Genomic DNA, 57,671 nt, shown 5'->3' on the forward strand with positions numbered 1-57,671 from the left:
TCGACATTATCGAGGCTAAGGAAGAGCAACTTGCTGTATCGGCAGTTGCATACTATATTGATCAATTAAATCGAGGCACGCTTTAGACGGAGCCAATGCCCCCAAAGCATATAAGCAATGAAGCCAATTAATGTTAGTAAAGCAACTGCATATTTAGTTGGAATTGATAGAGCTGCGGGGGTTATGTAGCCTTCAATGATCCCTGCTAGTACAAAAATAGGCAGTGTACCAAGCAACAGTAATACAGAGCGTTTAGCATGGTGCTTTAGCTGCGTACTCCGTTTGTATTGACCAGGAACGAATAGCTTGTAGCCCATTAGTAAGCCAGCCCCACCAGCAATAAAGATGGCGATTAATTCGATAATACCATGCGGTACAATGTAAGCCCAAAAAATATAGGAGCTATTTGCGTGCCAGAAGAGTCCGGCTAACGCGCCAATGATAATGCCGTTGTAAACCATTATGTAAACTGTTAATATTCCAAATGTTATTCCTCCTGCAAAGGCGAGGATAGCAACTTGAATGTTATTGGTCATAATCTGAGCCGACATAAAGGCACCATCAATGCTGTCAGCATGAATGTTAGCTTCTAATTCTTCAGGGCTGAGCACATTACTGAACTCTGCTGGGAGGATAAACGCCATATTAATGGGGTTTTGGGCGACAGCGAAGAAGCTAGCAAGCCCGCCAACAGTAAAGAGCACTAATGCAATCACAATCGCGCGCCATTGCTCTAATAAAAGCCCAACAAATTTCTCGGAAAAGAAGATCCATAATTGCTTCCATGAAGAGTATTCCGTTTTGTATAAGACGTGGTGTGCGCGACCAACTAACTGATTTAAGTGAATGGTTACATCTTGATCAGGAAAAAAAGTCTGGCTATATGATAGCTGCTGGGTAATACGTTGATAGAGCTGATCGAATTTTTCAATCTTTTCTTGAACTGGCTTACTGCGTTTTTTCTCAAAATCAATGATCATTTGATCAAGTTCTTGCCAATACTGACGATTTAATTGGATAAATTGTTTTAATTGCATAAGTGATCACCTTTTAAATGTAAAGTTATGGTTAAGGCTATTATACCTTTTTTTTGTAATTATAGATAGGGGGTTTATGCTCATGTTAGAACAGTCTGAAATAAAAACACCTGAGTATGTGTCATTAAAATATGCAATTGCAGGGATAGGGAGTCGGGGAGCCGCTTTTATCATTGATCAGCTCATCATTGCCACTGTCTACATTATTATTTTTATTAGTATGTTTTTTGTTTTTGAATCATCATTCTTCTTTATTCCAACTGACCAGCAGTTGCTATGGTTTCTCGCGATAATTGTCATTTTTGTGTTTGTGCTGGAATGGAGTTATTTTGTAGTGCAAGAGTTCTTCTGGAATGGCAAAACAATTGGCAAAAGAATAATCGGACTTAGAGTCATTCAGGATAATGGACACCGAATTACGTTATTATCAAGTATAATTAGAAATTTATTACGCATTATTGATAGCCTACCGACAAGTTACTTGCTTGGTCTTATGCTGATTTTTTTTCAAGCAAAGCATCAACGGCTTGGGGATCTCGCCGCTGGGACGATTGTTGTTCATGATGAGCGTGTGAAGAAGAAGAAAATAGATCCAGTAGAGAAACAAATGAGGAAGAGTGGAATTGTTGTTGATAATAGCCTGTTTGCAGGCGTGCAGTTAAACCAAATAACAGAGAAGGACTTTGAGTTAGTTAAAACCTATTGCCAACGCTATCAGAAGCTGCCGCATTATGAACTTAACGTACTAACAAGGCAAGTTGGTGCCGTTATCTTGCCTAAATTAAACATGAGTGAATATCCTAATCATCCAAGTGAAATTGAGAAGATCCTTTTTAACCTTTACTTAGTCGTAAAGGATGACTGGTCTTATTAACTTCTCTAAAAGAGAGCGCACCAGGCTTTGAAAGCTGATGCGTTCTTTTAGCTAGTTAATTAATGCTTGTAAGGGTGCTGGAATCCGTCCACCGCGCTTAATCATTTTTGCTGAGCTAAATGGTTTAACACCAATGACAGGCGCTCGACCCAATAAGCCGCCAAATTCAACAATTTCTCCTTCTTCTCTTCCAATCACCGGGATAATGCGAACCGCCGTTGTTTTTTTATTTATCATGCCAATTGCAGCCTCGTCTGCAATAATTGCAGCTAAGGTTTCAGCAGATGCTTCACCTGACAATGCAATCATATCCAAGCCAACAGAGCAGACACAAGTCATTGCCTCTAGCTTATCTAGCGTCAGTGACCCATCCTCAATGCCTCTAATCATCCCATTATCTTCACTAACGGGGATAAAAGCGCCACTAAGTCCACCAACATATGAGCTCGCCATAGCGCCTCCTTTTTTTACGGCGTCATTCATCAAAGCTAGTGCAGCTATCGTCCCATGCGTACCTACACTTTCTAACCCGATCTCTTCGAGGATTTCAGCAACACTATCATTCATAGCGTTAGTTGGTGCCAATGATAAATCCATAATGCCAAACGGAACATTAAGTCGTTCTGCCACAACACGTCCCAGCAATTCACCTGCGCGGGTAATCTTAAAAGCTGTTTTCTTAATAACATCAGCTACTTCACCAAGATCGGCGTCAGGATATCGCTTTAACGCATGAAGAACAACACCAGGACCACTAACACCGACACTTAAGACTACTTCACCTTCACCAGTGCCATGAAAAGCACCAGCCATAAAAGGATTATCTTCAACCGGATTACAGAAGGCAACAAATTTCGCACAGCCAATACTGTTGCGATCCTTAGTAAGCTCAGCGGTTTGTTTGATTATTTCACCAAGCTTGCCTACTGCATCCATATTGATGCCGGTACGTGTTGTTCCGATTGAGACAGAGCTACAGACGCGATCGGTCGTTGCAAGTGCTTCTGGAATGGCGTTAATTAGGGTAAGATCAGCTTTTGTAAAACCTTTGTGGACGAGTGCTGAATAACCACCAATAAAGTCAATTCCGGTAAAGTTAGCAGCTTGATCAAGCACCTTGGCTAGTTCTATCGTCTGCTCAACAGTTGCATCTCCAATTATTTCAGCAATCGGCGTAATTGCAATTCTTTTATTAACTATTGGAATGCCATACTCTTTTTCAACCTGTTCTGCCACTGGTTTAAGTTGTCCGGCATAGGATGTGATTTTTTGGTATACATTCTCTTTAAGTTTATTAAAATCGCTGTCAGCACAATTACGCAAGCTAATTCCCATTGTAACAGTACGAATATCTAAACTTTCCATTTGTACCATTCGAATCGTTTCTTGAATTTCATTATATGCAATTGCCATTAGTTCCCCCCCCTAAATTCGATGCATAGCTTGAAAGACATCCTCAAGCTGAATGCTAATCGTTAAGTTCATTTCTTGCTCAACTTGCTCAAATGCGTGAAGTAAAGTATCTAAATGTGCTTTATCAGCCATTTCGACAAGCATCATCATCGTAAAGTAATCCTGTAAAATGGTTTGACTAATATCATGAATGTTCATATTGTGGATAGCCAGAACATGAGTTACCTTAGCGATAATACCTACTTGGTCCTTTCCTACAACAGTTACAACTGCTCTTTTCTGCATAATTTCACCTCTAATAATTAATTATAAAAATAAAAAGACTGGAGTTTCCCCCAATCTCAGTGACAACACAAAGCTATTGTTGTCTTCTGTCCATTTACCTGAGATTGTGAATCCTTCGGTGCCACCTTCGTGGTCTCTCCAGAAGCTGCTCCTATTATAGTTTTAACCATAATATTCATTGCGACTACTATTTATTTTATTTGTAACAATTATATTTGTAACAAAGAAATCGTACCAGTATTTTTACAAAGCGTCAATACTATTATTAATCTTAATAAGTTAAGGTAGTGGATAAGCAAGAGAGTTGCGGATAAATATGAGTTTTATCCTGAAGAAGAGTGAAAATTACGCGCACTAGCAGGTAATTGTGGTTGTATATCAAATAGTGCTGATAAGATATTTTCCCGAGATTTTGCTGGAGCCATACAAACATTTGCTTAACCAACGCTATTTGATGAAGAACCGAAATGTCCAATTGGAAAGGGACACCTCAATTAAGAAGTGCCCCTGTTTGTTTGCAAGGTAAAATATCATTTTTAAAAAGGAGTGACAGTTTTTCGTCATCATCTACTTATAAAATTGCCGCGGTATCTCCACCTGGAATGTTTTAACCTAAACGATATAAGCCCTACCTCTCTTATATCCTTACGACTCTATAGTCGATCCAGTGTGAATAAGTCTTGCTCATTGTGCACAGTTAACTTAAATTGTGCTTTTGTTTATTAATCTTGTGTTCCGTTTCAAAATCTTTTAAAAAACATTTGGCAGATGCCAGACGTTCTACGCTTGCAATGCTCTTTTTATGAGTCTGATATATAATTATGACTGATAGTTATTCTTTTGTCAATGTTTTTTTGTATTTTTTTTAGGGGAATTATAGGGATGATGTATTAAAAAATATAGCATATCGGTTCAACTTGTTTACAAGTCGTGCTATAGTTTAAATATGAACGAAACAGGGGGATCATCATGGATAAAACAATTAAACTAATTGCACTTGACTTAGATGGGACGGTAGCGGGACATGGTCAAAAAGAAGCGAGCCCAGCAACGATAGCAGCGGTGAAACAGGCTCAAGCTCTTGGGGTTGAAGTGGTTATTGCTACTGGCCGTCATCGATCGACTACCTTACCAATTGCAGACCAGCTTGGTGTAAACTATTTAGTTACACTAAACGGGGGTGAGATTTGGACAAGGGAAGGCAAGCTGTTGCATCGGCAAGCGATTGATCAAGCAACAGTAGAAAAAATTATTGATATTCACAAGCAAAATAATACCTTCTATTGGTTGGTTTCACATGAGCGGATTTATCGTGAACATTTGCCAGAAAATTATCAAGAACACCAATGGATTAAATTTGGTTTTGATGTTGAGGATGGCCGAGTGCGTGAACAAATGCGCAACCAATTTGCTGAAATGCCTACCATTGAACTTAGTAATTCTAGCCTAACAAATATGGAGTTAAATGCAAAGGGAACGCACAAGGCAGCTGCGATTGCCATACTAATTGAGCAATTAGATGCGACAATGGAGCAGGTTATGGTAGTAGGAGATAGTTTAAATGATCTGAAAATGATTGAAGCAGCTGGTATTGGCGTGGCGATGGGGAATGGTCAGGAGCTTGTCAAGCAAAAAGCAGACTGGGTAACAAAACCTCTAAATGAAGAGGGAGTAGCACACGCAATTAATTATTTTGTTAACAAAAAAGCAGTCCAGAATTAAAAATAGTGAATTTTCAAAAAATAAATTGCATCCGTCTCTATTCTAGTATAAGTTTATAGTGGTGGTTTTTTCAAATGAATCTTTTAATATGGTGAGGGAAAGCTCACTATGTTGCGAAAAGTGTTTTTTCCACGTATGATAGTTAAGAGAATTACATAGATAAAGGAGCTAACTAACTATGTCAAAACAACAATTTGGTGTTATCGGTTTAGCGGTAATGGGAAAGAACTTAGCGTTAAACGTTGAGAGCAGGGGATACTCTGTTTCTGTATTTAATCGAACTTATCAAAAAACTGAGGACTTCATAGCGAATGAAGCAAAAGGTAAAAACTTTTTTGCTGCCAAAACGATTGAAGCATTTGTTGAGTCTTTAGAGAAACCGCGTAAAATCATGTTAATGGTCCAGGCAGGACCTGCGACAGATGCGACAATTGAAACGTTAAAGCCGTTACTTGATGATGAGGATATTCTGATTGATGGTGGTAATACATTCTTCCAAGATACAATCCGTCGTAATAAAGAGCTTGATCAATCAGGTATTCACTTTATCGGCACAGGGGTGTCGGGTGGAGAAGAAGGGGCGCTTAAGGGCCCTTCAATAATGCCGGGTGGTCAAAAGGCTGCCTATGACCGTGTCGCACCTATTTTTGAAGCTATTTCAGCTAAAGTAAATGGTGATCCGTGTGTGACATATATTGGTCCTAACGGTGCTGGACATTATGTTAAAATGGTTCACAATGGTATTGAATATGGTGATATGCAACTAATCTGTGAGGCGTACTTTATGTTAAAGCATATTTTGGGGCTTTCAGCTGATGAATTACATGAAGTCTTTGCCGATTGGAATCAGGGTGAGCTTGATAGTTACCTTATTGAAATTACTGCTGATATCTTTACTAAAAAGGATGAAGAAACAGGCAAACCACTTGTTGATGTCATTCTCGATACTGCTGGCCAAAAGGGAACAGGAAAGTGGACAAGCCAAAGCTCACTTGATCTAGGTGTGCCACTACCCGTGGTAACAGAATCTGTCTTTGCTCGTTTTATTTCAGCAATGAAAGACGAGCGCGTGAAGGCAAGCAAAGTTCTAAATGGTCCTTCAGCACAGGATTTACCTTATGATGGTGATAAAGATGAGCTGGTTGAAGCGATTCGTCAGGCTTTATATATGAGTAAAATTACTTCATATGCTCAAGGGTTTGCCCAAATGCGTGCTGCATCTGAAGAATTTGATTGGAATTTAGCTTATGGTGAGATTGCTATGATCTTCAGGGGTGGCTGTATTATCCGTGCCCAATTCCTGCAAAAAATTAAAGATGCTTACGATCGTGATCCTAATCTAGCTAATTTAATGTTAGATGAATACTTCAAAGAGATTGTAGAAAAATATCAAGTATCGTTACGAAAAGTATTGTCGATTGCAATGGAGCGTGGTATTCCTGTGCCAGGATTTGCAAGTGCATTAGCTTATTATGATAGCTACCGTACAGAAACGCTGCCTGCAAATCTATTACAGGCACAACGTGACTATTTCGGTGCGCACACGTATCAACGTATTGATCGAGAAGGTATTTTCCATACGGAATGGATGTCTTAATTTAATGAAAAAGAATGACAGCTCTTTTATGGAGTGATGTCATTCTTTTTTTTATATTTTAGATCCACACTAGCATGTTACCAATAAGAAAACATCGACTTTTATCAAAAGAAAAAGTCGATGTTTTTTAAATTAATTAATGTCCCACCAGTGAAAACCATCCTTAGCGAGTAATTCATTAGCAGCATCTGGTCCGTTGTCACCAGACTTGTAATTTGGAAAATCAGCTTGCTTAGCTGACCAAGCCTGTGAAATAACATCGATAAACTTCCAGGATAGTGCCACTTCATCAGAATGAACAAAACTTGTTGAATCACCATTTAAACAGTCATTTAATAAAACCTCATACGCCTCAGGACTCTCAATGCCCTCATCTGCTTTATCGTAGTGCATCGTAATCTGCGTGCTTGTTGTGTCATAGTCTGTTTTTTTAGCATTGAGGTGCATAGTTATGCCTTCATCAGGCTGAACACGGATAATAAGTAAATTGGGATCAATTGTATCACCCTTATCTTTGTATAAATTAATCGGTAGATCTTTGAACTGAATAACAATCTCCGTTAATTTCTGCTTCATCCGCTTACCTGTCCGAATATAAAAGGGAACCCCGACCCAGCGGAAATTATCAATCATAAATTTCCCAGCGACAAACGTTTCGGTGTTAGAATCCGCTTCGACACCATTGCTTTCTCGATAGCTTGCAGCTTGTTTACCATTTATTTGCCCCTGATCGTACTGACCACGGACAAAATAATCGTCTACATTTGATTCGTCTATTTCACGCAAGCTACGTAAGACCTTAACCTTTTCGTAACGGACTTCATCTGGATGAAGCTTGGCAGGTGGCTCCATGGCGATTAATGATACCATTTGCAGCATGTGGTTTTGGACCATATCACGAAGGGCCCCAGAACCATCGTAATAGCGCCCGCGTTCTTCAACACCAAGTACTTCACTTGAAGTAACCTGAACATTAGCGATATATTGATTATTCCAAAGAGGTTCAAACATGGCATTAGCAAAACGGGCAATTTCAATGTTTTGAACCATTTGCTTGCCGAGGTAATGGTCAATTCGATAGATTTGATCCTCAGTAAAGGCTTGCCCAATTTGATCATTAAGTTGTTGAGCTGTTTCGTAATTATGGCCAAAAGGCTTTTCAATCACAAGTCGTGACCAGCCTTCATTATCTGTTAATCCTTGTGACTTTAAGTTAGCTGCAATTGGCCCGAAGAAGTTCGGAGCCATCGCCATGTAGAAAAGACGATTACCTTTAGCTTCATGTTTCTGGTTTAGCTTATTAATAAAATCATCCAGCTTTTGATACTCTGATAAGTCTTGGGCATCAAAAGGATTGTAATGAAAATGTGATGCAAATTCATCATGATCAACATGATCATCCTTAAATGATTCAATTGATTTCTTAACGTTATTACGGAAATCTTCATTTGTAAGTGGTCTTCTCGCTACACCTACAACAGCAAAATGTTGAGATAATTTATGGTTGCGATATAGGCGATACAATGAAGGGTATAGCTTTCGGTTGGCAAGATCTCCTGTGGCTCCGAAGATTACAATAACTGCTCTTGGCGTTTCTATTGACATGGCAATTTACGACCTCTCTCTTAAAATGAAAAATTCAAAAGGGTTGTTAACTTTTCTTCCATCTTTAACATACCACTTTCGTCAAATATGATAAACTGATTTACATTTTATCATATAAAAAGTTATAATGCCTTATAGTTTATCTTAACTATATTATCACGTATTCAGAAAATAACAAATAGTTTTACAATTTTATTAGGGGGAATCTCGTGTGGCAAAATATACAGGATTTTTAATCGATTTGGATGGGACTGTTTATAACGGAACAGAAAAAATTGAAGCGGCCGTTGAATTTGTATCAAAGCTAAATGAAAAAGGCTACCCTTATTTATTTCTGACAAACAATTCATCGAAAACACCAAAGGCTGTTGCTGATAAATTAACAGCGATGGGGATAGTAGCTAAGGAAGAGCATGTTTTTACCTCAAGTATGGCTACGGCAGCTTATGTAGCAGAGCAGAAACCAGATGCTCGCGTCTATGCAATTGGAGAGGATGGATTGACAAGTGCTTTAGCTGAAGCGGGTCTTACCTTAACAGATCAAAATATTGAATATGTTGTAATGGGATTAGATCGACAGCTAAGCTATGAGAAACTAGCTATTGGTGCGCTTGCAATTCGTAATGGTGCTAAATTTATTGCGACCAATGCCGATGTTGCCTTACCGAGTGAACGAGGATTTTTACCTGGATCAGGTTCGTTAATTTCGGTTTTAGCCGTGACAACTGGTGTAACACCGACTTATATCGGGAAGCCAGAAGCAATTATTGTCGATCAGGCGATGGAACAGCTCGGCTCAGAAAAAGCAAATACGTTAATGGTTGGCGATAATTATCAAACTGATATTTTGGCGGGAATACGAGCAGGAATAGACTCCTTACTTGTCCTTTCTGGGGTTACAAAAGAAACCGAGCTAGAACAGGTTGGTGAAAAACCAACCTTTATGATAAAATCACTATCTGAATGGTCTATCGAATAGGGGGTAACATAATGGCAAGCTTGCAATATGAAATTATTAAAACCATTGGTACGTTATCAGAATCCACAACGGGTTGGAAAAAAGAATTGAACCTCATTTCGTGGAACAATCGTGAGCCTAAGTATGACTTAAGAGATTGGTCATCAGATCATGAGAAGATGGGTAAGGGAATTACCTTATCGACAGATGAAATGTCGAATTTGAAAGAATTATTGGAACAAATCAATACCATTTCATGAAAAACTGCTTTATAATGTTGTATTAGTGGGTATATAAAAATGTAGTTGAATTTCGGGAGGTTTACAAAATGTTTAAAAAACTATTTGGTAAAGAAGAAAAAATTGATAAAGAAGTACTTGTTTCACCTGTTACAGGACAAGTAGTCGATATTACTGAAGTACCTGATCCAACGTTTTCTGAAAAAATGATGGGTGATGGTATTGCCTTTAAGCCAACGGACGGTACCTTTGTTGCACCGGTTGATGGTGAGGTTGTTAATTTATTTCCAACTTTACATGCAATTGGAATTAAATCAAAAGCGGGTGTTGAATACTTAATTCATATTGGACTTGATACGGTTATGCTTGATGGTGAAGGCTTTACTGCTCACGTCAAACAAGGCGATCACGTGAAAGCAGGCGATTCGTTAGTAACAGTCGACTTAGATTTTGTTTCACAAAAGGCAAAAACGATCACACCACTAGTCGTGACGAGCCAAGTTGCTTCATTAGCTAAAAATATTGATCAATCTGTAGTAAAAGGTGAAACAGAAATTTTAACAGTTAATCTTTAGTATGAAAAACGTCGTCTAGCTTGCATGACATAGCTAGACGACGTTTTATATTTTAATTAACCAAGCTTCTTAAATTTACTCATTTGTTTAATTGACTCTGCTGTTCCAATTGCTATTGCATTCAGTGGGTCTTCAGCAAGCCTAACCGGGACTTGCAATTCACCTCTGAGCCATTCTTCCATGCCGCGCAGAAGTGAACCGCCACCAGCAAGGGTAATGCCTTGATCTACAATATCACCACTAAGTTCCGGTGGGCAATCCTCAAGTGTTGCATGAATGGTATTGGCAATATTCTCAAGTGATTCTCTTAGCGCTTCTTGAACCTCAGTTGAAGTCACGGTAATCTCTCGAGGAAGTCCGGATACGAGGTCACGGCCACTGACTTTAATTGAAATGGGTTCATGATCAATAAGGGCATAGCCAATTTCTTTCTTAATTCGCTCCGCTGTTTGATAACCGACTAAAACGTTATTACGTTGCCGAATAAAATGGACAATCTCCTCATCCATTTTATCACCTGCAACTCGAATGGATCGGGAAGTCACGATACCACCGTATGAGATGATGGCAACCTCACTCGTTCCACCGCCAATGTCAACAATAACACTACTAATTGGTTCACTAATGGGCAGACCAGCTCCAATAGCGGCAGCGACGGGTTCTTCAATCAAATGTACTTCTTTAACGCCAAAGCTTTGAACAGCATTTTCAATGGCGCGCTTTTCTACTGCTGTGCTTCCAGAAGGGGCACAAACAATAACAACCGGTTTTCGTAAAGATAGGCCTAGTTTCTTCCCTACTCGCCGCAGAATTGCTTTAAGCATTTGGGCAGCAACGTCGTAGTCTGCAATAACCCCTTCGCGAAGTGGTCTAATTGAAACAATATTCTTTGGCGTCTTGCCAATCATTTCTTTGGCAGCATGTCCAATCGCGACAAGCTCATTTGTTCGGGTGTCTACAGCAACAACAGATGGCTCATTGAAGACGATCCCTTTCTGCTTCGTGTATACTAAAATGTTTGCTGTCCCTAAATCTATTCCTATAGCAGTATGACTAAACATATATTGTCCTCCAGTATGTCTAAGTTGTTTTTTAATGTAACAGAGCAAATAGTGTCAAAGGTAATGTTTCTTAGTATAGCATGTCTTTATTATAGTAGACAAAAGTAAAAAGTACCACACACCAATGTTTGGTTATTCGACCACTCCTTCTAGCAAACGAGCATATATATCTAGATAAAGCAAGTTTTTTTTATCCGGTTATTTACTGAAAATACCTAGTTATACTAGAGTGTTCACTCAAAATCATTTATAATACGTTAATGTGGATATTTAGAATAAGGGAGCTTTAATGATGAAAACATTTTTAATTTATGCATATTCTGCAATTTTAGTACTAGGCAGTCTACCACAATTACGTCAAGCGAAGAAAATTCCCGACCAACCATTTGCTCGGAAAGCAAAAAGCATTTATCGGACTCCAGCAACTGTCTCGCGCAGGGTTATTGAAAAGACGAAGTCAACAGTAACGGTGAGCGGCCATGAAAAGATTCCTGATCAGCCTGTTTTATTCGTTGCCAATCATCAGGGGATTTTTGATATCCTTGTCTTACTCGCTTATTTAGATAAACCAATTGCTTTTATTGCGAAGCGAGAAATTAAACGTATTCCGATTATTAGTAAGTGGATGGAGCAAATCAAATGTGTATTTATCGACCGTTCAAATCGGCGCGCAGCAATTAAAGTAATTGACGATGGTGTGGAGAGTATTAAAGCTGGCCAATCAATGGTCATTTTTCCGGAGGGAACAAGAAGTAAAGGAACAAATGTTCAACCGTTTAAATCAGGTAGCTTACGACTAGGTACACGTGCCGAGGTACCGATTGTACCAATTACTATTAATGGAACCTATAAAATGTTAGAAGAAGATGGGGGAAGAATTAAAGCAGCTGATATTGAACTGATCGTTGGTGACCCAATATATCCTGAGCAATATCAAGGCATTAAACATAATCAATTAGCTAGTGATATTCAAGAAATTATTATAAATTCAATTGATTAATGAATAAACTAAAGACTAAGACATCACTAAATATTAAAAATTGAGTGTCCGAACATTTTTCTAAGCGAAGTATTTACCGAAGTGCTCCGTATTAATGGATAGTGTTCGGATTTCCTATCTAATTAAGCTTTGGTCACGCACTCGTTTTATTTTAAAATAGTCCTAGAAGTATTTCCAGAGATGTTATTGTAAAAAAGATGGCTTTTGTTTAGCAGTAAGTTTAGGTATAATGATGGATAAGAATATACACTAAACACTTCGATTAAAAGGTGACGATATGATAATAAATCCAATTGACCGTGCCATACATGCAAGTAAATCTAACGACTTGAAGACCTGGTTAGCTACAATTAGTCATCAGGTCGATATACCTATTAATGTATTAACAGAATTAAAGGCATACATAAATAACAATCAGATTAATCAACAAATTAGCAAAGTGTTTCAGCTCCTTATTATGAATGAAAAAGGATATATTACATATATTGATGAAGGCTTTTGTTGTCATTTAGGTTATCAAATTGATGAGCTTTTACATCATCATTATCGAATCCTTCATGCAGGTGTGCATAGCGAAGGCTTTTATCAAGATATGTGGCAGACCATAAAAAATGGAGACGTCTGGCGAGGAGATATCTGTACGAGCTCGAAATCAAAGGGGATGTTTTGGTATCGTGCCTGTATTATTCCGTTTGTAGTAGAAGCGGATGGACAGAAATCGTTTGCTGTATTCCGGACGGATATAAGTGATGTTAAACGGTATGATAAATTACTCATTGAAAACTTAGATGACGATTATCGAAGAGTTTTCAGTCATTTAGTGAACTTAACCTTTCGTGTTCAACGTCACAATGAAAGTGGTTTTTATGCCTTTCGGATGTTTGAAGGCAAGCTAGCCCATAAGGTGCTTGAGTTGGTTAACGATGCTGAGGGTGAAACAGTAGATTCCGTTTTTTATAATCACCGAGATCATTCAATTAGATCGCACTTTGATCAAGCCTTTGAAGGTAAAGAGGTTACTTTCAAGCACCGACACAAGACTCTTTCTCTTTTCACCATGTTAACACCCCTATATGAAAATGGCCAAGTTATCGAAGTTATTGGTTCTTCAATTGATATTACCTCTTTGGAAAAAGCCGAAGAGAAGGTTAAAGAGCTTGAATATTATGATAGCTTAACAAAGCTTCCTAATCGAACGAAATTTCGTAAAGATCTACAGCATTTAGTTGAAACGCCTAATATAGGTGGCTTTGCCGTTCTATTTTGTGATATTGATCGGCTGAAATACATAAATGATACATTAGGTGAAACAATAGGGGATCAAGTTATTGAAATTATTTCGCAGAGAGTGAATAACAAGCTAGCGGACTATGGCGTGCTTTATCGCTATGGTGGTGATGAGTTTAGTTTAATTATACACACTGATATTAAAATAGCTAAACAGATTAGTGAGCAGCTTTTATCAGAAATAAAGAAACCTATTGCGATTCAAGGTAATGAGTTTTTTGTTACCACTTCTATTGGGGCAAGCTATTATCAGCTTGACGCATGGTCTAGTCGTGAATTAATTAATCACGCCAGTATATCTGTTCACTACTGTAAAATAAATGGTCGCAACAGTAGTTTCTTTTACTCCTCTAAAATGGATAAGATCTATAATGATATGCTCTTAATTGAGGTCGACATACGTAAGGCGTTGCAAAATAATGAATTTAAACTATTTTATCAGCCCCAAATTGATGTTCTAAGTGAAAAGGTAATTGGTTTGGAAGCATTAATCAGGTGGAATCATCCACTCAAGGGTGCAATACCTCCGTCTACTTTTATTCCATTAGCTGAAGAGAGTGGGTTAATTACCCAAATTGGTGAATGGGTAATTAGGGAAGCTTGTCAACAATTCATGATTTGGAGAGTCAAGGGCTATCAACCATTAAGAATTGCTGTGAATGTGTCAGCAATAGAATTACAACGCTTTGACTTTGCCGATAAAGTAGCCATTATTATAAATGAAACAGAAATGGATCCTGCCTATTTAGAGTTTGAAATTACCGAGAATAGTGTGATGCAAAATACAGAAGACTGTATTAAGACGATGAACACTCTTAGAAAAATGGGAATATCTTTGTCAATTGATGATTTCGGTACTGGCTATTCCTCGTTTGGCTATTTAAAGAAATTTCCGATTAATTATTTGAAAATTGATCAATCTTTTATCCGAAGTGCATTAACAGAAGCTAGTAGTGCTGAAATTGTCAAAGCGATGATTCAACTAGCGCATAATTTTGATTTAAAGGTTGTTGCCGAAGGTGTTGAAGAAGCTAATATTCTCTCACTACTTAGAGATCATCACTGCGATTATTATCAAGGCTATTTCTATAGCAAACCTTTGCCAATTGAACAACTTGAGACGACGGTACTATGTAAAACGACTAATTATTAAGTAGTGATAAGATAAAAAAAGGAGTAATTAGGGTAGAAAGGTGGTATATAAAATGATAAATGTTCTATTTGTTTGTTTAGGCAATATTTGTCGTTCGCCGATGGCCGAGGCATATTTTAAAGATCATGTCACAAAACAAGGGTTGAGAGACCAGTTCTTTATCGATTCAGCCGGAATGGGCGCTTGGCACACCGGAAAAGGTCCGCATCAGGGTACCCGAAAAAAACTTGATGAGCAAAATATTTCTTACCAGGGAATAAAGGCTCGGCAAGTAAAGATGGATGATTTAGATAATTTTAATTATATTATTGCTATGGATGATCAGAATTTAGCGGATTTGGCACAGTTAAGTGAAGTAGCTCCTCAAGCAAAGGTAGCGAAACTATTAGATTTTGTCGACCACTCTGCTCACAAGAATGTTCCTGACCCATACTTTACGGGTGATTTTGATCAAACGTTCCAATTAGTAGAACAAGGTTGTCTGGCTTTGTTACTACATATAAAACAGGAATTAAATTTATCATGAAAAGGTTGGGTATTCTGATGATGGAATCTTGGTTAGTGAAGGGTGCCTTGATTGGTCTTGGTGCTGGGGCGCTTTTTTCGTTAGTTAATGCAAACAAGCGAAAAAAGCTTAGCATAAACGTAGCAAATGTAAAAAGCAAAACCAACGCTATGCTTAAGCGCCCAACAAAGTTTAATGCTTGTATTTATAATTACACAAATAGTCTATTTAATCAGGCGATTAGCGGATTATCGTTAACCATTGACTGTGTTGACCAATTCGAGACACTGATTGACCGCTTAGATCAAGGTCTAGCAAACAAATAGAATCAAACAGAATGGAGGCCGTTAATTATGGCTAAATCTAAGCTTGGTTCAACTATTGCTTTTGGCATGGATTTATTTAAGCGTTTTGGAGATGATGAGGTAACAGGGTTGTCAGCGCAGTTATCTTACTTCTTTCTTTTGTCATTATTTCCACTGTTAATATTTCTGGTTACTTTACTTGGCTATTTGCCGATTGATTATCAAGAGTTATTAAATATGCTAGGTGCTTACCTACCTGATGACACATTTGCCCTAATTGAGAACAACCTTGAACAAGTCGTTGCATCAAGTAGTGGAAGCTTGCTGTCAGTAGGGATATTAGGAACGATTTGGTCTGCTTCGAACGGAATTAATGCTATTATGCGTGCACTTAATAAAGCTTATAATGTCGAAGAAGACCGCTCCTTTATCAAAGGGAGATTTGTGGCGATTACATTGCTTCTTGCTATGCTCGTTCTCATTTTAGTTGCTCTCGCCTTGCCAGTGTTTGGTCGAGCAATTGGTATTCATGTCTTTTCTTTTTTTGGTGCTTCCGAAAGTTTTATTGAAATTTGGAATATGCTAAGATGGCTGTTATCATCTTCTGTATTCTTTGTTGTTTTTTTATTACTGTATTGGTTAGCGCCAAATACAAAAGTTTTTGTCAAGGATGCTTTAATTGGTGCTCTTTTTGCTACACTTGGTTGGCAAATATCATCCCTAGGCTTCTCCTTTTACGTTAGTAATTTAGGTAATTATTCAGCTACTTATGGAAGTTTAGGTGGTATTATTGTCTTAATGACCTGGTTCTTTATTTCCGGTATTATTATCATTACTGGTGGAGAAATTAATGCCATGATTGCAGAAAGAAAACATAGAGGGCCCATCAGAAAAGCATAATATAAGCCAGTGTGTTTGCAAAGTTATTAGGCAAACACGCTGGCTTTTCTATTCAGTTTTATGTTTAGTTAATAACGGGGGAGCAAGTCTTAGCCCATTTAAAATAACAAGAATTGTGCTACCCTCATGACCAAGTACCCCTAAGGGTAAATTAATTAATTGTAAGAAATTGGTGATGATGAGTAATACTATAACTGTTAATGAGAAAATTATATTTTGCTTAACAATTCGATTCATTTTAATTGAAAGACGGTAAGCATAGATTATTTTCTCTAGCTTGTTCTTAATCAAAATAATATCTGCTGTTTCTAAAGCAACATCCGTTCCTGCACCCATCGCAACGCCAATATTAGCTGTGGCTAAGGCAGGAGCATCATTAATCCCATCGCCAACCATCATAATTGTTGTATATTGCTTCTGTAATTGTTTAATTTTATTAACCTTATCCTCGGGAAGACAGTTAGCCACATAGTGCTTAATGTCAGCTTCCATAGCTATTGCAGAAGCTGTCTGCTCATTGTCCCCTGTCAACATAACGATATCAATTCCGAGCTTATGAAAGTGATGAATTGCTTTAAGGGTATCAGGTCTAATGCTATCCTTTAAAGCTATAATGGCAACGACCTTGTGATTGTCCGATACATAAACGACAGTCTTATTGGCAGCTAATAATCTTTGTACATTAGCTTGATACCAATTGTCAGGACTCTGATCAATTAAGGTCCGTTCATTGCCAATCACCCATTCATGATCATTAACGGTTGCAAATATTCCCTTTCCGGTAAGCTCCGACATTTCAGTAATGGCCACTTGTTCTTGTGATGGGAGCACTAACGCATTAGCGCAAAAATTAACAAGGGACTGACCAAGTGGATGGCTCGCTTGACTTTCAATTTTCCCCACGATTTGCATAATAGCAGTTTTATTAGCCCCATTTTCAACAATAAAATCAGTAACAGCGGGCTTTCCTGCTGTAAGTGTTCCAGTCTTATCAAATATGATCAGATCGGTATCCTTAAGTCGCTCAATTAATTGTCCACTCTTAAACAGTATCCCTTGTCGAGCCCCAGATGAAATAGCTGATAAAGTTGCAGGCATTATGGAAACGATGAGCGCACATGGAGAAGCAACTACAAGTAGAATCATTGCTCGATAGATTGAGGTTTTCCATTCCCAACCAAGTAAGAATGGCGGAATGATTGTCATCATCAGTACAAGACTAACAATAACTTTGACATATAAATTCTCAAAACGATCAATAAATAGTTGTGATGGTGACTTTTCTCGTTGAGCAGCTTGAACAAGGGCCATTATCTTTTGAACAAACGAGTGAGCAGACTCTAGCGTAACCTTAACGGTAATTGCTCCTGTAAGGTTAATGGTTCCAGTCAATACATGATCATTCTGTTTTTTTAAAACAGGGGTTGCTTCACCGGTTAAGGCACTTTCATCTAATGTTGATTTTCCACGGGTAATGACGCCATCCGCTGGAATCCGCTCACCTGCTTTAATTAGAATTAAGTCGCCAATACTTAATTGATCGGTATCAACAATTTCTTCACCTATAGTGGTTAGCCTGGTCGCGGTTTCGGGTTGAAGTTGCATTAATGCAGTAAGTTCCCGTTCATTTTTTTGTAGTGTATAGGTTTCTAAAGCACCAGATAAGGAGAAGATAAAAATAAGCGTGGCTCCTTCTGTCCAAAAGCCTATACTTGCAGAGCCAATCGCTGCTAAGATCATTAAGAGTTCGACATTTAAACGTTTGTTAGTCAGGGTATCTACGATGCCTTCCTTGGCTTTTGCGAAGCCACCAACGAGAAAGCCAGCTATATTTAAACCAATCCATATATAATATGAAAGATGCGAATATAACAGGTTGGACAGTAAGATTATTAACCCACTGGTTAAAGCTGCTAGCAGTTCACCATGCTGTTTTAAAAAGTGCGCTACTAACACAGTTAATTGAGAATGATGGTGTTTGCTATTTAAATTAATTCTAAATAATTTCAAAAATCAACACTCCTTTTATTTTAATTGATAATAATAATCATTAATAATAAGGATGTTCCGTATTTAAATTATAATTATTATAAAATAATTATATAATAAATCTTATGCGATACGATATGATATGCATCACAATTTTATAAAAAAAATTTACCTGTCGTATTAACTGCTTATTTAAGTGTTGATTTGTTATAGAACAATAATAATAAAAAAATATAATACAGTATGTTTTATAGTTGATTTTAACAGGAGAAACTGTTATCTTTTAAAAAAGAAAGTCATTCAGTTCAATATAAAGGGGACATAAAAATGAAGAAATTAAACCGCTTAACTTTTTTAATTGGTAGTTTACTCATTCTTGCTGCTTGTGGTACAAGTACTTCAGATCCGGAGCCAAACAATGATGAACAAACTGACAATGAACAAGAAAATACCGAAGTAAATTTATGGGATCAAATTAAAGAAAGTGGCGAATTAACAGTTGCCACATCAGGAACTTTGATTGCGGCTTCTTATTATGATGAAGATGATCAGTTAACAGGTTACGACGTTGAGGTAGTAAAAGAAATAGCCAATCGACTTGACTTAAACGTTAGCTTTGAAATAATGGGAATTGATGGTATGTTACCGGCAATTGATAGCGGCAGAATTGATCTTGCTGCAAATGATATTGAACCTACCGATAGCAGAAGAGAACAGTTTAATTTCTCTGAACCTTATAAATACTCATACTCGACAATGGTGGTCAGAGAAAGTGATTACTCAGAGATTCACAGTTTAGCGGACTTAGAAGGAAAAAGAGCTGGCGGTGGTGCGACAACGATTTATAGTCAAATTGCTGAGTATTATGGTGCTGAGGTCGTGACTTATGGCAATGCAGGAAACGAAGCCTACTTAAGAGATGTCTCAAATGGCAGAACAGATGTAGTTGTTAATGATTTTTACTTATCAACTTTTGGGGTAGCAGCGTTTCCCGATTTTGACATTATGATCCACCCTGATTTGAAATTTCATCCTACTGAGCAGGCTATTGTCATGCGTAAAGGTGAAGCTGAGTTAACAGATGTGATCAACGAAGTGCTTGCGGAAATGCGTGAGGACGGAACGTTAACAGAGCTAGCAACTCAGTTTTACCAGCAGGATGCTTCTATTCAGCAGGAGGACGATATTGAAGAGCTGGATCCGGAAATAGAACTGTAACTGTAGATGAGGGGGAATGCAAAATGGGGCTTGAGCTGTTTGATCTTGAATTGGCAATTAAAAACCTCCCATTAATTATTAGTGGGCTACCCATGACAATCTATGTTTCATTTATTAGTATGGCAATTGGGATGGTATTAGGTTTACCAGTAGCGCTTGCGAGAAATTCTAGATCAAAAATATTAAGATGGCCAGCTCGACTTTACATTTCTTTTATGCGCGGGACACCAATTATTGTCTTCTTATTTTTCATCTACTATGGCTTGCCTTCTGTAGGTATTGAGTTTTCTGGTATTCAGTCGGCCATAATTGGCTTTGGCTTAAACAGCGCTGCATACATTGCAGAGGTTAATCGATCCGCTCTTAATAGTGTAGAATCGGGGCAGTGGGAAGCAGCTTTCTCGTTGGGATTAAACTTTAGGAAGGCTTTGACTGGAATTATCTTACCGCAAACGGTTCGAATAGCAATGCCACCACTAACCAATGTTTTTTTGGATTTAGTTAAAGCGAGTTCGCTAGCGGCAGTTATTACGGTCCAAGAGCTATTCCAGAAGACACAAATTGCTGCGGGTCGATCATTCGATACATTTACAATGTATATTCTAGTGGCACTGATATATTGGCCACTTTGCATCTTTATTTCAATAATTCAGGAGCGCTTGGAAATACGATATTCTCGGTTTGTTAAACAAGATTAAACTAGATAAAGTCCCTAGCTGTTAGTTCTGCAACTAACAGCTAGGGACTTTTAATTGACAACATGATTTTATCAGTTATTGACCAGCTTATTTTGAAATTGTTTAATGTCCCTTAGTGGTGGTTGACCAAACATTCTTGTGTATTCTCGGTTAAATTGAGAAGGGCTCTCATAACCAACTTGAAAAGCAACCTCTGCTGCTGCATGGGTATTGATTAATAGAAGTTGTCTAGCTTCTTGTAGTCTAATTTGCTTCTGATACTGAATTGGCGTTAAGCCTGTGGCATCTTTAAAATGCTGGTGGAATGATGAAACACTCATATGGGCTCGATCAGCAAGATCCTGAACACGAATGGGTTCACTGAAATTCATACGGAGCCATTGAATCGATTCAGCGATTCGTCTGGCATATGTCCCAGTTATAGCAAACTGAATAAGGCGATGACCCTGATCACTCTGCAAGACATGATAGAGAATTTCTTGTGAGATTAGTGGTGCAAGAACCGAAATATCTTTAGGTGTTTTGAGTAACTGCACAAGTCTAGTTGCTGCTGCTAATAAGGCTTCATTGACTTGACTGACATGAAGTCCTCTATGGGTCAACTTCACTCTGTCAGGAGGGGTTGGCATCTTCTTTAAAATGGTTATTATCTGTTCTGTCGTAAAATCCATTTGAAGAGCTAGATAAGGCTTATCTCTAGTTGCTTCAATAATTTGACCAGTAATAGGCAAATGAAGAGAAGCGACAAGATAGGAGTTGGCATCATAAATGTATGTTTCGTTAGCAAGTGAAACCTCTTTTTTACCTTGAACGATTAAACATAAGGAAGGATTGTAGGTTGTCTGAATAGGCTCAGAAGGGATTTGTGAACGAAAAAAATGTAGTCCAGGTATGACAGAAGTCTCCTTCTTGAAGTTTTGGACATAGTCGTTTATTAGCTCAACAAGCACAGCCTGATATAGTTTGAATTGCTTGGTCATTCTTTATCCTCCCTTCTGTTTTTATGCAATAATATTAACATATATTGTAGGAATAGGCAATAACTTAAGTGGATTATGCTACCACTTATTATAATCAAACCTTTATAATTAATGTTATTCAAAGCAAAGCGGGTGATGCGATGAATAGAAAAATGCAATGTTGTGTAACAATATTATTTTTTATTGCTTTAGCTATATTGATCATTAGTTTAATTGGTACTACTCCAAGATTAAGTAGAAATCAGCACGAGTATACTAGAGAAAGGAGTGATGAAATGACGAAGCAAGAGCTCCATCCATACGTAGGCATGTGGGTGACAGAGGGTGGTTATATTAGACATGAGCTCTTACCAAATGGGCGTTATGACGAAGCTAGGGGGGATCGTCAAAGTGCCTATCGAGGTAGCTATAAGGTAACAGGCAATTACATTGAATATAAGGATGACACTGGTTTTACAGCAGATGGTGAATTTAGAGATGACATTCTGTATCATGCTGGCATGGTTTTGTATCGTGAAGAACGATAGCTAATAATTTAAAAAAGAGGTGATTAATGTGTTTAATGTGAAAGGCAAGGTTATCGTAATTACTGGAGCTAGCAGTGGAATAGGTGCTGCTACCGCACGATTGCTTGTGCAAAACGGAGCACATGTTGTCTTAGGAGCACGGCGTCTTGATCGGTTAGAAGCTTTAAAACAAGAGTTAGTGAATGCTAGTGGATCAGTTATTTATAAATACTTAGATGTAACAAAGGTAGTGCAACTTCGAGAGTTAATTGAGCTTGCTGTTCAGACATTTAAGCAGGTGGATGTCATCATAAACAACGCTGGTGTGATGCCATTGTCAAAACTTGAAGAGCTAAAAATTGATGAATGGAATCAGATGATTGATGTGAACATTAAAGGTGTTTTAAATGGCATCGCAGCTGGTTTACCGGTCATGCAGAAGCAAGCGGCTGGTCATTTTATTAATATTGCGTCTACTGGTGCGTATGAAGTGCTCCCAACAGCAGCAGTATATTGTGCAACAAAATATGCAGTGCGAGCAATTACTGACGGACTTAGACAAGAAGCTTCTACAGGGATTCGTGTCACTTTGATTTCACCTGGTGTTACTGAGTCAGAGCTCGCTGATCATATTTCTGATCCAGCTGCTAGAGAAGCGATGATTGACTACCGACGCAATGCATTACCTGCTTTAGCCATAGCTGAAGCTATTGTTTACGCAATTGGACAACCAGAGCACGTAGATGTAAACGAATTAATTGTTCGTCCAACCGCCAAGGAAAATATTTAGGGATAAGTAATAGCTCCATTTAGACAGTAGCAGAGTGGAATATTTTTTCGGATTTTACCATGCCAGTGATTGCATCAATCACTGGCATGGTTGATTTGAGTTATATGATTAAAATACATCGCATATTAGCATAGATTATTTAGCTGGTTCTGATGCATGTTTCTTTTGTGTTAGAAATAAAACGGTTATAATAGACAGTATAAAGACAATGCTATAAAAAAATGACCAAGCTGGAAACAATTCGATAAATAGTCCACCTAAGTATGGGGCGGTTATACTTCCGACACTAAAGCTTATGCCACACATAATATTTCCAGCCGGCAGTAATGATTTCGGCAAGAGGTCAGTCATGAACGAAACACCCATTGAATAAAGTGAACCAAGTAACATACCGGCAGCTGTAAATGTCATAATTAGAATAGCTATATTTTGTTCAAATTGAGCTGCCAAAAAGAAGGTTATTATACCACTTGATGTGACTAGACATAATGTTTTCTGACGCCCAATCCGGTCACTTAATGCCCCTAAAGGAACTTGGGTCAGTAAGGTTGTAATTGAGAATAAAGGGATAATAATGGAAATGGTATCAATAGGATGACCAATTCGCAAACCGTAAATTGGGAAAATCCCATGTAATAATGCTTCAAGTACACCATATGCAAAAGGGCCCATTAAAGCAATCCAGGCTAGCTTTGTGGCTGTTACAAATCTTTTAAAGGTAGCTGCGATATTAACGGTAATAATGAGCTGATCTGATGTCACCTGTTCGTTTTGAACAAATAGCATCATACTCCATACGACTAAACAGAGTAGGGAAGCAAGTAGAAATGGAAGATGCTCATGTACATATAGCAACCTTGTCATTAAAGGCCCTATTGCAAAGCCAAGACTAAAGAAGAGACCATACAGAGCAATGGTCTTCCCACGCTTTTCTGTTTTTGTTGTAGAGGTAACCCACGTCTGTGTTGCAAAACTGAGCATTTGATCACCAATACCAATAATTAAACGGAGTAAAAACCATAGCCAAAGTGATTGCGAAACTGGAAATAATGCAAGTGCACAAATAACGAGTAACCCTCCAGTAAGAATAATGGGCTTATAACCAAACCGTTGGAGCGGTTGTTCCATAAATGGTGAGGCGATTAGCACACCTATGTATAAGCTTGTGGCATGAAGTCCATTAACCGTTGATGACACCCCGTTTTGCTCGAGAATAATTGCCAGTAAGGGAAGCAGCATGCCTTGAACAAAACCAGAGATGGTCACAAAACTTATCATTATCCAAAATTTATTTGAAAATTTGTTCATTGTAATTTACCTCCGATCTTCATACGAGAGTAGGACACTAATACTTTAAAGCTTAGCTCGAAAAAAAACAATAGGTAAGGTAATCATTTCTAATTTGACTATTCATTAGCGATAAAAATTCTGAAAAAAATAATATGATAAAGGAGTCGATACTTATGTTATTTAAGTTTAAAGAAGAGGGGATTCGGGTTGAATTAGCCTATGGCATCCTAGATGTTTCTGAGGATTTGTACCACGGCTACAAACCTGAGCATTTATTAGTTTCAGCTATTGCAGGCTCCAGTGCACAGGAGTTTACTGATCTCCTTGAGCTTCATCACACACATGTTGATGACTTTTTTATTAGAAGTGAAGTGACAAAGGATAAGAAAGATGAGAATCGCATTAAGCGAATAAAACTGCATTTTGTCGTGAAGGGCAGAAACTTAAATATTGATAAACTGTACCGTATTTTAGAAAATGCTCGTGCAAAATGCGCCATTATCCGTTCTGTTGAGGGTAGTATTGATATTGTTGAAACTTTAGAAATTGTCTCATTAAATTAGCAGCATTACTTGAGACATTGGCTGTGTATCATGTTATAACATGAATTGTGATCTGAATTTAACCTTAATAAAGAGAATGCTTGACCGGATGCTGTTAAAGTCTCATATATCTCAGTTGCTAAACTAAATGAAAAGAATGATTGATCAATTGATTAATCATTCTTTTTTTGACCTTGTTTGCACACATAAAATAACTTAGTAGGAGCATAATAGAAGAAAACTTTAGAAAGGAAGTAATTCTATGAAACGATTACTTGTTCCTCTGTTATTTTTTGGCTTTCCAATTCAAGTTGTTGCAGTCTCAGAAGAACTGCTGATCGATCCAGATCAATTACCAGCACATGTGCAATCAATTGAACAAGAAAATACACGTGTTCAAGAACATGCACAAGCAGTGTTTGGCGAGGCTAAGTCATTAACGAAAACAATGCTAGAAAAGCAAGCGCAACAAATTAGCAACCCTTTTTTTATAGAACAACTTAATGAGACACAGGTAAATAATTCTAAATTTGCTTTTGGTTATAAAAGTGAGGTATATCTTGGTAGATGGCCACTTCATTATGAAAGTAAAGAGACAGGGATAAACTGGTCCTATCAGAAGGTAAATGAGAATTATGTTAGTCCTGAACGTATTAAATATTTTCAAACAGATGAAGTTAAAGTGAATGGGGGAATTCAATCGAAAATTCCTGGTTCTGAACAGATACAACAAATGGTTTTGCAAAATGTTATGGAGCGTCTTTCAATTCCGGTTAGCTTTGAAGCCAGTTTTGGAGCGGATACTGAAAAGGTGTTAGCATTAAACAACAATGCAGGACGTGAGACCTTAGAAGCATATGCAGGTGCGGTTAAGGAAGTTGGACAGGTCACCTATGGAGAGGTTTTTCTAACGATGAATGGACGTAAGCAAGATTTAACCATTAAAAATGTCGTTGATGAAGAGATCACAGTTTGGTTACCTATTCCAAATCGGCTTGCTTTTCATTTTAAGTAACAAGTAATAATGGGGCTATTCATGATTCGTGAATAGCTCCATTGTTTTTTAGTGCTTAGTCTGATGCTCACTTAACTGTATGGTTTGTTCAGGCATCTTAATGTTATTTCGGTACAGATGCTTGGCGATGATCCCTCTTGCCTCCCGATTCGTTGCAAAGAAGGTAAGATCTTCACATAATCCAGTAATAAAATAGCTATAACCTCTAAACTGCTCATTTAGTGAAGCCATCCCAATGTAACTAAACGGTTCGACTGGATCACCGGAGAGATCACGTTTTAGGTAGGTATCTAGCTTACTATTTAGCTCCTGACAGGCTTCTTGTAAAACGCGCTCTACGCGGCTGGGATCTTCATAAAAGCTAGTGGTTATCGTTTCAATAATGCGCATTTTATCTTTATTGTAATTTTCAACGGTTTGAACTTGTCCATTATTAATTGAAATAATTGAACCTGACCAATCTCGAATCTTTAACATACGAAATCCGATTTCTTCAACAGTACCGTTATGAGTACTATTAATTGACACAAAATCGCCTTTTTGCAGCTGCTTTTCATAAACAATAAATAGACCAGCTAATAAATCCTGAACCAAATTTTGGGCACCAAAACCAATAATGATCCCAAGGACACCTGCTCCGGCAAGCATGCTACCAACCTCAATGCCAAAGACAGATAAGCTGTATAAGATAAAGCCGATTGAACCTAAATACTTAATAATAGAAGTGACCAATGAGGTTATCGTTTCAGATTCCTTGCCATCGATTAGCGTCGCTTTTGCTAATAACGATTTAACAATTCTTTGTAGAATAAAAACCAAAGTAAGAATTAATAAACCACCAATGATAATTTTTGTAAAATTGTTTTCTAAAATGAGTGTAAGTATTTCAATTGTTCGCTCCCAGGATAAATCCATTTCTATCTCTCCTTACCTTATTAACGATGTTGCAATCCCTTTTAGTATAGCATGAACAAATAGCTGGTGGACAGAGTGAGCTGTTTCTCGTAAAATAGATGAGGCTAATGTTTAACAAAAGGAGATTATTAAAATGAATCAACGCACAACAATAGAGAGCCTAAAGCAGCAAATGCAATTGTTTCTTAATCAGCTCGACGCATTAGATCCAAGTCAAACATCAGTGGACGATGTCGATGCATTACTATTATTACTTGAACAGATGGAAGAAAAACTGCGCTAGGTTTTCAAAATATGAGATCATCTCTTGCATAGTTTTCTCCTTTTTTTTGCAAACTAAGCAAGAGGTGATGAGTTATGAAAAAAATAATTGGGATCATAGTGATGAGTTTAATGGTAAACGCATTAATTCCATCGGTAAGTTATGCTTATGGCTGGGGCTACAAAAAAGGAGCAAATAATGAGCCGCCAGAAGTAGGGAAGTATGGAGATATTTTGGCTCAATATGGTGGTTATTATATTGATGATTCGGAAGAAAAGGTTGTTTATTTTACTTTTGATAATGGCTACGAGGAAGGGTATACAGCGGGAATCCTAGATGTTTTAAAGGAAGAAAATGTCCCCGCAACTTTTTTTGTAACCGGTCATTATGTGCGGAGCGTGCCGGATTTAATTAAACGAATGGTTAATGAGGGACACATAATTGGTAATCACTCTGATCAGCATCCGGATTTCACTAATTTGACCAAAGAAGGATTTAAAGAAGAATTAGAAAATCTTGATCGTGCTGTTGAGTCTTTGACAGGGATTAAGAAGCTTCAATATGTCAGGCCACCACGAGGGGTCTTTAATGAGGAAACGATAAAATGGGCCAATGAGCTAGGTTATATTCATATGTTCTGGTCACTGGCATTTGTCGATTGGCATAGTGATCAGAACAAGGGCTGGGAATCAGCCTATCAGCAGGTGATGGATCAGGTGCACCCTGGTGCCGTTATTCTATTGCATACCGTATCTGAAGATAATGCTAAGGCTATTGTGCACTTAATTAAAGGCTTGCGCGAACAGGGTTACACCTTTAAATCTATAGACGATCTCGTGCTAAAGAATCTTGTGCCTAAACCTGTTTTGGGTTTTTAACAGGTATTCTACAATATGACAACAAAACCGGGTTTAAGATAAACCCGGTTTTGTTGTCTGTTAAACTTACTCTTCATCATCCATAACCTGATAAGCCAGCTCAAATAATTCGATTTGGCTATTAAACAATGGTGTGTCCTGTGACTTTTCGACATATTGATAGAAGCCATCACTATTTAACTGCCGAGCCTTTCTGTTATCAGCTAAAAAAAACTGCAAAATTGTTTTAATGCGCTTTTTATGAGCTTGGTCTGGAATTGGAAAGAATAGCTCAATTCGCTTACTCATATTGCGGGTCATCAAGTCAGCCGACGACAAGTAAAACTTTTCGTGCCCTGCATGGTGAAAATAGTAAATCCTGCTATGTTCGAGAAAGCGGCCAACAATACTAATGACCTTAATCTGTTCACTGATCCCGGCAATTCCCGGTTTTAAACAACATATCCCTCTAATAATTAAGTCGATTTTGACGCCCATTTGTGATGCTTGATAAAGCTTTAGAATAAGTGCTTTGTCAGTCAAGGCATTCATCTTCATAATAATATGACCAGTACCAGAGGTCTTATGACAGGCGATTTCTTGATTAATCAAGGAGACAAGGTCATCTCTTACTGAGAAAGGGGCCATTGACAAGGTATGATAATTTGGTTTCTTTGTATAGCCACTTACATAATTAAAAAAATGGGTAGCATCAATCGCAAATGCCCGTTTAGCGGTAAAAAAGGAAAAATCGGTGTAAAATCTTGATGTATGATCATTATAGTTGCCTGTCCCAATGTGAACGTAACGCTCAATTTTATTGGCGCCTTTCTTTACAATTAAGGTAATTTTACTATGAGTTTTTAAGCCTGTCATGCCATAAATGACGTGACAGCCAGCTTTTTCGAGTTCCTTAGCCCATTGAACATTGTTGGCTTCATCAAAGCGTGCCTTAAGTTCAACTAGAACAGTGACTTGTTTTCCGTTCTCAGCCGCTGCTTTTAAGCTTGCTACAATTGGTGAATCACCACTTACGCGATAAAGGGTTTGTTTGATCGCTAATACACTTGGGTCCTGTGCAGCGGCCCCAATAAAATCAACGACTACCTCAAATGACTCATAGGGATGATGTAAAAGAATATCTCTACTCAGAATTTGTTCAAAAATACTTGTTATTGGGTTAAGCTCGCGTGCAGGTTGTGGAATAAGTTTCTGATAAACTAATGTGTCAAAGCTATCGCTCAAATGTTCATAAAAATCAGATAGAAAAGTATAGTCAAGTGGGCCATTTTGAAAATAAATATCATCAGTATTTATTTCTAAAACATGCTGCAAAAAATGCATCAGTTTAAGATCATGATTATCTCCAATTACTTCAAGTCTTACGGCTGCTCCCCAGCGCCTTTTTTTTAACTCCTTCTCAATTTCTTTTAATAAATCACGTGCGCCTTCCTCATGGATATTCAGATCGGCATTCCGAGTTATCCGAAATAGGGTTGTCGATTGAACGTGATAGCCTTTAAATAATGAATCGATAAAATGAACAATTACATCTTCTAGCAGAATATAGTGATGGCGATCTTTAAGTTGGATAAAGCGATTTAATAGAACAGGAACTTGAACAATCGCTGTTACGAGCTTGATCGGATGATTTAACTTTGATAGCTTAACTGCAATATTTAGTGAGCGATTTGCTAACAATGGGAAAGGGCGATAGGCATCAATAGCCAAAGGTGTTAGGGCAGGAAATACCATTTCATCAAAGTAATCCCTTAACCATTTATGGTCAGCTTTAGCTAAATCTTTAAATGTTAGTATGTTTATTTGGTGCTCCTGTAGCTCTTTTAGTAGGTCTTGATAATAGCTTTGCTGGTCATTAGCAAGTTTGTGAATGTGCTGGTTAATTGCTTTCAATTGTTGTAATGGCGTTAATCCTGATTTGTTATCCTTGCGGTTAAAGCCAACACGTACTTGATCTTTGAGTGCGGCAACACGGACCATAAAGAACTCATCTAGATTTGAAGAAAATATTGCGATAAAGCGTAAGCGTTCAAGCAGAGGATTGGCAAAGTCAACTGCTTCTTCAAGCACACGTTTATTGAAGTGAAGCCAGCTAATTTCCCGATTATTGAAATAAGCAGGGTTGTCCAAATTAGTTTCACCGTTCAATTTGTACAAAGCGAACTCTCCTTTAGCTAAATTAGGTTGTCTGTTGTTTAACAAACCTCATATTGATTTTGCGCCCTAATGCTTGTTCAATGTGTTTTTTTTGCTTTTCGCTTTGATAAGCTTCGGAACTTGCATTTTCAGAGCAATAAAGTGTTAATTTTATTGTTCTTCGACTAATTTTTAAATCAAAATCTTTAATGATTTGTCGCTTAGTTGCATCTAAGCAATAGGTGAATTTAAGTAATGCTCCTAACAATTGAAGCTTCTCTCGTTCTTTTTTGGTCAACCAGTTTTTATATGGCTTAGTAAACTGTTTGTAGACAGTCTTATTCTTAAAGGAGGATACTAATGCCAGCTTAAGCTTATCAATATGCATAAGCCCATCAATTGAACGATTTGCAAGAATATAGAACGTGTGTTGTGCGCTAGACTCTGTATCAATATAATCGCCAAGGTTGTAGACGTTAGCTGCTTGTTTAAGTAACTGCCAATCCTTTTTATTAAGCATCTTAACTTTTTTGCTAACTAGCTTATTAAACAGTTTTCGAGTTAATGACTGGACATGGTGAATTTGTTTCATATTAAGGTCAAAATCGTTGATAAGCTCTTGAATACTATCCGTCAAAACATTTGGAAACAAATGATTAGGCTGATTAGCTAATAACAATTGATAATTCACACCTTCTCTCAGACCCTTTTGACTTAAAATGAAGCCATCAGCCTTTGCAAAACGATATAATGAGAGAAATGTTTCGATTGCTGGGATAATAATATCAGCTCGGTCTCTAGATAATCCTTCTACCTTTTGAAGTTTTTTGGCTGGCAGCGATTGCAGGTGATCATTAATCCGAACAATATCAGCTTCAGTCATTTGATATTGATGTAAACTAGCCATTGGATAGGCTTTATCTTCTTGATCAATCTGGGCGAGGTTTCGAGCACTACCGCCAATAGCAATTAAGGGCACATGACGATCCTTTAACCAGCTTAAGGTCTGGAATTGCTTATTAACAAATTGCTTGATAACTCTAAAGTTCTCCTCGTTAGAACGATCATCGTTTAATAAGTTGCTTAACGTAAGTGTCCCAAATGGAAAGCTATGCTGATTAATCAATTTTCGATCTTTAAAGTATGTCACCTCAGTGCTCCCCCCACCCATATCAATGGTTAAACCTTCCCGAATTGAGGTGGAGTTAACAACAGCTAAATAACCATAGTAAGCTTCTTCGTCCTCAGACAGAATCCTCATTGTCCAATTAAACTCATCTTTGACTCGCTTAACGAGCTGCTTGTTATTAGCAGCTTGTCTAATCGTTGCGGTAGCAACACAAGCAAAATGAGTAAGTGGGTAAATCTTCAGCACAGATTTGAAATCAGTTAGTGTGTTAATTAAAATGGTTTGCCCTTGCTCTGTTAAGTGGTTATCAGTGTCTAAATGGTTTCTCAGCCTAGCAACAGCTTTTACGTTTTCAACCTTTCGAAATCGCCCAGTTTGTTCTTGAAGATAAATAACAAGTCTCATTGTATTTGAGCCAATATCTATGATGGCATGATAATCCTTATTGACCTTAGACATATGCTGTGATCGCTCCATTCTTGGCTTATCTGAATAAGCTTCTAAACCTGGCTAAATGAATAAGTTGATTTTGATAGACGTCTGCTTCTTGCTCCTGATTAGTAGAGCGTAGTAATTCAATTAATTGCTTATAGCACGATAAATCATCAGTATCTATTGCTAATGACCACTTTAAGCATTCAATTGCATGGAGAGGATTATTAAATTCAATATAAAGGTTAGCAAGTTCTTTTTGATGGAGCTCGTCCTGTTCAAACCTCTCCATTGTGGCTAGCTGTTCTTTTAGCGAAATATTAAAAGGTAAATCCTGAAGCCATTGCTTTACTAAAGGGATTGATTCAGTCTGTAATGCTACATTTACTATAGGTTTTATCAATTGTTCCTTCTCATGCATTGAAAAATTTTGAATTAAGTTTATAAAGTAGTTTGGTTTGTTTTTAAGAAGACTAATTTTTCTTTGAACTGTTAGCGCATCAAGTTGCTGTTTGAATAGGTCAAAGTTAATTAAATGTGAAAATGGTGACTGTTTTTTTAACGTATTAAAAAACTGTTTAGCTGTTGCTTGTGAAAGCAAGACTTCTGTGAAGGGGGGTTCTTGAATTAAGCTTTCATTTTGACGTAGCATATGTTCAAGGGTAGTAAAGATGACACGGCTTGGATAATTTTGCAGTAGTAGCCAAAGCTGGTGCCATTCGTCAGTATTCCAACTTGAGCTTAATTGACTTGTTAAGCGAGCAGAATCATTTTCTTTCATAGTCAAGGCAAAGACAATTGGGTCTGTAACGCTATCAGTACTTTGCTCGGTGTGGTAGTTCTGGAATTCAACTGCAGCAATCATATCTTGATAAAAGGTAAGGTTAGGCTGATAGCGATTTAAATGAACTAAGCTTTGATATGCTTTTTGAAGCTGACCTTCTCGTTTGAATGAGCGAAAGCAGTTCTGATAAAGTTCAATAATTGTTTTTGGTGCAATATACTGATCAAAGTAAGAGAGGATGGTCACTTGTTCCATATCAGGCTGAAGCCGATGTGTTTTTTTTTTAACTTGACGTGCGCTGGTCCAGGCAAAAGGTGATTGTTTAAGTAAATCGTAGACGATTGGATGGGCCCGATGGATGGTCATACCCTGCTCAATGGCACGAAAAAGAAAGCTCTCAGGCTTAAGGTGGTCAGTTTTGATGGCATTAATATAACGATCACGATGAAAAATTAAATAGTATTGTGCCCCAGTATTGCCTTTGGCACAAATGATTTTGCACTGATAGAAAAGAATTAACTTTGAAATTACAAGTGTTGCCTGCTTTTTTTGAGTATAAAGCGTACACTTCATCTTGTCAGCCTCCTTCTCATAGTTATTCTTATCATACCATATTCAAGCAAGTGCATTTAATCCAGTCCTAATTTTTTTTTAAAACAAAGCAAAATACTTGAAAGTCAAAAAAGGTCAAAGTATACTATAGTCAAGAAAGGTCAAACTAGCATTACAGAATTAAAGGAGGAACGTAATAATGAATTGTCAAAAATGTCAAGATCGTCCCGCAACTGTTAACGTCACACTTCGAATTAATCAACATACAGAACATCTACACGTTTGTGAAACGTGCTTCACTGAGCTAAGACAGCAATCTATGAACCCTTCAGGCCTTTTTGGCAGCCAGTCAGCTGACCCGTTTAATGGTTTTACTGCGGATATGGACCAACAGCAAGCGAAACAGCAAAAAGGTAACACTGGTCGAGGGGGCTTGCTTGATCAGCTCGGGCGTAATTTAACCGACGTAGCTAAAGCTGGTTTAATTGACCCGGTTATCGGTCGTGATCATGAAGTAAAGCGTGTCATTGAAACGTTAAATCGCCGCAACAAAAACAATCCAGTATTAATTGGTGAGCCCGGTGTAGGGAAAACAGCGATTGCAGAAGGGCTTGCGCTCAGAATTGTTGAAGGGAAGGTGCCGCATAAGCTTGCCAAAAAAGAAGTTTATATGCTTGATGTCGCCTCTCTCGTTGCCAATACCGGTATTCGCGGTCAATTTGAAGAGCGGATGAAGCAATTGGTAAAAGAACTGCAAACAAGAAAAAATGTTATTTTATTCGTTGATGAGATTCATTTACTTGTTGGTGCTGGCACTGCGGAAGGTTCACAAATGGATGCAGGTAATATTCTTAAGCCCGCACTAGCAAGAGGAGAGATGCAGCTCGTTGGTGCAACGACTTTGAAGGAGTACCGTCAAATAGAAAAGGATGCTGCGTTAGAGCGACGTTTCCAACCGATTATTGTGAATGAGCCGTCAAGTGGAGAAGCGATCCAGATATTACAGGGGATTAAGGATCGTTATCAGACCTATCACCATGTGACATATTCTGATGAAGTTATTGAACAAGCTGTGCTATTATCAAAGCGCTATATCCAGGACCGCTTCTTACCTGATAAAGCAATAGATTTAATTGACGAAGCAGGTGCGCGCTTAAATTTAGAGCATGCCGAAGCGGATACTACTGCAATTCAAGAGAAGCTTGCAGATATTGCTAAAGAAAAAGAGGCAGCTGCTGAGCAAGAGGATTATGAGCAGGCAGCTAACTTACGTCATCAGGAGCTAAAGCTCGAAAAACAATTGGCTGAAGCAGAGCAGACACCGTCAACAGAGGTGACGGTTGAGGATATTCAAACAATTATTGAAGAGAAAACAGGTGTACCTGTTAAGAAAATGCAAGCAGCTGAGCAAACGAAAATGAAGCATTTAGCTGAGCAGCTTGCTGGTAAAGTAATTGGCCAACAGCATGCCGTTGAAAAAGTAGCCAAGGCAATTCGTAGAAGTCGAGCTGGTTTAAAATCAGCCCAGCGACCGATCGGATCATTTTTATTTGTTGGTCCAACAGGTGTAGGGAAAACGGAGCTGACGAAGGTGCTAGCAGAACAACTCTTTGGCTCGAAGGATGCATTAATTAGACTGGATATGAGTGAATATATGGAAAAACATTCTGTGTCTAAGATTATTGGCTCACCTCCTGGCTATATTGGTCATGAGGAAGCTGGGCAGTTAACGGAAAAAATTCGTCGTAAGCCGTATAGCTTAATCTTACTAGATGAAATTGAAAAAGCACACCCTGATGTTCAGCACATGTTCTTGCAAATTATGGAGGATGGTCATTTAACAGATAGTCATGGTCGCAAGGTTAGTTTTAAAGATACTGTTATTATTATGACAAGTAATGCAGGCTCACATATTAAGGTTAATCATGTTGGCTTTACCAGTGACCAAAATGAAGCAGTTAGCACATTAGAAAACTTAAAGGATTATTTTAAACCTGAATTTTTAAATCGGTTTGACTCGATTATCACCTTTAACGCTTTACAGTCTGAAGCGTTAATAGAGATTGTTAATCTCATGCTTGAGGAGCTTGAGGCGAAAATGGCTGACCAGAGCTATCAATTAAGCGTAACGGATCAGGCTAAGCAATTTCTAGCTGAGAAGGGCTATGATCCACACTTTGGGGCTCGTCCGCTTAGACGAGTTATTCAGGAAACTGTTGAAGACGGGATTACAGATCTGATTTTAGAGGAGTCAGATGTCCAGAAAATTAAAGTCGATTTTAATAATGGTCAAATTGTAGTCTCAAAAGGATAAGTTTAAATGAGCATGTAAGAGTGCAAGGGTTGTATCTTACATGCTTTTTTCGTTGCGTTAATTCGTAAGCGAAAAAGACCGGATTGGCTAACGGAAACGCGTAGCAAAGATTTTTTTTTGTATATTTATTCGAATTATTAGTTAATTTATGTTTTTATATGTAACTTTGAGCTTGATAAATGAATATCTATAAAAAATTCTGTTAATACGAGTATGAGACATAGGCGTATATCGATAATAAAAAGGGTAAAGATCTGCTATAATAAGCTACAAAGAAAAAAATGGGAGGTCAGCTTATGCTTGTAAGGAAAGAAGTCGTATGTTCTACAGAATATGATGCATTAAAGCAGGTTATTGTCTCATCCCCAGATTTTATGCGGATTGGTAAAGTAATTAATGAAACACAAAAGCAGTATCAAGCAGAAAATATTAATCAGGAGCTTGCACTGGCGCAACATAGTCAGTTTGTTTCCGTAATGCGGGCTCACGGTGTTACAGTAAATGTACTCCCGCCACAGCCAGCTTTAAATGAACAGGTCTTTACGAGAGATATTGGCTTTACCATTGACAGTCAAGTGTTTATCGCAAAGATGGCCGCTGAGATTAGAGCCACAGAAACGGATTATTTAAAGCAGTTTTTAGCTACTGAAGGCATATCCTTTCAGGAAATCGAAGCTGCTTCTATTGAAGGTGGCGATGTAATCATTGATGGTGATACCGTCTGGATCGGTATTAGCAAACGGACAACAATGAAAGCAATCAACGCTCTAGCTAATGATTTACCTAACCATAATATTATTCCCATTCAATTAAAGCCTGAAATTCTTCATCTTGATTGTACCTTTAATATTATCGCACCCAATATTGCGCTTATTTATAAAAACGGCTTAGACGAATCAGCATATCAAGCATTGCAAGAACAATACACATGTATTGCGGTTGACGAGCAAGAGCAATTTACTTTAGGAACAAATGTCTTAGCAATAGGAAATCGACGAATTGTAAGCTTACCCGAGAATAAGCGAGTTAATCGGGATCTAAGAGCGCAAGGCTTTAATGTGATTGAAGTGCCTTTTAATGAAATTATAAAATCAGGCGGCTCATTTCGTTGTTGCACACTGCCAATTAATCGTTCTTAATGTTAACCACAACAAAACGCGCATACAGCTATGCGCGTTTTGTTGTTAAAGCCATTCTTTTTTTGAAAAAGCAGCAAAGGAAGCGATGAGCAATAAACCACTTAATCCAACGATAATTCCTGCAGTTGCCCATAAATCTGTTGAGATTGTTCCTGAAGCAACCATCTGGGCAATATGGCTACTTAGGTTATTTGGAAACCATGGTAAACGATGAGCAAAGATCGTATTGAAAATGGTCATAGCGATTAATGTCCCAATAGCAGATCCAGCAACTGCCCCAGGTGCCTTGAACGTGGTATTGTAGAACACTGTTAAGGAAATAACGAACATAATCCATGTGCCATAGAAAAGGACAGACCAGGCCCAATCACTGATTGAGATGTGGCCGAAGAGTATATTAACATAGTAACAGCTCGTTAACAGAGCAAGAATGATGGAGCTGAGAAAAAGAATTAATTTTGCTAACCATTTTCCGGTTATGTAAGTTGTTACTTTAATCGGTTTAACTAGAATAAGCTCAGAGACACCTGATTTGCGTTCTCCTGCAATGGTATTCATTGTCAGTAAGACAACAATTAGAATGCCAAATGCACTAAGCTGTGTAAAGCTCATCATAAAAGCTTCAGAAGCAACAATCTCTGGAAATTCAAAGACGGTGCCTTCAGGTAGACCGCCAACAGCATCTAAAATGACAGGTGTGTAATATGTTGTGAGTGGGTCCATTATGGCAAGCAGAATAAAGACAGTAGGTACCCAAATAAGACTAAAGTTACGTAGATACTCAAGTAGTTCCTTCTTAACAACGGTAGCTAGCACCTTCACTGACCAATCACCTCCATAAACATTTCTTCTAACGTCATCTTAGCAAGTGAGAATTGATTAAGCTGCCAATTCTCTTCAATTGTTTTCGCTAGAATTGACTGACGTGCTAAGATCGGGTCGTTAATAAAGCAGGTAAGACCCGTTCGGCTAGGTGTGACCTCGCGGATTCCCGGAAGGGCTGATAGCACAGCCAGTTGATTTTCACTAAATGCTTTAAAGCTTAGTTCAATTTTTTGTGATTGATATTTTTCATGCAACTCAGTCAGTAAACCTTGTTCGAGCACACGCCCCTCATGCATGAGGATGAGCCCATCACTGATTTCCTCAGCATCACTAAGAATATGAGTGGAAAATAAGATAGTTGTCTTTTCTTTTAATGCTTCCATTAAATTGAGTACCTCACGTCTACCAATTGGGTCGAGTGATGAGACAGGTTCGTCGAGCATAATCAGCGAGGGCTGATGAATCATTGCCTGGGCAATGCCAAGACGTTGCTTCATGCCGCCTGAGTATTTGCTAATCCGACGATGCTTAGCTTTAGTAATACCGACAAGCTCTAACAAGCTATCTGCCCGTTTAATTGATTCTTGTTTTGAGAGCGCGGCAAGCTGACCAACGTAAACAAGAAATTCCTTCCCACTCATCCAACCATAAAAGCTCGGATATTGAGGGAGATAGCCAATTTTTTCTCGAATATCGTGTCCGGTAAAGCCTTCAAAGTCAATGGTTCCACTTGTTGGTTTAAGTAGGCCTGATAGCATCCTTAATGTTGTTGTCTTACCAGCGCCATTGGGGCCAAGTAAGGCGAAGCAATTCCCTGCTTCTAAGGTAAAGCTGACGTCTTTAACAGCCTGGGTTTGATTAAAGGTCTTAGATAACTGATCAATTTTTAACCGCATTTATTCTTGTCTCCTTCCAATAATAAAGAACGCGACTGGTCCGATCATACTGACAAATAAAATAATTAGCAACCAGAGCCATCTAGGTCCATTTGTCTTCTCAGTTTTAAACAAAGCGATGATTGCTGCAACCATTAAAATAAACTGTAGAATAATTAAGGGCATAAATAATTTAATCATTTCAAGTACTTCTACTGACATTGTTTTCACTCCTTTCCTTGATAAGTTCGGTAGAGATAATAAGAATAAATCGTAGGGACTAACGCAAGCAAAAAGATCGTTGTCAGGATAAGGGGCAACAAAATCTGGTCTGCAAAAAGTGGTAATAGAATAAAAATCATGCCAGTCATGATAAATAAACGGGAGCCAAGGCGATGTGTCTTTCGCCATACAGTTTGACTTGCCAGTGTCCAAGGTGTTCGAATGCCCATAAAATAATTTTGTTTAACAGACTGTGTATAATTTCCAATAATAATAAATAGTAGCCCAACTATAATGGGAACAATTATTTCAATATCTAAAGCAAGACCCATTCCTTTTAACACAATAAAGAGATTTACTATAAATAGTAGCAATAAGGTTGCCACTTTAATAACTTGATACGCCTTTAAATTTTGTTGCGTACTTGATTTTGTTGGATCAACCCGTGGAGCAAATTCAAGTGTGAGATACATAAAGAGATAAAGTCCAACTTGACTTAGCAGCCCAATTAATTTAGGAGCAGTCCAATTGACAGTCCCATCAATTCCCCATTGCATGGGCACTTGATCGGGTAGTTGAGGGTAAGCAACTACCCACATCATAATAATTAGTGTAAATAAAGTAAGAGGAAGTAGTTGTTTTTTCATTTTTTTTGTCCTCCTTTTTCAATAAAATGCATCGCCCAGCTGATTAGCTCTTGAAAAACAGTTGTGTTTAATGAGTAATAAACAAATTGCCCCTGTTTATTGTCAAAGACAAGCTCTGCTTGTTTTAATAGTTTTAAATGCTGAGAAATACTTGGTTTAGACATATTAAAATGCTCAGAAATCTCCCCAGCAGTTAAATCTTTTTCTTTTAATAAATTTAAAATCTCTCGCCTAGTTGGGTCAGATAATGCTTTGAAAGCATCCTTCATAATTTTCAATCCTTTAAGTATTTAGTTATTTAAGTATTTAACTAAATAATACAATGATAAGTTTTTTTTGTCAACAAAATAGAAAGACTGCGATCGCCACAGTCTTTTTGTGTATGTGTTATAAGCCCTTTTGTTCCCATAGTTTGATCCGATCCGCAAAGCTCACTTCCTTATGAACCTGATGCAGCATCCATTGATAGCCATAAGGATCGACGAACATTGCATTTGATACCCCATAATCAGGTAGCTCGGTGATAGCTTGAATTTCTTTGCAACCAGCTTCAAGTGCTCGTGTATAAATTGCCTTTAAATCTGGCACCATGACGTTAAACCAAATCGGTTGTGCTTGTCCTTACTGTGGCGTATACAGACCAATTTCGGCGTTCTCATCAAGCATATGAAAGTGGACATCATAAATGGTGAAAATCATCTCGTTTTGTCCTTTTTTTAAATGAGTCACTTCGACTCGTTCTAGGTCAAAAATACTTTCGTAAAGGTCAAGTGCAGCTAAGCTATCAGGAATAATGAAATCTATTTCAACACCAATTCGCATTGTTTAACTCCTTTACAGATTGATAATGCTAAGTTTAATCGCTTGTAGCCATAGAATCAAGGCAGTTGATGGTTAAAAAGCAAGAAAGTGTTTAAGCTATAACTATTAGAATTTGTAGGAGTGATAGATGTGGTGGATACACGATCATATTGGCTGGATAACCAAGCAATAGAATCATTTCATTCATTATCAGAGGATATACAAGTTGATATCTGTATTGTGGGTGGTGGTATTACCGGGATAACAACAGCATATGCTTTAGCACAGGCGGGGAAGAGGGTTGCTGTTTTAGAAGCAGATCGTCTCTTATCTGGTACGACAGGACATACAACAGCTAAAATAACGGCACAGCATGACCTAATTTATGATGAATTAATTCAGCATTTTGGTAGCAAACAGGCGAGAGCGTATTATCAAGCTAACCAGCTAGCAATTCAACTAATTGAAGAGCGGGTTAATAAGCATCAAATCGCTTGTCAATTTGAAAAACAAGATGCATATCTATATGCGATAACAGAGCAATATGGTACAAAGCTAGTTAACGAGGCAAACGCTTATCAGCGGCTAGGGATTAACGGTGGGCTAGTAAAAACGCTACCAATTAACTTAACTTTCACCAAGGCGCTTGTCATGAAAGAGCAGGCTCAGTTTAATCCAATAAGCTACTTAAACCAACTGGTTAAAGAAGCAAATGCTAATGGGACACTTTTCTACGAGCGGACAACAGCTGTCAATGTAGAGAAGACAGCAGAAAGCCTTATTGTTGAAACGTTGAATCAAGCCAAGGTTAGTGCAAAACATGTTATTGCTTGCTCGCACTTTCCTTTCTATGAAGGGGCGGGCTTGTATTCGACACGCCTTTATGCGGAGCGTTCTTATTTAATTGCTTGTAAAGTAAAGGAACCATATCCTGGTGGCATGTATCTTGGGGTAGATCAACCTGGCCGCTCAATCCGTTCGGTAAAGAATGGTGATGAGACGGTTGTCTTAATTGGCGGTGAGCAGCATAAGACAGGCCAAGGTGGGCCAACTTGTCAGCATTTTGCTAAGCTAGAAACCTTTGGCGAGACAGTGTTTGATTTAGCGGAGGTAACCCATAAATGGTCAGCACAGGATTTAACAACCCTCGATAAAATTCCTTATATCGGGCCTATCACAGCCGATCAGCCACAATTATTAATTGCAACAGGCTTTAGGAAATGGGGCATGACAACGGCAACCTTAGCGGCAGAATTGCTAAGGGATTATGTAATGGATCGCAGCAACCCATTTCACAAGCTATTCGCGCCAAGTCGATTCCAAGCAGATCCAAGTCTGAAACAGTTTTTAATTCAGAACGCTAATGTGGCAAAGCATCTGATTAAAGGTAAATTTGAGCATCCAACTACCGATATTGATGCACTTGCTAAAGGGGAAGGGGCAGTTGTGACCGTTGATGGGGAACGGAAGGGAGCTTATCGTGATCATGCGGATCAAGTCCACCTTGTTGATACGACCTGTACACATGTTGGCTGTGAGGTGAATTGGAATGAGGCAGAAGAAAGTTGGGACTGTCCATGCCATGGTTCGCGATTCTCATACACCGGTGAGGTAATTGAGGGACCAGCTGAGAAGCCACTTAAGCACGGTCATTACGACATGTTAGGTACGCTGACAGATGAAGATTCCGGCTATTAAAGAAGAGGTGCGCAGGGCACCTCTTCTTTAGTCTGTTTGGAGTGCTTGTTTTTGCTTCAGTAGCATTTGAAAGTCCTGCTCAAGTTCTTGATTTGGCTCAATACTAAGCCGACTTAATACTTCAGTAATACGCGTTTCAATCACCATTAAATCAAGCTCTTGATTATTTGCTGGCTTTGATTTCTGCCTGTATGCCTGATATGTCCCGGGAAATAATTCAACTTTTTGATCAGCAATGATGATGAGCCGATTTGCTAATTTCTCTACGAACCGTCGATCGTGTGAGACAAAGATTAATGTTCCAGGATAGTCAGCAAGGATGGTCTCCAGTGCTTCAACTGCCCCTAAGTCTAAAAAGTTGGTTGGTTCATCAAGGATGAGCACGTTAACATCACTAACAAATAGCTTTGCTAATGTGACCTTAACTCGTTCGCCACCACTAAGAACATTAACTGGTTTATAAACATCTTCACCATGAAAGTGCAAGCGAGCAAGGACAATGCGGATCATCGTTTCAGTTTGAATGGCTGATTCGGTCACGTTGGCTAAGATCGACTTACTCAAATCAAGTTCTTTCAGCTTTTGACTAAAATAGCCAATTTTCGCTGCTGGTGATAAATAAATGGCTTCGTCTTGATTGACTAGTTTTTCAATCAAGGTCGATTTACCGACACCATTATTGCCGATGAGTGCTACTTTATCACCACCATTTATTTGGAAGCTAGCCGCCTGCCATAACAACCGTTTGCCAATTTGTCCTGATAAATTCTCAATCCGGATAATTGTTCTGCCTAATGAACGATCTGCCTCAGGTAATTGCATTTTTATCGGTTCTTCTTGATACACTTTATCTACTTTTTCTAGTTGTGCTAACCTTGTTTCCATGGCTTTTTTTGTTTGCTCAAGTTTTTTTTGCTTTTTGGCAAAGTACGGCTTAACGCCAATAATTCGTGCCTCTGAGTCACTAACGTTTTTGGGTTTCTTGGTTGCGCGTTGTGCTTTGCGCTCTTTTAAGACAACTGCGCGTTCGAGTTCTCTTTTTTGTCGTAAGTAATTTTGATATGCTTCCTCTTGTTGGGCCTGCTCAAGCTGTTTTTGGTCACGATAGCTACTGTAATTTCCAGAATAGCGCTTAACTGTTTGCTGGTCTATTTCCCAAATTTCAGTGCAAATTAGATCAAGAAAATACCGATCATGGGCAACTAACACAATTGCACCAGAGCGTCTGGTTAAATGCTGTGCAAGCTTTTCAATATGCTGTTGATCAAGATTTGTTGTCGGTTCATCAGCAAGGAGGAGCTCACTTTTATGCGCTAATGCTTGATCAATATACCGCTGGGTTACTTCACCACCGCTTTCGGTCGTATGAGTGGTCTTTAACTGTGGAAGTAGATGAACAGATCCGAATCGTTTAATATGCCCTTGTTCAGGCTCGATATATCCCGCAATCAAGTTTAATAATGTTGATTTGCCTGCACCATTTTTGCCAACCAGTCCAATTTTAGCTTGCTTCGCAATAGTGAGACTGTCAATTGTAAACAATTGCTCACCTTGAATTTCTTTTACTACATTTAATAATTCAACCATAACCATTCGATCACCTCATGATAAGAGGGCATTAAAAAAGCCCCCAAAAATTCGAGTACACGAATAGGAGACAGTCGTAAACTGACAAAATCTACACAGAATTATGCCAGTAAAGTAATAAACTGAAAGTCGATGTCATCCTATCCGAAAGATTAAATAAAGACACGGCAAAAAAAGCAGATTAAAGCTGTTTAAAACCAGTCTTTATTTAATTAGTCTGAGAAATAGGATTATTTTTTCATCGACCTACAGTTCACCCTTTCCGATCTAAGTTAAGCCAAGTTTAACGAATAGGAGAGGCATTTGTCAAATTTATTTTTGCAGAATAGACTTGTGTCTTGAGTAGAACTTAGCTATAATAATTGAGGTATTACAAATTGGGGCCTTAGCTCAGCTGGGAGAGCGCTACGCTGGCAGCGTAGAGGTCAGGGGTTCGAGCCCCCTAGGCTCCACCATAATTTTTAAGCACAACCGCGTATACTCTAATGCATGAGTGTACGCGGTTTTATATTACTTTTTTAAAGAGATGCATTTAATTCAGATCCCCTTAATACGTATGCTACAGGGGGCTTGGCCGGAACGAAGTAATTAATTATTAGGTCGAGGTAGACTATAAGGTCTTCTTCAAGAGCTATAAACTCATCCCATTTATTAAAAACACCTTATAAATGGGATGAGTTTGCTGCTATAAAAATAGAAAAGAGTACTTATGTGCAAAAAAGGGCTATTAAGTTTAATTTTCTAAAGTATTTAGTTTTCTCCACTTTCTAATTTTTGTTCGAAACGTTTTAAAGGGGGCAACTGTATTGATATGAATCCATTTCCATATCGGCCAGTTTGAGGGAGTTGTGCTTGCCCATTGCCTTTTACCTGGCACAAATAAATCATCATCAGAATAGCATTCTACTAGCTTGACTATCCTATTGACATCCTGATGAAACAACTCAATTAACTCTTGAAGAGAGTAATTCGCGTACTGTTGGTAAAAATGTTCGTACAGCCCACCAAGGTTATTCCATTTATAATTTGGCGATGGTGTGACTACAACTTCTTCATTTTGGTTACCATGTTCCCAATCTAATAATAGGTTAATCCACCCTAGTTGATAAGCAATCATTTGAGAGGGGCTTCTATCAACGTCACTAATAAGAATATCTTTGTTTTTATTGTCTATAGTATTAAATTCGTCAATAAAGAGATCTGCGCGTTTAACTATTTCGTCAATTAGAGCTTGCCTATTTTCATATGCCTGCATTTTTTTAAAACCCCATTTCAGTCAAGCTAGTCTTAAGAAATTAATTATACGTGGGCTTTTTCCACTTTGTTTCACTTTCTTTAATCTGTCGAATAACACGACATGGATTACCGGCTGCAATAACATTAGCTGGCACGTCCTTGGTAACAACACTGCCCATTCCAATAATACTGTTTTCCCCAATCGTAACTCCCTGACCAACTTGAACATCGCCACCAATCCAAACCTTATCCCCAATTTTAATTGGTTTGGAGTAAACGCCATTATTCGCACGTTCAATCGGATCTTCGGCGTGGTTAGCTGCATATAAGCCAACACGAGGGCCAATATAGACATCGTTTCCAATTGTAACTTCATTACAGTCTAGAATAATCATATCGTGATTGATATAAATATTCTTACCTAAATAGATATTAAAACCAAACTCACATCGAAAATTAGATTCCAAATAGACGTTTTCACCAATTTCAGCAAAAAGGCCCTTTAACAGTTTCATATCATAATCGCTTGAGTCATTCACCTTTTTATTGTAAGTACGACAAGTGGCGATTGCCTCGTTTCGTGCTTTAGCAATATGTGGGTTGGCATCATCATACATCTTTCCTGAATTGACTAATGTCTTCATTTCTTCCATATTCATATCGTTCACCTCTTGAATTTTGTTTGCGGTTTCATTATAAAGAATTAGATTTAAAAAAACAATGAATAGGTTTGCTTAATTGGAAGTTATTCTAAATGTTGAAGAAAAGCATTGTTATAATGGGGAGATTTTAATCAAGGATGAGATCATTTTATAATATGTATAGAAATAAACGGAGGGTAAGTAAGGTTATGAAGCAACGAAGCAAGATAACCTTACTTGGCAGTGGTTAATTGGTATGTGTTGAGACCTGCCAGGTGACACCAAATTTATCTCTGACCTGACCATAACATGGACTCCAAAAGGTCGGCTCTAAAGGCATGATGATTTGTCCTTCGTTAGCAAGACTGTTAAAGAGAGCTGCTGTTGTTTCCATCGTCGTTGATTCAATAAAGATGGTGACTTGATTACCAACTACATAAGATTGGTCAGGGAAGGTATCGCAAAGCATAAAATTTGTGCCACCTACGCTTAATTCAGCATGTAGAATGCGCTTTTTATCTGCTTCGGCTATTTTCATGCTAGCTGTTAGTTTCTCAAAAGTACTTACTTCAATAACTTCTGCACCGAGTATTTCCTGATAAAACTGAATTGCTTCTGCTCCGTTACCATTCATGACTAAATAAATGTGCAAGTTTTTTATCATTATTATTGCCTCCTTTTTTATTAGCATAGCATAGGCAACTGCGCAATTGTTCTTGTAGATTGCGCAGTTTCTATCTAAATCCCTACTGGGCTAGGGGAGTTAAGACAAATGCAATTAATTATAATTTTAAGTTGAACATCCGATACAAAATGCGATCGAACATTCGATCGGATAAGATCTTGCGCAAAGATAAAACAGGTCTAGCATTACCAGTAATATACCTTTTTTTGGCTTTTTTGAACGAATGGCCTTTGCAAATAGCTGTGCAATGTGATTAGGGTGATAAACGCGATTAGAAGCTTATAACCGTTTGAGTATACTTATAAATGCTGTAGTTAACTGTTATATGTCGTATTTCCTGATCTCTCTTGGACACGCTCGAAAAAGATGTAAAACGATGTCGGCCCATTCGCTATTAGTAGCACCTATTTCAATAATAATAACGTCAATACCAAATGGCTTAGTTTTAATTTTAAGTGAGTCAGAGAATTCCTCCAAAGCATGTTTTGGTGCGTGATACCACGCGCCAAATAAAGTATAAACCTTACCATCGGTAGAGGATGTGTTAATGGTTTTTGTCTTCGCATATATGGAAGAACCAGTTGTGTTAAACGACTTAGTTTGAAAAGTTTACCTCGAATGGGTGTCTTGCTTCAGTTAATCGTGCATCCTCAACTGCACCATAAAACCTATAGCCTGCATTACTAAATAAAACATTAATTCTTCCCTGCTCCTGAATAATTCTCTCCATACCCTTTCTTATTAGTAGAGTACTTGTAAAGAACACTATAAAAATGACACAAATTAATAGGCATAAAGCTAATTAATTCGTGTCAATAAATGTTTCTACTGTCTATAAACTAAGAACTTTTAGTTTGTAAAAAATGCTATGAGTTCGGTAGCAATTAACTGTTCGTTCAATTTCTTTGTGTGACCTAGACCTTTTTTGCTGGTTAAGGTTGCAGGAGCTAGCACATCAGTCAAAGCCTTAGCACCCCGACGTAAAGAAGCTGGGCTCTCCGTTCCAACTAAGACAAGCGTTGGCATGCAAACGTTTTTCCATGGTTCTTGTGATAGCGGCTTACCTTCCATATAACCATCTAAAAGGGTTGCATCATAAGGAAGCGTATGTGCAACATTAATTAAATCCTGCCAAACCCTTGGCATAAAGCGCATCATTGTTACGATAAATCCTGGTGCGCCCATGCCTTTGGTCATAAAATATTTAATTGCATCAGCACGTTTATCCTCAGCAATTAATTGGATGACATGCTTAGTAAAGTCGGTTGGTGCAGTTTGATCACTAGGTGTAACAACAAAAGGTGGCTCATGTAGTACTAATTTATTAATATTGGAGCCCTGCTCAGCAGCTTCTAGTGCTAAAACGGCTCCAGATGACAAGCCCCATACAAAAACGGGATTGTCACTGGTGGCAATTACGGCATTGAGATCTTCAATCTCTTTAGTAATGGAATAGGGTGGCTGATCATCACTATCCCCTCGACCACGGCGATCATAATTGTAGACGGTAAAATGATCGGCAAGTATGTCTGCTAATTTGACAAGTCCATTAAATTTCCGATGGCTAAAGGCACCACCAATTAAGATTAGGGAAGGTCCTTGTCCCGATTTTTCATAAGCTATTTTTGTTCCATCTTTTGAAGTTGTAAAAGGCATAATTATCCTCCATTATTGTGTGAATTTCAGCCAGTTTATAGGGTTTCAACTGTTTGTGATAGTATTTGCTTTAAGAATTCACTATCAACCTGCTCGACCTTTTGAAATTTAATCGTTTTTCTTTCTGGTGGTCCAGTAAACTCTTTCGCAGTAAGCTCAATTTCTGCTGTGTTAAATATAGTGAAACTGACGGCCGCCTTAGCTACCGAAATAACAGCAGCATATTTCTTATCCTTTAGAAAATGTGGCTTCTTGTACTGGATTCGCTCGGTTACATCTGGAATAACATCGTGAACGAGCTGCCGTAAGGTATGACAAAGTTCTTGTTGCCAGGGTTGCTCCACCTGTTCGATAAATGTAGTAATCTCATTGCTCATCTTAACTAACTCCTCTCAAAATTTGCTTCGTTTATTTTGCATTCATGACTTCTTTTTAATAGTAAAGCACGTTCCTGTTCATTATCGGTTAGCATGGCAGCTTGGTTAAATTTGTCTGCTGCTTCTTCATGCCGTCCGACCTTTAATAATAAATCAGCATGAACACTAGGCAATAGATAATAGTTTTTAAGTGAAGGCTCTTGATTTAGAGCATCTACTACTACTAATCCCGCCTCAGGACCAAAAGCCATTGAAAGGGCAACAGCTCGATTCAACTCAATGACTGGGGAAGGTTCCACTTGGATAAGTGCTGCGTATAAGGCTGAAATCTTTATCCAGTCTGTTTCTTCAACAATGCGTGCTTTAGCATGGCAAGCAGCAATTAAGGCTTGAATGAGGTAGGAACCATAGGGTTGCTTTAATTGCTCGGCACGATTAATAGCTGTTAAGCCTCTTCTGATGTGCAAGTAGTCCCATCGAGCACGATTCTGATCTTTTAATAGAATTGCTTCACCAGCGGTATTAATTCTAGCTTTGAGTCTTGAAGTCTGAATTTCCATTAAACCGACAAGTCCATGTATTTCTGAGCGATCTGGTATTAACTCTGCTAATATTCGTCCCAGCCTTAGTGCCTCATGACACAAAACTGGTCGGGTCAAAGTGATCCCAGCAGAGGCACTATAGCCTTCATTAAACATAAGATAAATGACCTCTAGCACAGAAGCTAGCCGATCAATTAATGTCTCTTTGTCTGGGAGCTCAAACGGGACTTGATCAGTAGCGAGTTTGCGCTTTGCTCGGACAATACGTTGTGCCACGGTCGATTGGGATGTTAGAAATGCCCTTGCGATTTCCTCTGTTGAGAGACCAGCAAGTAATCGTAACGTTAGTGCAACGCGTGCTTCTTTAGTAAGGACAGGGTGGCATGTCATAAATAGGAGTCGAAGTAAATCATCTTGTATTGGCTCATCTATTTCGTCCCAAATTAATAGGCTTTGTTGATTAAGCTCCCAACCAAGTTGTTCATATTTATTTTTGCGCTGCTTTTCACGGCGCAAATAGTCAATTGCACGATTCTTGGCCGTTTTGGTTAACCAAGCAGCTGGATTACTAGGAACTCCTGTCTCTGGCCAGCTTTTTAATGCTGCTGTCAAAGCATCTTGGGCAAAATCTTCTGCTAAATCAATAGTTCTTACTAGTCGTGTTAATGTGGCAATAATTTTTGCTGATTCAATTGCCCAGATGCCTTCAAGAATCTGACGGACATTTGGTTCTGTCATGCCTTAGGTTTACTCGCTATCGTTTCACGAAGTTGTTTTTCTTTAGCTAATGCTGTTTCATCATCTGTTAATTCACTTGCTTCAAAAACTTGGCGCAGTTCAATCTGACCTTGCCCATAGCCATGTGGATCAGGCATTCTCATCGCCCATTCGATCGCTTCTTCTTTTGATTTGACCTCAATTAATGTGAAGCCAGCAATTAATTCTTTTGCTTCTGTAAATGGACCATCAGTAACAATCGGCTTCTTATTCGGTTCTGGGTATGAGATCTGGATCGCATTTGAAGTGGGATGAAGGCCTTCTGCTGCGAGAAGCACCCCTGCTCGGACAAGTTCCTCATTATACCGCGCCATCGCATCAATTAACTCTTGACTGGGCATTTTACCTTCCTCTGAATCCTTTGTTGCTTTGACAACCATCATAAATTTCATTGGACACTTCCTCCTTTTATATTGTTCTACATACATGCAACGAATGAAAATAGCTAAAATCGACAAACTTAAAAAAATCTTTTAAAAAATTGATGGTATTCTTTAACTTGATTATACACGATTATGCTAACTTTCTATTCTTTTTAGTAGTTAATTTGTCCGCTAAAACCTATCTTGCAGAAAGAAGCTAATTAGCTAACCATATTTTGTTAGAGTGAAATTTATTAAGTAACTATAATATTTAATATCTAGTGGTAATTTTTACCAAGGGGCAGAGGTGTATTTGAAAACGACCAGTTTGTCATTGCTGACAGACTGGTCGTTAATTCATTAATCTGTTAAATCAACATATTTTTCCCAAGCTGTTTCTAGCTGTTGCTTTCTACTTAATAGTTGCTTGCGCTTGCTACTAGTAGTGTGCGCGAGCTTTTGCTCAATCGTGATTATTTCAGCTTCAAGCGTTTCTAGATGAACTGTGTTGTTATGTTGTTTAACCGGCTTCTCAGTTTGTAACTGCTGAAGCAGTTGGAATCGTTTTTCTTTCGCATTGTCATAATTGCCAAGATAGTGACGGAGCCGTTTGTGCTCAATCCAAGCAATTCGATTAAAAAGTTTATTAATAAAGTAGCGGTCATGCGATACGGCAATAATCGTGCCATTAAACTGCTCAAGTGTATCTTCAAGCACTTCAATTGAATCAATATCGAGATGGTTTGTCGGCTCGTCAAGAATTAACAAATTAATGTCTTGTTTCATCAATTGGGCTAAGCGCAGGCGCATCCGTTCCCCACCACTAAGCTGCTTAATCTGCTTAAAGACATCGTAGCCGTAAAATAAGAATTGAGCAAGAAAGTGTCGTGCTTCGCCTTCTGTAATGACAACTTCTTCACGTAACACATCGATGACCCGCTCATTAGCATAACTAGCAAATGGCTGTTGGTTTAAATAACCAATCTTCAGCTGGCTACCACGTTTTAATTGTCCTACTTGCAGGTCAATTTCGCCAAGTAGGAGTTTTAATAAGGTTGATTTTCCTGCTCCATTATCACCAATGATGGCAAGACGATCTTGATAGCGAACCGTCAAGCTTAGCTTATTGAATAAGATAGTTTTGTCGTAGCCATGGCAAATGTCTTCTAAAACAAATACATCCTTGCCACTCCGATCAGAGCTAGTTAAATCAAAATTAATACGCTTGGCCTCGATGACTGGTCGGGCTAGCTTCTCCATTCGGTCAAGAGCGCGCTCCATATTACGTGCCCGTTTGTGAAGCCCTTCATTTGGTGGGTTGGCTTGATTGGCCCATATTCTTAGCTGCTTAATCGTTTCCTTCATTTTTTTAATTTTTTTCTGCTGATCTTGATAGGCTTTAAACGCATTTATTAACCGAATTTCCTTTTCGTTAACATACTGACTATAGTTCATCGAATAAGAGGTGAGTGAGCCATCTTCTAAGTCAACAATTCGATTAACGAGTTGATCAAGGAAGTAACGATCATGAGAGACAATAACAACCGCACCTTGATAGTCTTTTAAATAATGACCGAGCCATTCAATTGCCGCCATATCTAAATGATTAGTTGGTTCGTCAAGCACAAATAAGTCTGGCTGTTTTAGTAGGCAAAAAGCAAGGCCAAGCTTGGTTTTTTCACCCCCGCTTAGATAATGAAAGGGGTGTTCAAGTAGATGAGCAATGTTTAGGCCATTAGCGACTTGAGCAATTTGTGCATCCATTAGGTAGCCTCCATCTCGGGAGAATTGCTCCTGGAGCTGTCCATAGTGACTAAGGATTTGCTCGTAATTTGCTAATGTAGGATCGCTTAGTTGCTGCTCAATTTTTATTAATTGCTGGTTCATTTCAAGTAAATCGGCAAAAGCACTTAGTAAAAACTGGTAGCAAGTTTTATCATCTGCTACTTGCGGTATTTGTGCCAAATAACCCAGTTTCAGCTGTTTTTTTCGATATACAGCACCTTGGTCGGGGTGAAGCTCACCAGTAATTAATTTAAGTAAGGTTGATTTACCGCTGCCATTTCGACCAACCAAGCCAATACGTTCATGGTCACGAATCTCAATACTAATGTTTTCAAAAATTGTGTTGCCGCCCAGTGCAATACTTATTTGGTTAACACTGCACATTATCATTTTGTTCTCCTCCGATGGATTACCGAACCCACATGAGTTTAATGACATAGAAAAAGCCGTCAGAGCACATAGTCTCTCACGGCAAAATAAATAATTACATTTATCCTCATGTGAATTAGCGATGTCCTAATTGTTGACTTGCTATGTGGTTATTAAAAAAGGGCATACGTATCCCGTTGGAAACCACAATGGCAAATTTTGACCGAGCAATTGATAAGCTATCTAGCAGATCGACACTAAGTCCAACAATTATATTCAACATCCTAATCCACCCCCTTATGTGCTAATAACAATATCTTATAAGATTCAGCTTAGCTTTGCAAGGGGCAGTTAATAAAGAAGAGCAATTATCTTGTAATTGATAATGATTATCGCTATAATTAGAAGTAATTTTTTGCGTTATAGAGATAAATATAAATTGGGGGTTTTACAATGCTTGCACGTTTTTTTTCATACTATAAGCCATACAAAGGGTTGTTTTTTCTTGATTTTTCTGCTGCTATTTTAGTCGGCTTACTCGAGCTTTCCTTCCCATTGGCGGTAAATTATGTCATTGATCAATTGCTACCGGCGGGGAATTGGCGCATTATCTTTTTTGCTTCCATGGGGCTCTTACTTATTTATGCTGTGAACACAGGACTTCATTTTATTGTTACTTACTGGGGACACATGCTGGGGATTAATATTGAAACCGATATGCGGCGAAAGCTGTTTAAACATATGCAAAAATTATCGTTTGGTTATTATGACAATAGTAAAACAGGTCATTCGATCTCACGATTAACGAAAGACTTGGAGGAGATTGGAGAAGTTGCGCACCATGGTCCTGAGGATGTCTTTGTTGCAGTTATGACATTAATCGGATCGCTGGTAATTATGATGACAATTGATTGGCAGCTCGCACTAATCATTTTTACTGTTGTCCCGTTAATTGTCGTGTTTGCCATTCATTTTAATAAAAAAATGGTTCAGACATTTCGGCGTATGTTTCATGATGTTGCTGATATCAATGCACGCGTTGAGGATAGTATTGGCGGTATCCGTGTCGTTAAAGCATTTGCGAATGAGGACTTTGAACAACAGCAATTTGCTAAGAATAATGGACAGTATCGCGATACAAAGCTGTCTTCTTACAAAATTATGGCCCAAAATGTTACTGCCAATTACATGCTGATGCGACTAATAACATTATCTGCATTAATGTTCGGTTCCTATTTTGTAATTGGAGCAGAGTTGTCACACGGTCAGTTTATTGCTTTTATTCTACTGACGAATATCTTAATTGGTCCAATCCAAAAGATTAATGCCGTCATTGAAAGCTATCCAAAGGGATTTGCTGGCTTTAAAAGATATACAGAAGTTCTTGATACTATTCCCGATATTCAAGATGCGACAGATGCTGTCGAGCTTAATGTCGTTGGCGAAATCAACTATGATAATGTCACCTTTGGCTATGAGGGGTTAGAAAGTGTGTTAAAGGGTGTTGATTTAACCATCTCTCCAGGAGAGACAATCGCTTTTGTTGGGCCATCCGGAGCGGGCAAGACAACAATGTGTAGCTTGTTGCCGCGCTTCTATGAGGTAACAGGGGGGGCAATTACGATTGATGGCGTGGATATTCGGAATATTAAGCAAAGCTCTTTAAGAGGCCAGATTGGAATTGTCCAGCAGGATGTCTTTCTCTTTTCGGGCACGATTAAGGAGAATATTGCCTATGGTAAGCTAAATGCAACCGATGAGGAAATTATGGCGGCCGCACAAAAAGCGCGACTAGATGATTTTATTGCTGAACAACCTGATGGATTAGAGACGGTAATTGGCGAACGTGGAGTGAAACTATCGGGCGGACAGAAGCAACGACTTTCAATAGCACGGATGTTCTTGAAAAACCCACCAATTTTAATTTTAGATGAAGCAACATCAGCACTTGATACTGAAACAGAGATAGCCATTCAGAAGTCGTTAGAGGAGCTGTCTGTTGGTCGGACTACTCTAGTCATTGCTCACCGCTTGGCAACAATTAAACATGCTGATCGAATTGTAGTCGTGACAAAGAATGGCATTGAGGAGCAGGGAGCTCATGATGAGCTCATTCAAGCTGGCGGGGCATACAGTCGACTTCACCAGGCACAATTTGGCTAATATAATTTAAAGGCAACTCTTACATTTAAGGGTTGCTTTTTTTTATCTAGGTTTAGGGGATAGTTGAGCGATCGTTATTTTGTGTTAGTCGATGTGGGTGCCGTTAGCGAAAAGTGGAGAAAGACTTTGCACGTTAACGAAAAAGAAGGATGCATTAATGAAAAGCAAAAAGAATGCTGTAGTTTAAAAAAGGTGTCAGCTTTGTTAAACGAATGCAAATGCTAGACATGAAAAAAAGGCCCAAATCAGATAAATAATCCGATTCAAGCCCTAATTAACAGACAGTGATTACGCAGCAAGCTGTTTTTTCAACAAGCGATTGCAAAATGTCGAAAGCTTGTCCAAGTCTCCTGATTGGGGGACAAGCTCAACCTTTAATGTTACTGCCAATTGGGTATGAACGTAGAGCATATCTCTAAATAAATCAACCGCTCCGCAGAAATAGGGGTAGAAGCTATCACCAGTTCCAAAGATTCCAGTTGAAACATGAGCGAGATCACGCTCCTCAATTTCACAAAATAGCTGATCCATCTCGGGTGGAAGGTCACCATTATCCCATGTGTAGGTGCCGATTGCAATCGCATCATAATTAGTGAGTTGACTATAATGAACCTGATCGACAGTTAATAGATCAACAGCTATATGTTGGTCTATTAATTGTTGATAGAGCGATTCTGCTAACAGTCCAGTATTTCCTGTAATAGAGCTATAGATAATGGCTACTTTCATTCTCAATCGTCCTTTCTAAAGCTCATCAAAGCCATTTGATGAGGAAACCTTGGTGTAGGTTCGTGATTTCTGCTCAAAAAAATCAGATTTTGTCTCATTCATCATTTCATCACTAAAGACATGAATCCATGCCATTGGGTTATCACGTTCAGGGTAGTGATTCTCAAGTCCAATCTGTCGTAATCGTTTATTAGCTAGATATTCTACGTAATGGTGAAATTCGTTTAAATCAATACCTTCAATATCTTGAAGAATGTAATCTGCCCATTCCTTCTCTAATTCAACAGCGCGAGCAATTGTTTGGTAGGCAAACTGAATATTTTCATCAGTATTCAAATCGGGATTCTCAGTTAGTAAGATTCTAATAAACTGTGAGATGAAATAGGCGTGCTGCATTTCATCGCGCTGAATATAGCTAATCATTGTACTCGTCTTAAGCATTTTTTGCTGCTGAGCGAGGTGATAGAAGAAAGCAAAGCCCGCATAGAAGTAAATACCTTCTAAATTAATCGAGTTAATAGCAAGTTCAAAGAGTTTCTGTGGTGTCGGCTCCTTGTGAAAAGCATCATAGCTATCCAAAATTAACTGATTACGTTTTTGAACAATTGGATCTGCCTTTGCTTCATTGAACCGTTTGTTTTGCTCAGCTAAAGGAACAATTGAGCTCAAAATGTAAGAATAGGACTCGTTATGGACTGCTTCCTGCTGAGCGATCACCGCAAAGATAGCTTTGAAGCTCGAATCTGTTACATAATCCATCACCTGAGTCATGGTTGGTGTCTGTAAACTATCTAATGAAGCCAGTTGTGTATTAATTCTCAGAAAGACATCACGCTCTGTATCCGTTAAATGGTCCCATTGCTTAATATCATCTTGCATATTAATTTCTTGAGCCTTCCAAAAATTTGATAAGAGCGTTTGGTATAAATCGTACATTTGTGGATAGGCAATATCATTCCAGTTTAGCAATCCAGATGACTGTCCGTTTACAAGACCAGTTGATTTGTTTGGATAAGTCGGATTTAATAATTTAATTTTAGTTAAAGGTGTATCGACAAAGCTCATTCTCAAAAATCCTCCTTAGCTATGGCATGCTTCACATTCATCTATTTCTGTTTGGGATGTGCTTCGTACATAATAGGTTGTTTTTAACCCATTTTCCCATGCGGCAAAATGTAAATTTAATAACTCTCTTGCCTTAATATCATGGCGGACGTAAAGGTTAAAGCTAATTCCTTGATCGACATGACGTTGGCGACGCGCATTTTGCTTAATACTCCAGACTTGGTCGAGCTCGTGGCGGGCACGGCGATAGTAGGCATAAGTCCGATGATTAATATCAGGTGCGGTTACTTTAAATTTAAAGTTTTTCTTTTCCTCAGCATACTCAGCTGCGTAAATCGGATCAATTCCATCAGTAGAACCGCCAATTTTGGCAGTTGAAGAGTTTGGTGCAACAGCCATTAACCAGCCATTTCGCAACCCATTCTTAGCGACAGCATCTCGCAATTCACCCCAACGTTCGCTAGTGTATTGACGACGTTCAAAGTACTTCCCTGTTTGCCATTCTGAGCCTTCAAATGCTTGAAAAGCACCTTTTTCCTTAGCAAGCTCCATTGATGCTTTAATTGTATAATAAGCAATATCTTCATAAACTCGATCAGCGAATTCGACTGCTTCATCCGTCTCCCAGTAGATTTTCTCTAAGGCAAGCAGATGGTGCCAACCAAATGTGCCTAGTCCAACCGCACGATATTTCTTATTCGTCGCTTGAGCTTGCCCAACACTAATGGTGTTTAAGTCAATGACATTATCAAGCATTCTTACTTGAATGCGAACTAATCGTTCAAGAACTTGTGCAGGGACAGCAGTTGCTAGATTAATTGATGATAAGTTACAAACAACAAAATCACCCGGTTTTCGCACAATGACGATGTTGCCATCAGTATCAACATATTCATTAACAATCTCAGTTGGTGACATGTTTTGAGCGATTTCAGTACAGAGATTACTAGAATAGATTGAAGTTCGCCCAATTCCTTTAATATGCTTGTTTGGGTTTTGACGATTAACTTCATCACGATAAAACATATACGGAGTGCCCGTTTCAAGTTGTGCTACCATGATACGTGCCATAATATCCATTGCCCGATATGTTTTGCGTGGCAGTAACGGATGATTGACTGCTTCTTGATATTTTTCAGTAAAGTATTTCTTATCAATCTCATCATAGAAATCTTCCAGACCTAGCGAGCGGCCATTAGCATCTGTCCAGCCCATGACTTGTTTAACTTGATGAGGACAGAAGGTGTGCCATTCGCCAATACTTTTGCCATCTTGATCAGTAATCTGTAACTGCTCCATAAATAAATCAGGAATGGTTACTCCAGTAAAGATATCATGTGCTTTTCGACGTTCGTCACCGTTATTGGTTTTTAAATCTAAGAAGCCGTTCATAATGTCTTTGTGGAAGATGTCTAAATAAATAGCGACTGCGCCTTGACGTTGACCGAGTTGATCAACACTTACCGCTGTATCATTAATGAGTCTAATCCAAGGTACAACGCCTGATGAGTTTCCTTTAAATTTCTTAATGTCTGAGCCCAGCGCCCGAACCTTACCATAATAAACGCCAATCCCACCACCGTCTTTGCTTAAGCGAGCAATATCCCAGTTGTTTAAGTAAATGCCATCTAATGAATCATCAACCGTATCGATAAAGCAGGAAGATAATTGCCCATAACTTTTTCCAGCATTAGATAGTGTTGGTGTTGCTACGGTCATATATAAATTTGATAAAGCCCAGTATGCTTCTTTAACAAGGTCAAGACGATTCTCCGTTTTTTCATTTTTCAATATTGTCATCGCAATAATCATAAATCTTTCTTGTGGAAGCTCATATAATTTGCGATCGTGATCACGCGCTAAATAACGGTCAGCTAATAGAAATAAACCGATGTAATTAAAGAAGGCATCTCGCTCCGGTTTAATTTCTTGTTCTAATAATAAAATATCCTGCTCAGAATAGGCTTCTAGCAAATGTGTTGAATAAATGCCTTCATTAGTAAGTTTCTGAATAAGCGTTAGGAGATTGCCGTACTTTAAGTGATGATCGTAGCCACGATTATCTGCAGCTTCGCGATAGAGTTGTTCTAAATAAAAATGCGCAGCAATGAAAGTCCAATTTGGCTGGTCCATTGCAATTTGATTCAATGAGTAAAATAAAGCAGTCTGATTTGAATCCTGATTAGCCTGACTTGTTTCGTTGACTTTCTCTTTAAGCTTAGTTAAATCAACTGCATGTTTATTAGCAAGCTGGTCCAATTGCTGTTCAATACTTTCAATAATAACTGACATATAAGTGCCTCCTTAAGAATATAAAAACCGCCGTTGCCCAGCGATTGTCTTTAAGTTATGTAAAAAACAAAATATACTATATATGGTGTCTGATCATTTCTTAATCACCATATATAGTATATTATCTTATTCCTATTCATTTGTCTATTAAAAAAACTTAAAAGTATAAAAAGGGCTATTTCTATTAAAACAGTGTTTGTAAAAAAACGATATAGGCAATTGTGACTAAAACAAACGATTTAAATTCCGACT

General features: G+C 38.4%; 58 protein-coding genes, 1 tRNA gene and 1 riboswitch (1 of these 60 only partly in view). Of the genes, 25 read left to right on the forward strand and 34 right to left on the reverse strand.

Features of this window, described 5'->3' with window-relative positions; all coding sequences use genetic code 11:
* Nucleotides 1–86, forward strand: the final stretch of a protein-coding gene (locus tag BM000_RS12790; protein ID WP_091499137.1) for a DUF58 domain-containing protein. 1,270 nt of this gene lie to the left of the window's left edge; the window shows 86 of its 1,356 coding nt (coding positions 1,271–1,356); its start codon lies beyond the left edge, outside the window; its stop codon occupies nt 84–86.
* Here the strand turns inward: BM000_RS12790 and BM000_RS12795 are convergent.
* The gene (locus BM000_RS12795) at nt 66–1,037 is read right to left on the reverse strand and encodes a stage II sporulation protein M (RefSeq protein ID WP_091499143.1); all 972 of its coding nucleotides are present in this window, start codon (nt 1,035–1,037) and stop codon (nt 66–68) included. The genes BM000_RS12790 and BM000_RS12795 overlap by 21 nt on opposite strands.
* 82 nt (nt 1,038–1,119) lie before the next feature.
* On the opposite strand from BM000_RS12795, the gene BM000_RS12800 reads away from it, so the two are divergent.
* The gene (locus BM000_RS12800; RefSeq protein WP_091499144.1) at nt 1,120–1,911 is read left to right on the forward strand and encodes an RDD family protein; all 792 of its coding nucleotides are present in this window, start codon (nt 1,120–1,122) and stop codon (nt 1,909–1,911) included.
* 51 nt (nt 1,912–1,962) lie between these two features.
* Here the strand turns inward: BM000_RS12800 and BM000_RS12805 are convergent, their stop codons facing one another.
* Nucleotides 1,963–3,324, reverse strand: coding sequence for a PFL family protein (locus BM000_RS12805; RefSeq protein ID WP_091499145.1), 1,362 nt, complete (start codon nt 3,322–3,324; stop codon nt 1,963–1,965).
* A gap of 12 nt (nt 3,325–3,336) precedes the next feature.
* Nucleotides 3,337–3,609, reverse strand: a complete 273-nt coding sequence (locus BM000_RS12810; RefSeq protein ID WP_091499147.1) for an ACT domain-containing protein — start codon at nt 3,607–3,609, stop codon at nt 3,337–3,339.
* A gap of 76 nt (nt 3,610–3,685) precedes the next feature.
* A riboswitch (glycine riboswitch) is annotated at nt 3,686–3,761 on the reverse strand.
* A gap of 817 nt (nt 3,762–4,578) precedes the next feature.
* Here BM000_RS12810 and BM000_RS12815 point away from each other — a divergent pair.
* Together BM000_RS12815 and gndA are read left to right on the forward strand one after the other, a co-directional pair.
* The gene (locus BM000_RS12815; protein ID WP_091499148.1) at nt 4,579–5,331 is read left to right on the forward strand and encodes an HAD family hydrolase; all 753 of its coding nucleotides are present in this window, start codon (nt 4,579–4,581) and stop codon (nt 5,329–5,331) included.
* A 178-nt stretch (nt 5,332–5,509) separates the two neighbouring features.
* Nucleotides 5,510–6,928: an NADP-dependent phosphogluconate dehydrogenase gene (gene gndA / locus BM000_RS12820; protein WP_091499150.1), complete on the forward strand. Its 1,419-nt coding sequence runs from the start codon at nt 5,510–5,512 to the stop codon at nt 6,926–6,928.
* 132 nt (nt 6,929–7,060) lie between these two features.
* Here the strand turns inward: gndA and zwf are convergent, their stop codons facing one another.
* Nucleotides 7,061–8,533: a glucose-6-phosphate dehydrogenase gene (gene zwf, locus BM000_RS12825; protein WP_091499155.1), complete on the reverse strand. Its 1,473-nt coding sequence runs from the start codon at nt 8,531–8,533 to the stop codon at nt 7,061–7,063.
* Between the two features lie 211 nt (nt 8,534–8,744).
* Here zwf and BM000_RS12830 point away from each other — a divergent pair, with 211 nt between their 5' ends.
* The 3 genes from BM000_RS12830 to BM000_RS12840 all read left to right on the forward strand — a co-directional run bounded on the left by BM000_RS12830 (nt 8,745) and on the right by BM000_RS12840 (nt 10,305).
* Entirely contained in the window at nt 8,745–9,512 is a 768-nt protein-coding gene (locus tag BM000_RS12830; protein ID WP_091499158.1) for a TIGR01457 family HAD-type hydrolase, read from the forward strand.
* 11 nt (nt 9,513–9,523) lie between these two features.
* A complete protein-coding gene (locus BM000_RS12835; RefSeq protein ID WP_091499161.1) occupies nt 9,524–9,751 on the forward strand; it encodes a YdbC family protein in 228 nt (75 codons plus the stop codon).
* A gap of 68 nt (nt 9,752–9,819) precedes the next feature.
* Nucleotides 9,820–10,305 (forward strand): PTS sugar transporter subunit IIA, encoded by a 486-nt coding sequence (locus BM000_RS12840; RefSeq protein ID WP_091499163.1) that lies wholly within the window; start codon nt 9,820–9,822, stop codon nt 10,303–10,305.
* Nucleotides 10,306–10,361: 56 nt separating this feature from the next.
* On the opposite strand, the gene mreBH is transcribed toward BM000_RS12840, so the two are convergent.
* Nucleotides 10,362–11,366: a rod-share determining protein MreBH gene (mreBH, locus tag BM000_RS12845; RefSeq protein WP_091499165.1), complete on the reverse strand. Its 1,005-nt coding sequence runs from the start codon at nt 11,364–11,366 to the stop codon at nt 10,362–10,364.
* Nucleotides 11,367–11,658: 292 nt separating this feature from the next.
* Between mreBH and BM000_RS12850 the strand changes: the two genes are divergently transcribed.
* From BM000_RS12850 to BM000_RS12870, 5 genes are all read left to right on the forward strand, one after another.
* A complete protein-coding gene (locus BM000_RS12850) occupies nt 11,659–12,366 on the forward strand; it encodes a lysophospholipid acyltransferase family protein (RefSeq protein ID WP_091499168.1) in 708 nt (235 codons plus the stop codon).
* Nucleotides 12,367–12,643: 277 nt separating this feature from the next.
* Nucleotides 12,644–14,806 (forward strand): sensor domain-containing protein, encoded by a 2,163-nt coding sequence (locus BM000_RS12855; protein WP_091499170.1) that lies wholly within the window; start codon nt 12,644–12,646, stop codon nt 14,804–14,806.
* A gap of 52 nt (nt 14,807–14,858) precedes the next feature.
* A complete protein-coding gene (locus tag BM000_RS12860) occupies nt 14,859–15,332 on the forward strand; it encodes a low molecular weight protein-tyrosine-phosphatase (RefSeq protein ID WP_091499171.1) in 474 nt (157 codons plus the stop codon).
* Nucleotides 15,329–15,637, forward strand: a complete 309-nt coding sequence (locus BM000_RS12865; RefSeq protein ID WP_091499173.1) for a hypothetical protein — start codon at nt 15,329–15,331, stop codon at nt 15,635–15,637. The genes BM000_RS12860 and BM000_RS12865 overlap by 4 nt, the downstream gene beginning before the upstream one ends.
* A gap of 27 nt (nt 15,638–15,664) precedes the next feature.
* Complete coding sequence (locus BM000_RS12870) at nt 15,665–16,516, forward strand: YihY/virulence factor BrkB family protein (RefSeq protein WP_091499174.1); 852 nt, start codon at nt 15,665–15,667, stop codon at nt 16,514–16,516.
* A gap of 48 nt (nt 16,517–16,564) precedes the next feature.
* Here the strand turns inward: BM000_RS12870 and BM000_RS12875 are convergent, their stop codons facing one another.
* Nucleotides 16,565–18,526 (reverse strand): heavy metal translocating P-type ATPase, encoded by a 1,962-nt coding sequence (locus BM000_RS12875; RefSeq protein WP_245751668.1) that lies wholly within the window; start codon nt 18,524–18,526, stop codon nt 16,565–16,567.
* Nucleotides 18,527–18,832: 306 nt separating this feature from the next.
* On the opposite strand from BM000_RS12875, the gene BM000_RS12880 reads away from it, so the two are divergent.
* Nucleotides 18,833–19,723, forward strand: coding sequence for a transporter substrate-binding domain-containing protein (locus tag BM000_RS12880; RefSeq protein WP_091499176.1), 891 nt, complete (start codon nt 18,833–18,835; stop codon nt 19,721–19,723).
* A 23-nt stretch (nt 19,724–19,746) separates the two neighbouring features.
* Entirely contained in the window at nt 19,747–20,421 is a 675-nt protein-coding gene (locus BM000_RS12885) for an amino acid ABC transporter permease (RefSeq protein WP_091499177.1), read from the forward strand.
* 71 nt (nt 20,422–20,492) lie between these two features.
* On the opposite strand, the gene BM000_RS12890 is transcribed toward BM000_RS12885, so the two are convergent.
* Nucleotides 20,493–21,401: an AraC family transcriptional regulator gene (locus tag BM000_RS12890; RefSeq protein ID WP_091499179.1), complete on the reverse strand. Its 909-nt coding sequence runs from the start codon at nt 21,399–21,401 to the stop codon at nt 20,493–20,495.
* A gap of 275 nt (nt 21,402–21,676) precedes the next feature.
* Here BM000_RS12890 and BM000_RS12895 point away from each other — a divergent pair, with 275 nt between their 5' ends.
* Together BM000_RS12895 and BM000_RS12900 are read left to right on the forward strand one after the other, a co-directional pair.
* Nucleotides 21,677–21,928: an Atu4866 domain-containing protein gene (locus BM000_RS12895; protein ID WP_091499317.1), complete on the forward strand. Its 252-nt coding sequence runs from the start codon at nt 21,677–21,679 to the stop codon at nt 21,926–21,928.
* 28 nt (nt 21,929–21,956) lie between these two features.
* Nucleotides 21,957–22,697, forward strand: a complete 741-nt coding sequence (locus tag BM000_RS12900) for an SDR family oxidoreductase (protein ID WP_091499182.1) — start codon at nt 21,957–21,959, stop codon at nt 22,695–22,697.
* Nucleotides 22,698–22,832: 135 nt separating this feature from the next.
* Here the strand turns inward: BM000_RS12900 and BM000_RS12905 are convergent, their stop codons facing one another.
* Nucleotides 22,833–24,005, reverse strand: coding sequence for an MFS transporter (locus BM000_RS12905; RefSeq protein WP_091499185.1), 1,173 nt, complete (start codon nt 24,003–24,005; stop codon nt 22,833–22,835).
* 155 nt (nt 24,006–24,160) lie between these two features.
* Here BM000_RS12905 and BM000_RS12910 point away from each other — a divergent pair, with 155 nt between their 5' ends.
* Both BM000_RS12910 and BM000_RS12915 read left to right on the forward strand, forming a co-directional pair.
* Nucleotides 24,161–24,550, forward strand: coding sequence for an OsmC family protein (locus BM000_RS12910; protein WP_177178301.1), 390 nt, complete (start codon nt 24,161–24,163; stop codon nt 24,548–24,550).
* 241 nt (nt 24,551–24,791) lie between these two features.
* Nucleotides 24,792–25,544, forward strand: coding sequence for a YfkD family protein (locus BM000_RS12915; RefSeq protein ID WP_091499191.1), 753 nt, complete (start codon nt 24,792–24,794; stop codon nt 25,542–25,544).
* Nucleotides 25,545–25,592: 48 nt separating this feature from the next.
* Here BM000_RS12915 and BM000_RS12920 read toward each other — a convergent pair whose 3' ends face one another.
* Complete coding sequence (locus BM000_RS12920; RefSeq protein ID WP_091499192.1) at nt 25,593–26,459, reverse strand: mechanosensitive ion channel family protein; 867 nt, start codon at nt 26,457–26,459, stop codon at nt 25,593–25,595.
* Nucleotides 26,460–26,592: 133 nt separating this feature from the next.
* On the opposite strand from BM000_RS12920, the gene BM000_RS16815 reads away from it, so the two are divergent.
* Both BM000_RS16815 and pdaA read left to right on the forward strand, forming a co-directional pair.
* The gene (locus tag BM000_RS16815; protein WP_177178302.1) at nt 26,593–26,742 is read left to right on the forward strand and encodes an SE1561 family protein; all 150 of its coding nucleotides are present in this window, start codon (nt 26,593–26,595) and stop codon (nt 26,740–26,742) included.
* 74 nt (nt 26,743–26,816) lie between these two features.
* A complete protein-coding gene (gene pdaA, locus BM000_RS12925) occupies nt 26,817–27,599 on the forward strand; it encodes a delta-lactam-biosynthetic de-N-acetylase (protein WP_091499194.1) in 783 nt (260 codons plus the stop codon).
* A gap of 66 nt (nt 27,600–27,665) precedes the next feature.
* On the opposite strand, the gene BM000_RS12930 is transcribed toward pdaA, so the two are convergent.
* Genes BM000_RS12930 through BM000_RS12940 form a run of 3 tightly spaced genes read right to left on the reverse strand, consistent with a single transcriptional unit; the run spans nt 27,666 to nt 32,653 of the window.
* Nucleotides 27,666–29,756, reverse strand: a complete 2,091-nt coding sequence (locus BM000_RS12930; protein WP_091499195.1) for an RNA degradosome polyphosphate kinase — start codon at nt 29,754–29,756, stop codon at nt 27,666–27,668.
* Between the two features lie 22 nt (nt 29,757–29,778).
* The gene (locus tag BM000_RS12935; protein ID WP_091499197.1) at nt 29,779–31,323 is read right to left on the reverse strand and encodes a Ppx/GppA family phosphatase; all 1,545 of its coding nucleotides are present in this window, start codon (nt 31,321–31,323) and stop codon (nt 29,779–29,781) included.
* 25 nt (nt 31,324–31,348) lie between these two features.
* Nucleotides 31,349–32,653, reverse strand: a complete 1,305-nt coding sequence (locus BM000_RS12940) for a hypothetical protein (protein ID WP_091499206.1) — start codon at nt 32,651–32,653, stop codon at nt 31,349–31,351.
* A gap of 178 nt (nt 32,654–32,831) precedes the next feature.
* Between BM000_RS12940 and BM000_RS12945 the strand changes: the two genes are divergently transcribed.
* Both BM000_RS12945 and BM000_RS12950 read left to right on the forward strand, forming a co-directional pair.
* Nucleotides 32,832–34,946 (forward strand): ATP-dependent Clp protease ATP-binding subunit, encoded by a 2,115-nt coding sequence (locus tag BM000_RS12945; RefSeq protein ID WP_091499209.1) that lies wholly within the window; start codon nt 32,832–32,834, stop codon nt 34,944–34,946.
* Nucleotides 34,947–35,242: 296 nt separating this feature from the next.
* On the forward strand, nt 35,243–36,085 hold the full coding sequence (locus BM000_RS12950) for a dimethylarginine dimethylaminohydrolase family protein (protein ID WP_091499211.1): 843 nt from the start codon (nt 35,243–35,245) through the stop codon (nt 36,083–36,085).
* Between the two features lie 45 nt (nt 36,086–36,130).
* Here the strand turns inward: BM000_RS12950 and BM000_RS12955 are convergent, their stop codons facing one another.
* The 7 genes from BM000_RS12955 to BM000_RS17155 all read right to left on the reverse strand — a co-directional run bounded on the left by BM000_RS12955 (nt 36,131) and on the right by BM000_RS17155 (nt 39,476).
* Nucleotides 36,131–36,907 (reverse strand): ABC transporter permease, encoded by a 777-nt coding sequence (locus BM000_RS12955; protein ID WP_091499212.1) that lies wholly within the window; start codon nt 36,905–36,907, stop codon nt 36,131–36,133.
* Nucleotides 36,904–37,806, reverse strand: a complete 903-nt coding sequence (locus BM000_RS12960; protein ID WP_091499214.1) for an ABC transporter ATP-binding protein — start codon at nt 37,804–37,806, stop codon at nt 36,904–36,906. The genes BM000_RS12955 and BM000_RS12960 overlap by 4 nt, the downstream gene beginning before the upstream one ends.
* On the reverse strand, nt 37,807–38,007 hold the full coding sequence (locus tag BM000_RS12965; RefSeq protein WP_091499219.1) for a PLD nuclease N-terminal domain-containing protein: 201 nt from the start codon (nt 38,005–38,007) through the stop codon (nt 37,807–37,809).
* Nucleotides 38,008–38,012: 5 nt separating this feature from the next.
* Entirely contained in the window at nt 38,013–38,654 is a 642-nt protein-coding gene (locus BM000_RS12970) for an SdpI family protein (RefSeq protein WP_091499221.1), read from the reverse strand.
* Nucleotides 38,651–38,923 carry an autorepressor SdpR family transcription factor gene (locus BM000_RS12975; RefSeq protein ID WP_091499224.1) on the reverse strand — a complete coding sequence of 91 codons (273 nt, stop codon included), beginning with the start codon at nt 38,921–38,923 and terminating at the stop codon, nt 38,651–38,653. Before BM000_RS12975 ends, BM000_RS12970 begins: the two co-directional genes overlap by 4 nt.
* A 118-nt stretch (nt 38,924–39,041) precedes the next feature.
* Entirely contained in the window at nt 39,042–39,245 is a 204-nt protein-coding gene (locus BM000_RS17150) for a VOC family protein (protein ID WP_342708173.1), read from the reverse strand.
* Between the two features lie 30 nt (nt 39,246–39,275).
* A complete protein-coding gene (locus tag BM000_RS17155) occupies nt 39,276–39,476 on the reverse strand; it encodes a VOC family protein (protein WP_342708174.1) in 201 nt (66 codons plus the stop codon).
* A gap of 129 nt (nt 39,477–39,605) precedes the next feature.
* Between BM000_RS17155 and BM000_RS12985 the strand changes: the two genes are divergently transcribed.
* On the forward strand, nt 39,606–41,153 hold the full coding sequence (locus tag BM000_RS12985) for an FAD-dependent oxidoreductase (RefSeq protein ID WP_245751670.1): 1,548 nt from the start codon (nt 39,606–39,608) through the stop codon (nt 41,151–41,153).
* A gap of 27 nt (nt 41,154–41,180) precedes the next feature.
* Here the strand turns inward: BM000_RS12985 and BM000_RS12990 are convergent, their stop codons facing one another.
* Nucleotides 41,181–42,746, reverse strand: coding sequence for a Vga family ABC-F type ribosomal protection protein (locus BM000_RS12990; protein ID WP_091499228.1), 1,566 nt, complete (start codon nt 42,744–42,746; stop codon nt 41,181–41,183).
* A gap of 373 nt (nt 42,747–43,119) precedes the next feature.
* Between BM000_RS12990 and BM000_RS12995 the strand changes: the two genes are divergently transcribed.
* Nucleotides 43,120–43,195, forward strand: a tRNA-Ala gene (locus BM000_RS12995).
* Between the two features lie 278 nt (nt 43,196–43,473).
* On the opposite strand, the gene BM000_RS13000 is transcribed toward BM000_RS12995, so the two are convergent.
* The 11 genes from BM000_RS13000 to BM000_RS16820 all read right to left on the reverse strand — a co-directional run bounded on the left by BM000_RS13000 (nt 43,474) and on the right by BM000_RS16820 (nt 51,453).
* Nucleotides 43,474–43,995 carry a ClbS/DfsB family four-helix bundle protein gene (locus BM000_RS13000; RefSeq protein ID WP_091499230.1) on the reverse strand — a complete coding sequence of 174 codons (522 nt, stop codon included), beginning with the start codon at nt 43,993–43,995 and terminating at the stop codon, nt 43,474–43,476.
* Nucleotides 43,996–44,035: 40 nt separating this feature from the next.
* Nucleotides 44,036–44,635, reverse strand: coding sequence for a sugar O-acetyltransferase (locus tag BM000_RS13005; protein WP_091499233.1), 600 nt, complete (start codon nt 44,633–44,635; stop codon nt 44,036–44,038).
* Between the two features lie 229 nt (nt 44,636–44,864).
* Complete coding sequence (locus BM000_RS13010; protein ID WP_177178303.1) at nt 44,865–45,281, reverse strand: VOC family protein; 417 nt, start codon at nt 45,279–45,281, stop codon at nt 44,865–44,867.
* Between the two features lie 342 nt (nt 45,282–45,623).
* On the reverse strand, nt 45,624–45,872 hold the full coding sequence (locus BM000_RS17210; RefSeq protein WP_091499238.1) for an SDR family NAD(P)-dependent oxidoreductase: 249 nt from the start codon (nt 45,870–45,872) through the stop codon (nt 45,624–45,626).
* 25 nt (nt 45,873–45,897) lie between these two features.
* A complete protein-coding gene (locus BM000_RS17110) occupies nt 45,898–46,032 on the reverse strand; it encodes a hypothetical protein (RefSeq protein ID WP_281245991.1) in 135 nt (44 codons plus the stop codon).
* A 119-nt stretch (nt 46,033–46,151) separates the two neighbouring features.
* Nucleotides 46,152–46,958, reverse strand: a complete 807-nt coding sequence (locus tag BM000_RS13020; protein ID WP_091499241.1) for an alpha/beta fold hydrolase — start codon at nt 46,956–46,958, stop codon at nt 46,152–46,154.
* A 35-nt stretch (nt 46,959–46,993) separates the two neighbouring features.
* The gene (locus BM000_RS13025) at nt 46,994–47,335 is read right to left on the reverse strand and encodes a DUF1801 domain-containing protein (RefSeq protein ID WP_091499243.1); all 342 of its coding nucleotides are present in this window, start codon (nt 47,333–47,335) and stop codon (nt 46,994–46,996) included.
* A 5-nt stretch (nt 47,336–47,340) separates the two neighbouring features.
* Complete coding sequence (locus BM000_RS13030) at nt 47,341–48,615, reverse strand: RNA polymerase sigma factor (RefSeq protein ID WP_091499246.1); 1,275 nt, start codon at nt 48,613–48,615, stop codon at nt 47,341–47,343.
* Nucleotides 48,612–49,046, reverse strand: a complete 435-nt coding sequence (locus BM000_RS13035) for a YciI family protein (protein ID WP_091499249.1) — start codon at nt 49,044–49,046, stop codon at nt 48,612–48,614. Before BM000_RS13035 ends, BM000_RS13030 begins: the two co-directional genes overlap by 4 nt.
* Before the next feature lie 330 nt (nt 49,047–49,376).
* Complete coding sequence (gene abc-f / locus BM000_RS13040) at nt 49,377–51,191, reverse strand: ribosomal protection-like ABC-F family protein (RefSeq protein ID WP_091499251.1); 1,815 nt, start codon at nt 51,189–51,191, stop codon at nt 49,377–49,379.
* A gap of 115 nt (nt 51,192–51,306) precedes the next feature.
* Entirely contained in the window at nt 51,307–51,453 is a 147-nt protein-coding gene (locus BM000_RS16820; protein WP_177178304.1) for an RAxF-45 family protein, read from the reverse strand.
* Between the two features lie 170 nt (nt 51,454–51,623).
* On the opposite strand from BM000_RS16820, the gene BM000_RS13045 reads away from it, so the two are divergent.
* Complete coding sequence (locus BM000_RS13045) at nt 51,624–53,333, forward strand: ABC transporter ATP-binding protein (RefSeq protein WP_091499254.1); 1,710 nt, start codon at nt 51,624–51,626, stop codon at nt 53,331–53,333.
* A 288-nt stretch (nt 53,334–53,621) separates the two neighbouring features.
* Here BM000_RS13045 and BM000_RS13050 read toward each other — a convergent pair whose 3' ends face one another.
* Genes BM000_RS13050 through BM000_RS13060 form a run of 3 tightly spaced genes read right to left on the reverse strand, consistent with a single transcriptional unit; the run spans nt 53,622 to nt 57,419 of the window.
* Nucleotides 53,622–54,062: a flavodoxin domain-containing protein gene (locus BM000_RS13050; protein WP_091499256.1), complete on the reverse strand. Its 441-nt coding sequence runs from the start codon at nt 54,060–54,062 to the stop codon at nt 53,622–53,624.
* A 15-nt stretch (nt 54,063–54,077) separates the two neighbouring features.
* Complete coding sequence (locus BM000_RS13055; RefSeq protein WP_091499259.1) at nt 54,078–55,127, reverse strand: ribonucleotide-diphosphate reductase subunit beta; 1,050 nt, start codon at nt 55,125–55,127, stop codon at nt 54,078–54,080.
* 15 nt (nt 55,128–55,142) lie between these two features.
* Entirely contained in the window at nt 55,143–57,419 is a 2,277-nt protein-coding gene (locus tag BM000_RS13060; RefSeq protein WP_091499261.1) for a ribonucleoside-diphosphate reductase subunit alpha, read from the reverse strand.
* Between the last annotated feature and the right edge of the window lie 252 nt (nt 57,420–57,671).

The organism is Amphibacillus marinus (assembly GCF_900110345.1).
In the GTDB taxonomy this organism is placed as follows: Bacteria; Bacillota; Bacilli; order Bacillales; family Amphibacillaceae; genus Amphibacillus_D; species Amphibacillus_D marinus.

Bases quoted from the DNA above. Each gene is read 5' to 3' on its own strand.
- BM000_RS12965 (WP_091499219.1), bottom strand. From the start codon at position 38,007: ATGTCAGTAGAAGTACTTGAAATGATTAAATTATTTATGCCCTTAATT.
- BM000_RS12990 (WP_091499228.1), bottom strand. From the start codon at position 42,746: ATGGTTATGGTTGAATTATTAAATGTAGTAAAAGAAATTCAAGGTGAG.
- BM000_RS12805 (WP_091499145.1), bottom strand. From the start codon at position 3,324: ATGGCAATTGCATATAATGAAATTCAAGAAACGATTCGAATGGTACAA.
- BM000_RS12905 (WP_091499185.1), bottom strand. From the start codon at position 24,005: ATGAACAAATTTTCAAATAAATTTTGGATAATGATAAGTTTTGTGACC.
- BM000_RS12975 (WP_091499224.1), bottom strand. From the start codon at position 38,923: ATGAAGGATGCTTTCAAAGCATTATCTGACCCAACTAGGCGAGAGATT.
- BM000_RS12865 (WP_091499173.1), top strand. From the start codon at position 15,329: ATGAAAAGGTTGGGTATTCTGATGATGGAATCTTGGTTAGTGAAGGGT.
- gndA (WP_091499150.1), top strand. From the start codon at position 5,510: ATGTCAAAACAACAATTTGGTGTTATCGGTTTAGCGGTAATGGGAAAG.
- BM000_RS13025 (WP_091499243.1), bottom strand. From the start codon at position 47,335: ATGAGCAATGAGATTACTACATTTATCGAACAGGTGGAGCAACCCTGG.
- BM000_RS13035 (WP_091499249.1), bottom strand. From the start codon at position 49,046: ATGAAATTTATGATGGTTGTCAAAGCAACAAAGGATTCAGAGGAAGGT.
- BM000_RS12920 (WP_091499192.1), bottom strand. From the start codon at position 26,459: ATGGATTTATCCTGGGAGCGAACAATTGAAATACTTACACTCATTTTA.
- BM000_RS12870 (WP_091499174.1), top strand. From the start codon at position 15,665: ATGGCTAAATCTAAGCTTGGTTCAACTATTGCTTTTGGCATGGATTTA.
- BM000_RS12885 (WP_091499177.1), top strand. From the start codon at position 19,747: ATGGGGCTTGAGCTGTTTGATCTTGAATTGGCAATTAAAAACCTCCCA.
- BM000_RS13055 (WP_091499259.1), bottom strand. From the start codon at position 55,127: ATGAGCTTTGTCGATACACCTTTAACTAAAATTAAATTATTAAATCCG.
- BM000_RS12970 (WP_091499221.1), bottom strand. From the start codon at position 38,654: ATGAAAAAACAACTACTTCCTCTTACTTTATTTACACTAATTATTATG.
- BM000_RS13050 (WP_091499256.1), bottom strand. From the start codon at position 54,062: ATGAAAGTAGCCATTATCTATAGCTCTATTACAGGAAATACTGGACTG.
- BM000_RS12960 (WP_091499214.1), bottom strand. From the start codon at position 37,806: ATGCGGTTAAAAATTGATCAGTTATCTAAGACCTTTAATCAAACCCAG.
- BM000_RS12855 (WP_091499170.1), top strand. From the start codon at position 12,644: ATGATAATAAATCCAATTGACCGTGCCATACATGCAAGTAAATCTAAC.
- BM000_RS12835 (WP_091499161.1), top strand. From the start codon at position 9,524: ATGGCAAGCTTGCAATATGAAATTATTAAAACCATTGGTACGTTATCA.
- BM000_RS13030 (WP_091499246.1), bottom strand. From the start codon at position 48,615: ATGACAGAACCAAATGTCCGTCAGATTCTTGAAGGCATCTGGGCAATT.
- pdaA (WP_091499194.1), top strand. From the start codon at position 26,817: ATGAAAAAAATAATTGGGATCATAGTGATGAGTTTAATGGTAAACGCA.
- BM000_RS12895 (WP_091499317.1), top strand. From the start codon at position 21,677: ATGACGAAGCAAGAGCTCCATCCATACGTAGGCATGTGGGTGACAGAG.
- BM000_RS12915 (WP_091499191.1), top strand. From the start codon at position 24,792: ATGAAACGATTACTTGTTCCTCTGTTATTTTTTGGCTTTCCAATTCAA.
- BM000_RS13020 (WP_091499241.1), bottom strand. From the start codon at position 46,958: ATGCCTTTTACAACTTCAAAAGATGGAACAAAAATAGCTTATGAAAAA.
- BM000_RS17110 (WP_281245991.1), bottom strand. From the start codon at position 46,032: ATGGAGAGAATTATTCAGGAGCAGGGAAGAATTAATGTTTTATTTAGT.
- BM000_RS12795 (WP_091499143.1), bottom strand. From the start codon at position 1,037: ATGCAATTAAAACAATTTATCCAATTAAATCGTCAGTATTGGCAAGAA.
- BM000_RS13000 (WP_091499230.1), bottom strand. From the start codon at position 43,995: ATGCAGGCATATGAAAATAGGCAAGCTCTAATTGACGAAATAGTTAAA.
- BM000_RS12945 (WP_091499209.1), top strand. From the start codon at position 32,832: ATGAATTGTCAAAAATGTCAAGATCGTCCCGCAACTGTTAACGTCACA.
- BM000_RS12840 (WP_091499163.1), top strand. From the start codon at position 9,820: ATGTTTAAAAAACTATTTGGTAAAGAAGAAAAAATTGATAAAGAAGTA.
- BM000_RS12850 (WP_091499168.1), top strand. From the start codon at position 11,659: ATGAAAACATTTTTAATTTATGCATATTCTGCAATTTTAGTACTAGGC.
- BM000_RS13045 (WP_091499254.1), top strand. From the start codon at position 51,624: ATGCTTGCACGTTTTTTTTCATACTATAAGCCATACAAAGGGTTGTTT.
- BM000_RS17155 (WP_342708174.1), bottom strand. From the start codon at position 39,476: ATGCGAATTGGTGTTGAAATAGATTTCATTATTCCTGATAGCTTAGCT.
- BM000_RS12815 (WP_091499148.1), top strand. From the start codon at position 4,579: ATGGATAAAACAATTAAACTAATTGCACTTGACTTAGATGGGACGGTA.
- BM000_RS12860 (WP_091499171.1), top strand. From the start codon at position 14,859: ATGATAAATGTTCTATTTGTTTGTTTAGGCAATATTTGTCGTTCGCCG.
- BM000_RS16820 (WP_177178304.1), bottom strand. From the start codon at position 51,453: ATGTTGAATATAATTGTTGGACTTAGTGTCGATCTGCTAGATAGCTTA.
- BM000_RS12950 (WP_091499211.1), top strand. From the start codon at position 35,243: ATGCTTGTAAGGAAAGAAGTCGTATGTTCTACAGAATATGATGCATTA.
- abc-f (WP_091499251.1), bottom strand. From the start codon at position 51,191: ATGATAATGTGCAGTGTTAACCAAATAAGTATTGCACTGGGCGGCAAC.
- BM000_RS12940 (WP_091499206.1), bottom strand. From the start codon at position 32,653: ATGAAGTGTACGCTTTATACTCAAAAAAAGCAGGCAACACTTGTAATT.
- BM000_RS13060 (WP_091499261.1), bottom strand. From the start codon at position 57,419: ATGTCAGTTATTATTGAAAGTATTGAACAGCAATTGGACCAGCTTGCT.
- zwf (WP_091499155.1), bottom strand. From the start codon at position 8,533: ATGTCAATAGAAACGCCAAGAGCAGTTATTGTAATCTTCGGAGCCACA.
- BM000_RS12935 (WP_091499197.1), bottom strand. From the start codon at position 31,323: ATGTCTAAGGTCAATAAGGATTATCATGCCATCATAGATATTGGCTCA.
- BM000_RS12800 (WP_091499144.1), top strand. From the start codon at position 1,120: ATGTTAGAACAGTCTGAAATAAAAACACCTGAGTATGTGTCATTAAAA.
- BM000_RS12880 (WP_091499176.1), top strand. From the start codon at position 18,833: ATGAAGAAATTAAACCGCTTAACTTTTTTAATTGGTAGTTTACTCATT.
- BM000_RS12810 (WP_091499147.1), bottom strand. From the start codon at position 3,609: ATGCAGAAAAGAGCAGTTGTAACTGTTGTAGGAAAGGACCAAGTAGGT.
- BM000_RS16815 (WP_177178302.1), top strand. From the start codon at position 26,593: ATGAATCAACGCACAACAATAGAGAGCCTAAAGCAGCAAATGCAATTG.
- BM000_RS13005 (WP_091499233.1), bottom strand. From the start codon at position 44,635: ATGAATATGGAAGAAATGAAGACATTAGTCAATTCAGGAAAGATGTAT.
- BM000_RS12890 (WP_091499179.1), bottom strand. From the start codon at position 21,401: ATGACCAAGCAATTCAAACTATATCAGGCTGTGCTTGTTGAGCTAATA.
- BM000_RS13010 (WP_177178303.1), bottom strand. From the start codon at position 45,281: ATGATAAAAAACTTGCACATTTATTTAGTCATGAATGGTAACGGAGCA.
- BM000_RS17150 (WP_342708173.1), bottom strand. From the start codon at position 39,245: ATGGTGCCAGATTTAAAGGCAATTTATACACGAGCACTTGAAGCTGGT.
- mreBH (WP_091499165.1), bottom strand. From the start codon at position 11,366: ATGTTTAGTCATACTGCTATAGGAATAGATTTAGGGACAGCAAACATT.
- BM000_RS12910 (WP_177178301.1), top strand. From the start codon at position 24,161: ATGTTATTTAAGTTTAAAGAAGAGGGGATTCGGGTTGAATTAGCCTAT.